This is a genomic window from Flavobacterium flavipallidum (assembly GCF_038289905.1).
GTDB lineage: Bacteria > Bacteroidota > Bacteroidia > Flavobacteriales > Flavobacteriaceae > Flavobacterium > Flavobacterium flavipallidum.
Genome location: NZ_JBBYHU010000030.1, coordinates 1 through 54,641 on the forward strand (window position 1 = coordinate 1; position 54,641 = coordinate 54,641).

At 33.5% G+C, this 54,641-nt stretch carries 46 protein-coding genes and 1 tRNA gene; 19 read left to right on the forward strand and 28 right to left on the reverse strand.

Annotated features, from left to right (window positions below; translation table 11 throughout):
* Positions 1 to 253: 253 nt before the first annotated feature.
* Positions 254 to 799, reverse strand: coding sequence for a DUF2911 domain-containing protein (locus AAEO59_RS12990; RefSeq protein WP_341701180.1), 546 nt, complete (start codon positions 797 to 799; stop codon positions 254 to 256).
* A 182-nt stretch (positions 800 to 981) separates the two neighbouring features.
* On the opposite strand from AAEO59_RS12990, the gene AAEO59_RS12995 reads away from it, so the two are divergent.
* From AAEO59_RS12995 to gatB/aspS, 5 genes are all read left to right on the forward strand, one after another.
* Positions 982 to 1,431 (forward strand): hypothetical protein, encoded by a 450-nt coding sequence (locus AAEO59_RS12995; RefSeq protein ID WP_341701181.1) that lies wholly within the window; start codon positions 982 to 984, stop codon positions 1,429 to 1,431.
* A gap of 7 nt (positions 1,432 to 1,438) precedes the next feature.
* Entirely contained in the window at positions 1,439 to 1,645 is a 207-nt protein-coding gene (locus AAEO59_RS13000; protein WP_341701182.1) for a hypothetical protein, read from the forward strand.
* Between the two features lie 183 nt (positions 1,646 to 1,828).
* Complete coding sequence (locus tag AAEO59_RS13005; protein WP_341701183.1) at positions 1,829 to 2,086, forward strand: hypothetical protein; 258 nt, start codon at positions 1,829 to 1,831, stop codon at positions 2,084 to 2,086.
* Positions 2,087 to 2,220: 134 nt separating this feature from the next.
* Positions 2,221 to 3,618: an amidase family protein gene (locus tag AAEO59_RS13010; RefSeq protein WP_341701184.1), complete on the forward strand. Its 1,398-nt coding sequence runs from the start codon at positions 2,221 to 2,223 to the stop codon at positions 3,616 to 3,618.
* The gene (gene gatB/aspS / locus AAEO59_RS13015; protein WP_341701185.1) at positions 3,618 to 6,950 is read left to right on the forward strand and encodes a bifunctional amidotransferase subunit GatB/aspartate--tRNA ligase AspS; all 3,333 of its coding nucleotides are present in this window, start codon (positions 3,618 to 3,620) and stop codon (positions 6,948 to 6,950) included. Before AAEO59_RS13010 ends, gatB/aspS begins: the two co-directional genes overlap by 1 nt.
* 179 nt (positions 6,951 to 7,129) lie before the next feature.
* On the opposite strand, the gene AAEO59_RS13020 is transcribed toward gatB/aspS, so the two are convergent.
* Positions 7,130 to 7,588: an RNA methyltransferase gene (locus tag AAEO59_RS13020; RefSeq protein ID WP_341701186.1), complete on the reverse strand. Its 459-nt coding sequence runs from the start codon at positions 7,586 to 7,588 to the stop codon at positions 7,130 to 7,132.
* A gap of 190 nt (positions 7,589 to 7,778) precedes the next feature.
* Between AAEO59_RS13020 and gyrB the strand changes: the two genes are divergently transcribed.
* The 4 genes from gyrB to AAEO59_RS13040 all read left to right on the forward strand — a co-directional run bounded on the left by gyrB (position 7,779) and on the right by AAEO59_RS13040 (position 15,631).
* The gene (gene gyrB / locus AAEO59_RS13025; RefSeq protein ID WP_341701187.1) at positions 7,779 to 9,719 is read left to right on the forward strand and encodes a DNA topoisomerase (ATP-hydrolyzing) subunit B; all 1,941 of its coding nucleotides are present in this window, start codon (positions 7,779 to 7,781) and stop codon (positions 9,717 to 9,719) included.
* A 93-nt stretch (positions 9,720 to 9,812) separates the two neighbouring features.
* Positions 9,813 to 10,748, forward strand: coding sequence for a malate dehydrogenase (mdh, locus tag AAEO59_RS13030; RefSeq protein ID WP_341701188.1), 936 nt, complete (start codon positions 9,813 to 9,815; stop codon positions 10,746 to 10,748).
* Between the two features lie 216 nt (positions 10,749 to 10,964).
* Positions 10,965 to 13,940 (forward strand): protein translocase subunit SecDF, encoded by a 2,976-nt coding sequence (gene secDF / locus AAEO59_RS13035; RefSeq protein ID WP_341701189.1) that lies wholly within the window; start codon positions 10,965 to 10,967, stop codon positions 13,938 to 13,940.
* Positions 13,941 to 14,125: 185 nt separating this feature from the next.
* On the forward strand, positions 14,126 to 15,631 hold the full coding sequence (locus AAEO59_RS13040; RefSeq protein ID WP_341701190.1) for a T9SS type B sorting domain-containing protein: 1,506 nt from the start codon (positions 14,126 to 14,128) through the stop codon (positions 15,629 to 15,631).
* 40 nt (positions 15,632 to 15,671) lie between these two features.
* On the opposite strand, the gene AAEO59_RS13045 is transcribed toward AAEO59_RS13040, so the two are convergent.
* From AAEO59_RS13045 to AAEO59_RS13090, 10 genes are all read right to left on the reverse strand, one after another.
* Positions 15,672 to 16,781 carry a sensor histidine kinase gene (locus AAEO59_RS13045; protein WP_341701191.1) on the reverse strand — a complete coding sequence of 370 codons (1,110 nt, stop codon included), beginning with the start codon at positions 16,779 to 16,781 and terminating at the stop codon, positions 15,672 to 15,674.
* Entirely contained in the window at positions 16,765 to 17,328 is a 564-nt protein-coding gene (locus tag AAEO59_RS13050) for a chemotaxis protein CheB (RefSeq protein WP_341701192.1), read from the reverse strand. Before AAEO59_RS13050 ends, AAEO59_RS13045 begins: the two co-directional genes overlap by 17 nt.
* Positions 17,325 to 18,137 carry a CheR family methyltransferase gene (locus AAEO59_RS13055; RefSeq protein WP_341701193.1) on the reverse strand — a complete coding sequence of 271 codons (813 nt, stop codon included), beginning with the start codon at positions 18,135 to 18,137 and terminating at the stop codon, positions 17,325 to 17,327. The genes AAEO59_RS13050 and AAEO59_RS13055 overlap by 4 nt, the downstream gene beginning before the upstream one ends.
* Positions 18,134 to 22,204, reverse strand: a complete 4,071-nt coding sequence (locus AAEO59_RS13060; protein WP_341701194.1) for a response regulator — start codon at positions 22,202 to 22,204, stop codon at positions 18,134 to 18,136. Before AAEO59_RS13060 ends, AAEO59_RS13055 begins: the two co-directional genes overlap by 4 nt.
* Before the next feature lie 188 nt (positions 22,205 to 22,392).
* Positions 22,393 to 23,106 carry a DUF4369 domain-containing protein gene (locus AAEO59_RS13065; protein WP_341701195.1) on the reverse strand — a complete coding sequence of 238 codons (714 nt, stop codon included), beginning with the start codon at positions 23,104 to 23,106 and terminating at the stop codon, positions 22,393 to 22,395.
* A 90-nt stretch (positions 23,107 to 23,196) separates the two neighbouring features.
* The gene (locus tag AAEO59_RS13070; protein ID WP_341701196.1) at positions 23,197 to 25,065 is read right to left on the reverse strand and encodes a M61 family metallopeptidase; all 1,869 of its coding nucleotides are present in this window, start codon (positions 25,063 to 25,065) and stop codon (positions 23,197 to 23,199) included.
* 89 nt (positions 25,066 to 25,154) lie between these two features.
* Complete coding sequence (locus AAEO59_RS13075) at positions 25,155 to 25,433, reverse strand: DUF2805 domain-containing protein (protein WP_341701197.1); 279 nt, start codon at positions 25,431 to 25,433, stop codon at positions 25,155 to 25,157.
* A gap of 222 nt (positions 25,434 to 25,655) precedes the next feature.
* A complete protein-coding gene (locus AAEO59_RS13080; RefSeq protein WP_341701198.1) occupies positions 25,656 to 26,546 on the reverse strand; it encodes a DMT family transporter in 891 nt (296 codons plus the stop codon).
* 157 nt (positions 26,547 to 26,703) lie between these two features.
* On the reverse strand, positions 26,704 to 27,870 hold the full coding sequence (locus AAEO59_RS13085; protein ID WP_341701199.1) for a DUF1501 domain-containing protein: 1,167 nt from the start codon (positions 27,868 to 27,870) through the stop codon (positions 26,704 to 26,706).
* A 24-nt stretch (positions 27,871 to 27,894) separates the two neighbouring features.
* Positions 27,895 to 29,289 carry a DUF1800 domain-containing protein gene (locus AAEO59_RS13090; protein WP_341701200.1) on the reverse strand — a complete coding sequence of 465 codons (1,395 nt, stop codon included), beginning with the start codon at positions 29,287 to 29,289 and terminating at the stop codon, positions 27,895 to 27,897.
* Between the two features lie 169 nt (positions 29,290 to 29,458).
* Between AAEO59_RS13090 and AAEO59_RS13095 the strand changes: the two genes are divergently transcribed.
* Positions 29,459 to 29,743 (forward strand): hypothetical protein, encoded by a 285-nt coding sequence (locus AAEO59_RS13095; protein WP_341701201.1) that lies wholly within the window; start codon positions 29,459 to 29,461, stop codon positions 29,741 to 29,743.
* 363 nt (positions 29,744 to 30,106) lie between these two features.
* Here the strand turns inward: AAEO59_RS13095 and AAEO59_RS13100 are convergent, their stop codons facing one another.
* The 10 genes from AAEO59_RS13100 to recF form a co-directional block, all read right to left on the reverse strand.
* On the reverse strand, positions 30,107 to 31,489 hold the full coding sequence (locus tag AAEO59_RS13100; RefSeq protein ID WP_341701202.1) for an MFS transporter: 1,383 nt from the start codon (positions 31,487 to 31,489) through the stop codon (positions 30,107 to 30,109).
* A gap of 1,026 nt (positions 31,490 to 32,515) precedes the next feature.
* Complete coding sequence (locus AAEO59_RS13105) at positions 32,516 to 32,968, reverse strand: hypothetical protein (protein ID WP_341701203.1); 453 nt, start codon at positions 32,966 to 32,968, stop codon at positions 32,516 to 32,518.
* Between the two features lie 334 nt (positions 32,969 to 33,302).
* Positions 33,303 to 33,854, reverse strand: a complete 552-nt coding sequence (locus AAEO59_RS13110) for an RNA polymerase sigma factor (protein ID WP_341701204.1) — start codon at positions 33,852 to 33,854, stop codon at positions 33,303 to 33,305.
* Positions 33,845 to 34,951 carry a glycosyltransferase gene (locus tag AAEO59_RS13115; protein WP_341701205.1) on the reverse strand — a complete coding sequence of 369 codons (1,107 nt, stop codon included), beginning with the start codon at positions 34,949 to 34,951 and terminating at the stop codon, positions 33,845 to 33,847. The genes AAEO59_RS13110 and AAEO59_RS13115 overlap by 10 nt, the downstream gene beginning before the upstream one ends.
* Positions 34,952 to 35,082: 131 nt before the next feature.
* Positions 35,083 to 36,096: a UDP-N-acetylmuramate dehydrogenase gene (murB, locus tag AAEO59_RS13120; RefSeq protein WP_341701206.1), complete on the reverse strand. Its 1,014-nt coding sequence runs from the start codon at positions 36,094 to 36,096 to the stop codon at positions 35,083 to 35,085.
* Positions 36,097 to 36,338: 242 nt separating this feature from the next.
* The gene (locus AAEO59_RS13125; RefSeq protein WP_341701207.1) at positions 36,339 to 36,665 is read right to left on the reverse strand and encodes a hypothetical protein; all 327 of its coding nucleotides are present in this window, start codon (positions 36,663 to 36,665) and stop codon (positions 36,339 to 36,341) included.
* A 159-nt stretch (positions 36,666 to 36,824) separates the two neighbouring features.
* Positions 36,825 to 37,904 carry a glycosyltransferase gene (locus tag AAEO59_RS13130; protein ID WP_341701208.1) on the reverse strand — a complete coding sequence of 360 codons (1,080 nt, stop codon included), beginning with the start codon at positions 37,902 to 37,904 and terminating at the stop codon, positions 36,825 to 36,827.
* 175 nt (positions 37,905 to 38,079) lie between these two features.
* The gene (locus tag AAEO59_RS13135) at positions 38,080 to 38,757 is read right to left on the reverse strand and encodes a DUF2461 domain-containing protein (protein WP_341701209.1); all 678 of its coding nucleotides are present in this window, start codon (positions 38,755 to 38,757) and stop codon (positions 38,080 to 38,082) included.
* Between the two features lie 7 nt (positions 38,758 to 38,764).
* On the reverse strand, positions 38,765 to 39,463 hold the full coding sequence (locus tag AAEO59_RS13140; protein ID WP_341701210.1) for a thioredoxin domain-containing protein: 699 nt from the start codon (positions 39,461 to 39,463) through the stop codon (positions 38,765 to 38,767).
* 163 nt (positions 39,464 to 39,626) lie between these two features.
* Entirely contained in the window at positions 39,627 to 40,706 is a 1,080-nt protein-coding gene (gene recF, locus AAEO59_RS13145) for a DNA replication/repair protein RecF (RefSeq protein ID WP_341701211.1), read from the reverse strand.
* 243 nt (positions 40,707 to 40,949) lie between these two features.
* On the opposite strand from recF, the gene AAEO59_RS13150 reads away from it, so the two are divergent.
* The 6 genes from AAEO59_RS13150 (at position 40,950) to AAEO59_RS13175 (ending at position 47,249) form a co-directional block, all read left to right on the forward strand.
* Positions 40,950 to 41,723 (forward strand): tetratricopeptide repeat protein, encoded by a 774-nt coding sequence (locus AAEO59_RS13150; protein WP_341701212.1) that lies wholly within the window; start codon positions 40,950 to 40,952, stop codon positions 41,721 to 41,723.
* A 100-nt stretch (positions 41,724 to 41,823) separates the two neighbouring features.
* Positions 41,824 to 42,399, forward strand: a complete 576-nt coding sequence (ribH, locus tag AAEO59_RS13155; RefSeq protein WP_341701213.1) for a 6,7-dimethyl-8-ribityllumazine synthase — start codon at positions 41,824 to 41,826, stop codon at positions 42,397 to 42,399.
* Between the two features lie 167 nt (positions 42,400 to 42,566).
* Positions 42,567 to 44,462, forward strand: coding sequence for a DNA mismatch repair endonuclease MutL (mutL, locus tag AAEO59_RS13160; protein ID WP_341701214.1), 1,896 nt, complete (start codon positions 42,567 to 42,569; stop codon positions 44,460 to 44,462).
* Entirely contained in the window at positions 44,459 to 45,271 is an 813-nt protein-coding gene (locus tag AAEO59_RS13165) for a rhomboid family intramembrane serine protease (RefSeq protein ID WP_341701215.1), read from the forward strand. The genes mutL and AAEO59_RS13165 overlap by 4 nt, the downstream gene beginning before the upstream one ends.
* A 16-nt stretch (positions 45,272 to 45,287) precedes the next feature.
* Complete coding sequence (locus AAEO59_RS13170) at positions 45,288 to 46,160, forward strand: rhomboid family intramembrane serine protease (protein WP_341701216.1); 873 nt, start codon at positions 45,288 to 45,290, stop codon at positions 46,158 to 46,160.
* Positions 46,161 to 46,202: 42 nt separating this feature from the next.
* The gene (locus AAEO59_RS13175) at positions 46,203 to 47,249 is read left to right on the forward strand and encodes an endonuclease/exonuclease/phosphatase family protein (protein WP_341701217.1); all 1,047 of its coding nucleotides are present in this window, start codon (positions 46,203 to 46,205) and stop codon (positions 47,247 to 47,249) included.
* Between the two features lie 89 nt (positions 47,250 to 47,338).
* Here the strand turns inward: AAEO59_RS13175 and AAEO59_RS13180 are convergent, their stop codons facing one another.
* The 6 genes from AAEO59_RS13180 to AAEO59_RS13205 form a co-directional block, all read right to left on the reverse strand.
* Positions 47,339 to 47,965, reverse strand: coding sequence for a WbqC family protein (locus AAEO59_RS13180; RefSeq protein ID WP_341701218.1), 627 nt, complete (start codon positions 47,963 to 47,965; stop codon positions 47,339 to 47,341).
* 143 nt (positions 47,966 to 48,108) lie between these two features.
* Entirely contained in the window at positions 48,109 to 49,683 is a 1,575-nt protein-coding gene (lepB, locus tag AAEO59_RS13185; protein WP_341701219.1) for a signal peptidase I, read from the reverse strand.
* A 35-nt stretch (positions 49,684 to 49,718) separates the two neighbouring features.
* Complete coding sequence (dapB, locus tag AAEO59_RS13190; RefSeq protein ID WP_341701220.1) at positions 49,719 to 50,420, reverse strand: 4-hydroxy-tetrahydrodipicolinate reductase; 702 nt, start codon at positions 50,418 to 50,420, stop codon at positions 49,719 to 49,721.
* Positions 50,421 to 50,479: 59 nt separating this feature from the next.
* Positions 50,480 to 51,040 (reverse strand): DUF5683 domain-containing protein, encoded by a 561-nt coding sequence (locus tag AAEO59_RS13195; protein ID WP_407934934.1) that lies wholly within the window; start codon positions 51,038 to 51,040, stop codon positions 50,480 to 50,482.
* Positions 51,037 to 51,936: a ParB/RepB/Spo0J family partition protein gene (locus AAEO59_RS13200; protein ID WP_341701221.1), complete on the reverse strand. Its 900-nt coding sequence runs from the start codon at positions 51,934 to 51,936 to the stop codon at positions 51,037 to 51,039. Before AAEO59_RS13200 ends, AAEO59_RS13195 begins: the two co-directional genes overlap by 4 nt.
* 6 nt (positions 51,937 to 51,942) lie before the next feature.
* Positions 51,943 to 52,713: a ParA family protein gene (locus tag AAEO59_RS13205; RefSeq protein ID WP_341701222.1), complete on the reverse strand. Its 771-nt coding sequence runs from the start codon at positions 52,711 to 52,713 to the stop codon at positions 51,943 to 51,945.
* A 198-nt stretch (positions 52,714 to 52,911) separates the two neighbouring features.
* Here AAEO59_RS13205 and AAEO59_RS13210 point away from each other — a divergent pair.
* The 3 genes from AAEO59_RS13210 to trxB all read left to right on the forward strand — a co-directional run bounded on the left by AAEO59_RS13210 (position 52,912) and on the right by trxB (position 54,480).
* Positions 52,912 to 52,986, forward strand: a tRNA-Pro gene (locus AAEO59_RS13210).
* A 12-nt stretch (positions 52,987 to 52,998) separates the two neighbouring features.
* Positions 52,999 to 53,274: a GIY-YIG nuclease family protein gene (locus AAEO59_RS13215; protein WP_341701223.1), complete on the forward strand. Its 276-nt coding sequence runs from the start codon at positions 52,999 to 53,001 to the stop codon at positions 53,272 to 53,274.
* A 255-nt stretch (positions 53,275 to 53,529) separates the two neighbouring features.
* Entirely contained in the window at positions 53,530 to 54,480 is a 951-nt protein-coding gene (trxB, locus tag AAEO59_RS13220; RefSeq protein ID WP_341701224.1) for a thioredoxin-disulfide reductase, read from the forward strand.
* Positions 54,481 to 54,641: the final 161 nt, after the last annotated feature.

The window sequence follows — 54,641 nt, forward strand, 5'->3', positions numbered from 1 at the left end:
GGCATCACACTATAAAAGAAAACCCCGTTTTTGACTCCTTTTGAGCAATTTCGGGGTTTGTTTCTTCTAATATAATACCTATTTTTATGAAAAACAATAGATTGAGGTATTATGAATATGCCTGATTTAAGATAGCTTTGCGGTTATTTTTTTTGCTACAGATTTATGATTTAAAAGATTATCTTTTTTTATTTTTAAGCTTAGTGAGCTTGGCGAAACCTTTGTGTTCTTTACGGTTGAAAAAATAAAAGAATTACTCTGTAAACGGAATAGCTACGCGTGTTTTGTCCCAACCTAAGTTTAGAATAATTCCATTATCTCCTTTGGTGAAAACCATAGAAAAAGCTTCTAGAGCTTCTTCGGCTTGAGTTACAGGAACATTTAGTCGGGCAACATCGTTAGCTTCTTTATAAGAATAAGCCCCCCAAGAATTAATGTCTTTATTTAAAATGATAGTCCATTCTTTTTCATTAGGAATAGTGAATAAAGCATAAGTTCCGGCTTTAATCTTTGTTTTCCCAAGAGTCACATCTTTATTGAAAGTGATTACTGTAGCTTCGTTAGCACCGGTTCTCCATACTTTTCCTGCTGGGGCTAAATCGTTTAGTGTGCGACTTTTTAATTGTGGACGACTATAAATTACTTTGGCAGTTTTTTCAGGGATTTTGTAGTCGTTAGGAAAAGAGGCAAGGTCCATTGGACTTTTGTCTAAACCTGGAAACTTTTGCGCCTGAACATTTGATGTTGCCAATAATAGAGCGCCAAAAGCGATAGCGGAAAGAAATTTTAATTTTTTCATAGTTGTTTTTAAAAGTATACGATTAGTAAAGATTTATTTACGAAGTTAAATAAAAATTGTTCGGGATTTGTTAAGAATTTCAAAAGCGTTGCGAAATAGTGTGTCTTTAGAATAATAAATTAAATTTGCGTACTTGATTAAAAATAATTGGCTCTGCAACTGAGGGCCAGAATAGACTGAAAATGACTTTCAAACAAAAAATACATCACTATTATTCCCGAATGGTAGAAGATCGGATTGATGCTTTTCGTGATATGATTTCTGCTTTGACCGAAGATTCTAAAAATGATGCCAAAGGTTCGGCAGGCGATAAACATGAAACGGCTTTATCGATGATGCACTTGGAACAGGAAAAATTCAATACCAAACTACGAGAGGTTTTGGAGCAAAAAGCGGTTTTGGATAAAATTGATGCTTTAGTAATTGCTAAAACCATCGCTTTAGGAAGTTTGGTAAAAGCTAACGGGATTTATTTGTATTTGTCTTTGGCTTTGCCAAAAATTACTATTGACGGAATAAATGTAATAGCGCTTTCTCCACAATCACCTTTGGGGAATAAATTAATGGGGAATAGCATTGGGTTTACTTTTGAAATTAATGGGACGAAGTATTTGATAGAAGAAATTAATTGATTTACAAATGGATTATTGGTATTTAATATGCAGTTTTTCTTGGTTTATATCAGCTTTTGCTTTTTATAAAATTCACAAACTTTGGCATAAAGATGTTACTGAAAAGGATAAACTTTATAAATTTCAGGTGAAAGTTGGGGATTTTAAACATTGGGCGGGGATTGTAATGCTTGTGATTATGGGGATTGTTTATTTTTTCAAAGCAATACGATGAATTTTTTAAAGAATTGTGTTATTTGTAATTCTTGTTTCATTATTTAAGTTTGATTGCGCTAACGACTTTGGCTTTTGTACAATTGAAATCATTTAAAAAAACATTATTCCCTAATAAAACTTTTTGTAATTTCGCGAGCTTAAAAGTTTGACTTTAAAACTACATAAAATTATGAGTAAAATAATGACAGTCGACATATTGTCGAGTATTAAGGGAGCGCAGCCTTCGGAGAGCGTAAACCAATTGTTTGATGTGATTAAAAATGCGCACCCATCAAATGAGAATTCCTTAAATAATGTCAATCATAATTGTGTTTCGGTTGGTGATTTGAGAGAAGATGTGGTGGAGGAAAGTTCGGCTATAGAAAAACAAATTATTATCGAAAACTTCCCGAACAAGAAAAATGGATTTTTAGTTGTTGCTAAAGTTATAGAGAGTTAAAAAATATACTTTTGATTTTAAACCATTAAGAAGTTTAGTTAATTAAGCTTAATGGGACTTAATTTCTTAATGGTTTATTTTTTTAAAATTAATTTTAAAATTAAAACTCATTTACAATATGAGTACAATATAAAATGGAATCTCAGATAAAAAAAATACACCAACAATTGGTGTCCAAACAAATAAGCTGTACGGCTTTAGTGCAGGAAAAATTAGATTTATTAAAACAAAACACTTATAATTCAGTAAATTCTTTGTTGGATACGATGGCGCTTGATTTGGCTGCCAAAGTAGATGCTAAAATTGCTAATGGAGAGCCTATTGAATTGCTGGAAGGAATTCCTTTTGGAATCAAAGATGTGTACATGGTGCAAGGGACTTACACTACTGCTAGTTCGGATTTGTTGAAAAATTATAAATCAGCATATACGGCAACAGCAATTCAAAGATTATTGGATGCTGGTGCTATTCCATTGGTAAAAGAAAACTGTGACAGTTTTGGTCATGGTTCGTCTAGTGAAAATACCATTTTTGGAGCGGTTAAGAATGCCATTAATCCGGAATTAGTAGGTGGAGGATCGAGTGGAGGATCGGCTGTGAATGTGGCTAAAGAATATACGGTGTTTTCTATTGGTGGAGATACGGGAGGTTCTATTCGCCAGCCAGCAGGATACAATCATATTTATGGTTTAAAACCTACTTACGGAAGAATTTCAAGATATGGTTTAATGGCTTATGCTTCTTCTACAGATTGCGTGGGGCCTTTAGCAAAATCAATCGAAGATATCCGAATTGTATTGAATGTCATGAGTGGAAAAGATCCAAAAGATCAGACTTCAATCGTTTCTAATGAAATTACTGAAGAAGCCATTGCTACTTCATCAATTAAAACAATCGGTTATTTTAAAAATTTTATCCAAAGCGAAGCAATCAATCCTCAGATAAAAGCTGATTTCTTAGCTGTTGTCGAAAAAATAAAAGAGAAAGGAATTGAGGTGAAGGAACTGGATTTCTTCAAATCGGATATTTTGGTTTCTACCTATTATACTTTGGCGATGGCCGAAACAGCTTCTAACTTATCTCGTTTAGATGGTACGAATTACGGAAACCGTATCGAAGGAGATAATTTGATTGATAGTTATGCAGTAACACGTTCTGAAAACTTCTCTGAAGAGACTAAACGCAGAATTGTGGGAGGAAACCAAGTGTTGTCTCAGGGATTCTCTGATGAAATCTATTTAAAAGGACTGGCTTTGAGAGATCAGATTTCTGAGAATTTCAGCGAAGATTTCAAAGAAGTGGATGTGATTTTATCACCGGTAACACCAAGTACACCACCAAAAATAGGAGACAGTTTGAAAGATCCTTTGGCGATGTATTTATCAGATGCGTATACTGTTGGTTTTAGTTTGGGACAATTACCAACCTTAACTGTGCCACAAGGAACGGAAACAGGACTGCAAATTACGGCAGCAAAGAATAATGACGAATTAGTGATGCAATTTGCTAACTTCTTAAAAGATATTTTATAATGGAATTAGAACAATTAACAGCTGCCATAAAGGCGCACGATTTAGAATTGGTTATCGGACTCGAAACTCACGTTCGATTAAATACCAAAACCAAGTTGTTTTGTTCTTGTCCTAATCAAGAAATTGAAACACCAAATCAAAATATATGTTCGGTTTGTACCGGACAAATGGGAGTTTTGCCTGCTGTAAATAAAGAAGCGGTAATGAAGGCTATTTATTTTGGAAAAGCAGTCGATTCTTCCTTTAGTAATGAAGTGATTTCCTGGGATAGAAAACATTATGAATACCCAGATAACCCAAAGAATATTCAGATTACGCAATTTCATAACCCAATCATTCCAGACGGACATGTGTCTTGCTATAGAAATGACGGAACACAATTTACAGTCAATTTGACTCAGGTACATATTGAGGAAGATGCGGCTAAATTGATGCACGAAAAGAAAATTTCCTTAGTAGATTTTAATAAAGCCGGAGTGCCTTTGATTGAAATTGTTACGGAGCCTTGCATTCGTAATATAGAGGATGCGTCCACTTATGCGCAATATATTCAGCGTATTGTTCAAAATTTAGGAATTTCTGAAGCGAATTTGGAAAAAGGAGAATTCAAATCGGATGTTTCGGTGTCTTTGCGCAAAAAACATTCTTATGATTTGAATCCAAGAACGGAAATCAAAAACTTGAACTCGTTTAAGTTTATGGTAGAAGCTTTGAAAGAAGAGGTTGAAAAACAATTTAATTATTACATTGAACATAAGGAGTTTCGCCCTGATCAAACGACTGTGTTGTGGGATGCTGATTTGAAGCAAACCAAAACCATGCGTAAAAAGGAATTTGAAGCGGATTACCGTTTCATCTCAGAGCCGGATTTACCTTTTGTAAATATTAAAAAGGAAGTTGAAGTAATAAAAGTAGATACCAGTGCCTTGCCTTTTGCGGTGGAGTCTATTTTGATTGGTGGAGGTGTTTTGCCGCAAGATGCTAAATTCTTCACGGCTGATGCCTTGCGTTCCAGAACATTTGTGACGATTAATCACGAGATTAACGATCCGTCATTTGTAGCTAAAACCTTATCTAATAATGTCAAGGCCGAAGATTATGATAAAATCCACAATGTTCAGGATATTATCGAAATTTTCAAATTGTTTAAAGCGGAGAAAATTACCGCTGTTTTGGTGCAAAATGCATTAGCAAGCTATCTGAAAGAGGCGAAATTTGATTATAAAAAGTACTTTGAGGAAAATACCATTTCGGAAGAGAAAATTCAGGAAGTTATCGCCAAAGTTATCGCTGAGAATGAAGCTGTAGCCAAAGACATTGCTGCAGGAGATCAAGGAAAAGCAGGGATTTTAGTGGGGAAAGTTTTGGGAGTTCTTGGAAAAGGAGCAAATGGTAAAGTAATTCGTCAGATTATTTTAGATAGCTTAAGTTCCGGAACGGCTTCAGAGCAAAAAACGACTCAGGAAAAAGCGGCAAAAGAAGTAACTGCTGAACAAAAAGAAGTTCAGGAAGAAGCCTTACCGGAAATTCCAATTATCGTAAAGGAAACCTATAGAACACATAAAATTTCTCAATTATCAGAAGAAAACATTGGAGAAGAGGTGACTTTGTCAGGCTGGGTATCCAGTGTACGTGATCACGGAGAATTGATGTTTATCGATTTGCGTGATTCGAGTTATGAAATTTTCCAAGTTAATATCAGTAGAGAAACATTTCCCAATATCGATGAGTTGGTGAAGTTAAAGCCGGAATCGGTAATTTCTGTTAAAGGAAAAGTCGTTGGACGTAATGAAGATGATTATAATGCAGGATTGCGTACCGGTAAGATTGAATTGGAAACTTCAGAATTGGAAATTTTAAACTTGTCAAAAACACTGCCTTTTGAGATTAAAAGAGCAGCCAAAACAAATGAAGCTACCCGTTTTCAATATAAGTTCTTAGATCACAGAAATGATGAGGTACGTCGTGCTATTGTGAATCGTCATAAAGTGATTAAGTTGATTCGTGATATTCTGGACGAAGAAGAATTTTTAGAAATCGAAACACCAATATTAAGTGCAGGAACAGATGAGGGTGCGCGTGAATTTATCGTGCCTACACGTAAACAGGCTGGTTCATTCTATACTTTACCACAAGCGCCACAGCAGTTCAAGCAAATGTTAATGGTTAGTGGTTATGAAAAATATTTCCAGGTAGCGCGTTGTTTCAGAGATGAGGATTCTCGTGGAGACCGTCAGCCGGAGTTCACGCAATTAGATATGGAAATGGCCTATGCCAGCATGCAGCAAATTATTGATTTGAACACCAAGTTGTTTAATGAAGTAGTGAAAAAAGTGTATGGAAACAAATGGATTTTGCGTCCGTTTGAAGTCTTGACTTACAAAGAAGCGATGGATTATTACGGTTGTGACCGTCCTGATTTGCGTTTTGGATTAAAAATGCAGGATATTACCGAAATTGTAAAAGATACTACTTTCCAAGTTTTCTCTAAGCCAATTGAAGAAGGCGGAATTGTAAAATGTATTAAAGTTTCGGCTCAGGAACAAGGTAATAAGCGTATGTCTAAAGGGCAAATTGAAGCTTTGACAGCTATTGCGCAACAGCATGGTTTGGGTGGATTGGCCTATATTATTGTGAATGAAGATGAATTGCAATCGCCAATTATCAAGTTCTTAGGAGAGGACATTGCGGCCGGAATAATAAAAGCGACTGAAGCACAGGTGGGAGATATTGTATTCTTCTCGGCTGCTGATTATGCGACAGCGAATAAGGCTTTGGATGCGGTTCGTCAGGAAATGGGAAGAATGTTGCATTTGATTAATGCTAAAGAATTACGTCCTGCTTGGGTAGTTGATTTTCCAATGTTTGAAAAAACGGATGAAGGAAGATGGACTTTTACACACAATCCATTCTCGATGCCGGCGGTTTATGATTTGCAAAAGCATATGGATGGTAAAGAAGAAGAAATTGGAACTATCATCGCACAACAATACGACATCATTTTAAATGGATACGAAATTGGAGGAGGTTCTGTTCGTGCACACAAATCGGAAATTCTGGAGGCAACTTATAGAAACATGGGTTACAACAAAGAAGAGATGATTAAGAGTGTGGGAACGATGTATAAAGCTTTCCAGTACGGAGCACCGCCTCATGGAGGTATTGCTTGGGGAATTGACCGTTTGATGATGATTTTGGAGAAAAAAGCCTCTATTCGTGAAGTGATGGCTTTTCCTAAAACTGGAACTAGTGAAGATTTATTATTTGGAGCGCCTTCACCATTATCTGATAAAAAAGTAGAGGAGATGAATGTGAGGATTATCAATAGATAATATAAAAAAACAAAATAAAAAGTAAAAGCGGATTTGTACTGAAAAGTAGGAATCCGCTTTTTAGATATAATTGAATAAGTTTTTAAAACCGCAGATTCGCAGATTTTTAGATGATTTTTCAGTATTTTTAAAGTAAAAATCTGCGAATCTGCGGTTGTTTTTTAGTGTGACTTGAGAGTTTATGACCTCGGTTTATTCCGGCTTCTGTCGTAAAGGACAATACTTCCAGCCACAGAAACATTCAGGCTTTTCTCTGATTTGAATTTTACCAGAAAGTGGCATTTTTCAATGGCTTTTTTAGAAAGTCCATTGTCTTCTGCGCCTAAAAGATATACGCAACGCCTTGGATGTTCGAAAGTTTCTAAATCTTCGGCTCGGTCGTCCAGTTCTACGCCCACTAATCGTGCACCTTTTGGAAGGTTATTAAAAAAATCTTCAAAGGTTTCATAATGAAAATAAGGCATGGATTTTACTGCGTTGTGCGTATCACAAGCTTGTTTGGCATAGCGATTACCAATGGTGAAAATATAACTGGCGCCCATATTTTGAGCAGTTCTCCATAAAACGCCCAAGTTTTCAGGTGTTTTACCGTTTTGTATTCCTATGCCGAAAAATTCAGTTGTAAAATTGTCATTCATGAGGCAAAAATACAAACAGTTGCTAGTATTGTCAAATTTTAATTTTAGCAGAAAAAACAGCTGTTTTTTTGGGTTGAAATTCACAATTTTTGTTGATAACTTAAGCCTTAATAAGGGTAATTTTAACGCTATATAAATTGCGTTTTTATATATTTGCGTGTTAGACAAAAATACATTTAGAATTAAACATATGAGCGAAGAAATCAAGAACAATTATTCAGCGGATAGTATTCAGGCATTAGAGGGAATGGAGCACGTAAGAATGCGTCCATCGATGTATATTGGTGATGTTGGGGTTCGTGGACTTCATCATTTGGTTTATGAGGTAGTGGATAACTCCATCGATGAGGCGATGGGAGGTCACTGTGATACAATTAGTGTTGCTATCAATGAAGATGGTTCGATTACTGTAGAAGATAATGGACGTGGTATTCCGGTTGGAATTCATAAAAAAGAAGGCGTTTCGGCACTTGAGGTTGTAATGACTAAAATTGGTGCGGGAGGTAAATTCGATAAAGATTCGTATAAAGTTTCCGGAGGTTTACACGGGGTTGGAGTTTCCTGTGTGAACGCTTTGTCAACCCATTTAACAGCTACTGTTCATAGTAGTGATGGTAAAATTTACCAACAGGAATATGAGAGAGGAAAAGCTTTGTATCCGGTAAAACAAATTGGTGATACTACAAAAAGAGGTACGATTGTTACTTTTTATCCAGATCCGGTAATTTTTACGCAAACAACGGAGTATTCTTATGATACTTTGTCGGCTCGTATGCGTGAGTTGGCTTTCCTGAACAAAGGAATCACCATTCATTTTTGTGATAAAAGAGAAAAAGATGAAAAGGGAGAACCTGTTGGAGAAGTGTTTCATTCACAGGAAGGTTTAAAAGAATATATTCGTTATCTGGATGGAAATCGTGAGCCAATTATCGGACACGTAATTTCTATGGATAATCCAAATGCGGAAATTCCTGTTGAGGTGGCTTTGATTTACAATACAAGTTATTCTGAGAATATTTTTTCTTATGTAAATAATATCAATACGCACGAAGGAGGAACGCATTTACAAGGTTTCAGAATGGGATTAACCCGTTCTTTGAAGAAATATGCCGATGCTTCCGGAATGTTAGAGAAATTGAAATTTGATATTTCAGGAGATGATTTCCGTGAGGGTTTAACTGCGATTATTTCGGTAAAAGTGGCTGAGCCTCAATTTGAAGGACAAACTAAAACCAAATTGGGTAACAGAGAAGTTGTTTCTCCAGTTAGTCAGGCGGTGAGCGAAATGGTGGAGAATTATTTGGAAGAAAATCCAAATGATGCTAAAATCATTGTACAAAAAGTAATTTTGGCAGCTCAGGCACGTCATGCGGCTAAAAAAGCGCGCGAAATGGTACAGCGTAAAACCGTGATGGGTGGCGGTGGATTACCAGGTAAATTATCCGATTGTTCGGAACAGGATCCTGCAAAATGTGAAGTGTATCTTGTCGAGGGAGATTCGGCGGGTGGAACTGCTAAACAAGGTCGTGATCGTAATTTTCAAGCGATTTTGCCATTGCGTGGTAAGATTTTGAATGTGGAAAAAGCGATGCATCACAAGGTTTTTGAAAACGAAGAGATTCGAAATATCTTTACAGCTTTGGGTGTGACAATTGGAACAGAGGAAGATAGTAAAGCTTTGAATATTTCAAAACTACGTTACCATAAAGTAATCATCATGTGTGATGCCGATGTTGATGGTAGTCACATTTCTACTTTGATTTTAACCTTCTTCTTCCGTTTTATGAAAGAATTAATTGAAGAAGGGCATGTTTATATTGCCGCTCCACCTTTGTATTTAGTTAAAAAAGGAAACAAAAAGGAATACGCTTGGAATGATGTTCAACGTGATCAGGCTAACGAAAGAATGGGAGGAAGTGCTAATATTCAGCGTTATAAAGGTCTTGGGGAGATGAATGCGGAGCAGTTGTGGGAAACTACAATGGATCCTAATTTTAGAACTTTACGTCAGGTAACCATTGAAAGTTTAGCAGAGGCTGATCGTGTGTTTTCTATGTTGATGGGGGATGAAGTACCACCACGTAGAGAATTTATCGAGAAAAATGCGGTTTACGCTAATATTGATGCATAAAAAATCGTTTGTTGGATGGTTATTTTGAGTAATAAATTGTAGATTAGCGAGAGTTAACCAATTTTATTTACTAAACCGAATAAACGTTTTAATATGAAAGTTACTATTGTAGGAGCAGGAAATGTTGGCGCAACCTGTGCAGACGTTATATCTTATAGAGGTATTGCCAGTGAAGTAGTTTTGTTAGATATCAAAGAAGGTTTTGCTGAAGGTAAAGCTTTAGATATTATGCAGTGTGCTACGGATACTGGTTTTAATACGCGAGTTATCGGAGTTACTAATGATTATTCAAAAACCGCTAATAGTGATGTGGTGGTGGTGACTTCCGGAATTCCTAGAAAACCGGGTATGACTCGTGAGGAATTGATAGGAATTAATGCTGGCATAGTAAAATCGGTTGTTGAGAATATTTTAAAATATTCGCCTGAAACAATCATTGTGATGGTTTCTAATCCAATGGATACAATGACGTATCTGGCTTTGAAATCGACTGGTTTGCCAAAAAATAGAATTATAGGTATGGGAGGGATTTTAGATAGTTCCCGTTTTAGGACTTATCTGTCTCTTGCTTTGGATAAACCTGCAAATGATATTTCGGGAATGGTTGTAGGTGGTCATGGTGATACAACGATGATTCCTTTGACGCGTTTGGCGGCCTATAATGGAATACCGGTAACGCAATTTCTAACTGAAGATGTTTTGCAAAAAGTTGCTGCTGATACTATGGTTGGTGGAGCAACGCTTACTGGTCTTTTAGGAACTTCGGCTTGGTATGCTCCGGGTGCTTCTGTTGCTTTTTTGGTAGACAGTATTTTAAATGATCAAAAAAGAATGATAGCTTGTTCTGTTTATGTTGAGGGTGAATATGGTCAAAATGATATTTGTATCGGAGTGCCTTGTATCATTGGTAAAAATGGTGTAGAGGAGATAATAGATATCAAGTTAGATGATAAAGAAAAAGCTTTGTTTGCTAAGAGTGCTGATGCGGTTAGGGCAATGAATGAAGCTTTGAAAAGTGTTTTGACTTAACCTTTTAACAAATATAAAAAGGAAGGCTGCAATTATGCAGTCTTTTTTTTGAGATTAATTCATAAATAAATTGGTTAATCTTAACCAGAATTATATATTTGCTCGGTTTAAAAAAAGAATATATGCTGTTTTTACTCACTTTAAAGAAGAGGGAGATGGCTAAAGTGTTGGTTTTGAGCCTTGATGGAAGAATAAATTAATTAATTTTTAGTAATAATGCAGAATAAAGGACTTATTAAATTTTTCGCAATTCTATTTGCATTGGTAAGTATTTACCAACTCACATTTACTTTTGTTGCTAATAGCGTCAAAAGTGAAGCTAAGGCTTTTGCAGGTGATAATCCTGATAAAGAGCTAAAATATTTAGATTCTATTGGTAAAATCAGTGTGTTGAATCTTGGTTTTACTGAATTTACTTATGATGAGGTAAAAAATAAACAACTTAATAAAGGTCTTGATTTAGAAGGAGGTATTAACGTAATTCTTCAAATTTCTATTAAAGATGTATTGAAAGGATTATCTAATAATTCTAAAAATCCTGTATTTAATAAGTCGTTAGCTGATGCTACTGCTAATTTAGAAGGAAATAAAAACTATTTAGATAAGTTTTTTGAAGCTTTTGAGGCTAATTCAAAAGGAACTGTAAAATTGGCATCACCAGATATTTTTGCAAACAGAAGTATGCAGGGAGAAGGTGGAGTTGATTTTCAAATGACAGATGCTCAGGTTCAAAAAGTAATTAGAAGAAAAGTTGGTGAGTCTATCGAAAGTGCTTACAAAGTATTAAGAGAGCGTATCGACAAATTTGGAGTTACTCAGCCTAATATCCAAAAATTAGGAGAATCAGGAAGAATCTTAGTAGAGCTTCCTGGTGCTAAGGATGTGGATAGAATTAAGAAATTATTAGGTGGAAAAGCGCAATTAGAGTTTTGGGAAACTTATAAAATTGAAGAAATTGGTAATTTCTTAATGGCTGCTAATGAAACTTTAAAGAAGACTGTAGCTACTAAAACTGAAGCTAAGCCAGTTGTTAAAGATTCATTGAGCGCATTATTGACTGATACTACTAAAGATTCAGCTACTACCAAAAAAGGAAATAATCCATTATTAGATAAAATGATTGGTCAAGGTGGAGGTCCTGTTCTTGGACTTTTTTCACCAAAAGATACTGCTGTAATTAATAGTTATTTTAAAAGACCAGATGTTAGAATTTTATTAGCTGCAGATCAACATTATGCAAAATTTGTTTGGAGTAAGCCAACTAACTTAACATCTAAAGATGGTAAACAAATTGAAGCAGTTGAATTATATGCTTTAAAAGGTAACAGAGACAATGTACCTGCTATGAACGGAGGTTTGGTTACTGATGCAAATGATACCTTTGACCAAATGGGGAAACCAGCTGTTTCTATGCAAATGAATCCTCAGGGTGCTAAAATCTGGGAAGAATTAACAGGAAGAGCTTTTACTCAAAAAAGTTATATCGCTATTGTTTTAGATAACGTTGTTTATTCAGCTCCAGGGGTTTCTAGTGGACCTATTGCAGGAGGAAGATCAGAAATTACAGGTTCTTTTGATATTACAGAAACGAAAGACTTAGCAAACGTATTAAATGCAGGTAAATTACCAGCATCGGCAGATATTATTCAATCTACAGTAGTTGGACCATCTTTAGGTCAGGCTTCTATTGACGCAGGTATGATTTCTTCTATAGTAGGATTTTTGTTAGTATGCTTGTGGATGGTATTTTATTATGGTAAAGCTGGTTGGTATGCAAACTTGGCTTTATTATTAAACTTATTGTTCTTATTCGGAATTATGGCAAGTTTTGGTTTTGTATTAACATTGCCGGGTATTGCAGGTATCGTATTAACTTTAGGTACTGCGGTGGATGCTAACATTATTATCTATGAAAGAGCTAAGGAAGAATTACGTGAGGGTAAATCACTTGCAGATGCAGTTATTTCTTCTTACGGATGGCATGGAGCGATGCGTTCTATTATTGATGCTAACGTTACTCACGTTTTAACAGGAGCTATTTTGTTTATTTTTGGGACAGGACCTATTAAAGGTTTTGCATTAACATTACTTATCGGTATAGTTACCTCATTGTTTACATCTATTTTTATTGCCAGAATTTTTATTGATAAAAATATTTTAGGAAAAGCTACTTTAACGTTCTCTACTAATATTACTAAAAATTGGTTCACTAATTTCCACTATGATTTTATTAAGATTAAGAAAATCACTTATGTATTTTCCTCCATCGTAGTTGTAGTGAGTTTAATTTCTATTTTCTTTGTTAATGGATTAGATCAAGGTGTTGATTTTGTAGGAGGAAGAACTTTCCAGGTTAAATTTGAAAAACCGGTTGATGCTGCTGTTGTTTCAGATGAATTATCTACAGCATTCGGAACACCTGTTGAAGCTAAAATTTTAGGTGATGCAGATCAATTGAAAATTACGACTAAGTATAAAATTAAAGAAGACGGAGTAGCTATTGACGAAGAAGTAAATCAAAAGTTATATAATGCTTTAGCTAAATATTATCCAAATACTTCTTATGATAAATTCATCAATACTTTTGATGGTAAAAAAGTAGGTGTATTACAAGCTTCTAAAGTTGGAGCTTCCATCTCTGAAGATATCAAAACAAATTCGTATTGGGCGGTATTAGGAGCTATGGCCGTAATCTTCTTGTATTTGATGATTTCATTCCGTAAATGGCAATATTCATTAGGAGCTATTGCTGCCGTGGCACATGACGTAATCTTTGTATTAGGAATCTACTCATTATGTTATAAATTCATGCCTTTCCACATGGAAATGGATCAACATTTTATCGCTGCAATTCTTACGGTTATCGGTTATTCGATGAATGATACGGTAATTGTATTTGATAGAATTAGAGAGTTTATCCTTGGAAACCGTAAAGGAAGTTTTGAGGAAATTGTAAATGCTTCTATTAATACTACTTTATCTAGAACTTTGAATACTTCATTAATGATGATTATCGTATTATTAACAATGTTCATCTTTGGTGGAGAATCAATTAGAGGATTTATCTTTGCCATGTTAGTAGGTATTGTTGTAGGAACTTATTCTTCATTGTTTATTGCAACACCAGTATTGGTTGATACAATTTCGAAAGAAGAAAAAACAACAGTTGAAAAACAACACGAAGCAGCTTAAGATGCTTTTATTTTAATAATTAAGACTCAGCTTTTTAGCTGGGTCTTTTTTTTTGAAATTAATTAGCTGTTTTTAGAATCATTTATATATTTCTCAATTCCTTTTATTAAAGCTAGCTTTTTTAATATATTTACCTAATAATTAGATTTCCCCAAAATCTCAATTTATTCCTAAAAATTAGAATAATGAAAAAGAATCTACTTTTACTTGTCTTTATTTGTCTGGCTAATATATTGTTTAGTATTAGTACTTTTGCTCAGCCTACAGTTTCTTCTCCTGTTTATTACTGTCAGGGAAGTACAGCAACAGCATTGACTGCAACGCCTTCAAATCCATCAGCTACTTTAAGATGGTATGATGCTTTAACAGGTGGTACTGAATATCCAGCTGCCCCAATTCCATCAACAACTACTGTTGGTACTACATTTTATTATGTTACAGAAACTATTGGAGGTATTGAAAGTTCACCTCGTACCAGGATTGAAGTAAGAGTTCTGGCTGATAATGGATCCGATATTCTCCTTTTAAGATGTGATCGTACTCAAATTACAGCTCCAGCTACAATATACGATGCGGTTTTTTTTGATTGGACAAATACTGCAGGCATACCTAATCAATATACTTATTACTATTCTATTGATGGCGCTACCCCAATTTATGGAACTAAGAATAATGGGACCAATTTAGAAGTTACAGGATTATCACCAGGGCAGTCAGTTACTTTAACCGTATGGCATACAACTTATCCTTGTGATATTTCCTCTGTAACTTGTACTGTTGCATGTAATCCTTTACTACCTAGGCCAACACCCACTTTTACACAAGTGGCTCCAATATGTGCGGGGGATCCTCCGCCAACCTTGCCCACAACTTCTTTAGAAGGTTATCGTGGAACCTGGTCACCAGCAGTTGATAATACAGCTACTACAACCTATACATTTACGCCTGCTAATATTTGTATGAACACGCAAACAATGACTATTGTGGTTAATCCTGATAGTCCCGGTTTTATTGATTCCACAATATGTTCTGGAAGTCCGGCACCCATTTTAGAGACTACTTCACCAACAGGGGTTACAGGAACCTGGACTCCTGCTACCGTAGACAATATGAACACCGCTAAATATAAATTTGAACCAGATTCCGGTCAATGTGCAGGTTCCCAAGAAATAACGATTACCGTTTTACCTTCTAACACTTTAGTTGATTTTACTTGGACTGTATCACAGGCTTTTGAAGAGAATCAAAAAATTACCATTACGGCTACTAATGCTGGAGGTGATTATTTGTATCAATTAGATGATGGTCCTTATCAGTCCTCCAATGTGTTTGAATATGTGAGTTCCGGTTCACATTCGGTTACAGTTATGGATCAAACAGGATGTAGTATGCCAAACAGTATCACAAAATCGGGAATTATAGTAATCAATTATCCAAAATATTTTACTCCTAATAATGATGGTTATAATGATTTTTGGAATATTTCAGAGTTAAGTTCACAACCCTATGCGTACATTAGAATATTTGACCGTTACGGAAAGTTTTTGAAACAAATAAGTCCTAATGGTGCAGGTTGGAATGGTACTTATAACGGCCATAATTTGCCGTCAGATGACTATTGGTTTGTCATTCATTATTTAGAAAATAATGTTGTGAAAGAATTTAAATCGCATTTTTCATTAAAGAGATAAAAAAAAGGAATTGTCTAAGTAGGCAATTCCTTTTTAGTTTTTAAACTAGTTTGAGTTCTGTTTTAAGTTCTGAGATAACAAATTCAGACCCGTCTTTGTAATTAGAGTTAAAATAGACTTTAGCATCGTTTCTTTCAGCTAATTTTCGAACTAAATTCAATCCTATTCCAGTTCCTGAATCTCCTCTAGAAGATTGCCCAAGGGTATAAAACATTTGAAATATCTTTTCTGCCTGACTTGCAGGAATTCCGGGGCCATTGTCGCTAACGGCTAATTGTTGTGTTATTTCGTTGTATGAAATAGTAATTTCCGTTATTTCTTTGTCATTGTATTTAATTGCATTTGACAATAAATTTTGAATAATTTGTTTGAAAGCAACTTTTTGAAAACTAATGGAGTGATTTAAGTTGCTTTTATTTATTTTAATATCATTATTGGGATTAAGCAGTTTGATTACAGCATTCACTTCGTTAAGAATATTAAGCGACTCTTTTCCCTCGTTATTCTCTACGTTTTTAGAATAATGCAATAAATCATCAATTAGTTTTGACATTGTCATTGCCGATGATTTAACCATATCAAATAGCTCATTCGCTTCTTCTTTTAAATCCAATAGATGTTCTTCTTCCAGGAATTTAATTAGGAAGGTGATATTGTTTAAAGGGGTTTTTAAATCATGGGCGATGATATTGGCAAATTGTTCTAATTCACCATTCTTAGCTACTAATTTATCGTTTAATCTTTTTAATTCTTGATCATAGTCCCATATCTTCAAGAAAGACTCTACTTTTTTTCTTGTGATTTCTGTGTTTAATGGTTTGAATAAGAAGTCGATAGCTCCTAACTCATAGGCTTTATTGATGTATTTGTCCTCATTACTTATAGCCGTTACAAAAAGTGTTGGTATATTGGCGGTATTTGGGTGTTGCTTCGTGATTTCAACAAATTCATAACCATCCATTTCAGGCATTTGTACATCGACTAAAATAAGGGAAATTTTCTCTTTTAAGAGTATTTGTAATCCTTCATTACCAGAATTGCATGTAATGATAGTTCTGTCAGGACTTTCTAGAATACTTTTTAGCGCAATTAAATTGGCGGGTTTATCGTCTATTAATAATAGCGTGTGTTTTTTAACGGAATTCATCATTTAATATCTTTACTATGTTTGTGGTATTTAATTCTTGGTGTTTATCGCAAATGTTTTTTGCGGCTTTTGGCATTTTGGCAAATTCGGCTTCGTTGCTATCTTGAATAATTGTTTTGCCGTTATTTTTTGCAATTGTTTTTAATCCGAATGCGCCATCCTCATTGGAACCGGAAAGTAATATGGCAAGGCATTTTTCTTTTAATATTGTTGAAAACGATTCAAAAGATACATCGATAGAAGGTCGGCTGTAATTAATAGGTTCGGATACATCCAAAGAGAAAGTCAAATCCTCTTCTAAAAGTAAATGATAGTTAGCCGGAGCAGTATAAAGAAAACCTTTTTCCATTTTATCTTTGTCCTCAATTTCCTTTACCGAATAATGGGTATTCATTTGTAAGATTGTTTCAAATGAAGAAATGGTGTTTTTTAATCGATGTAAAACAATAATAATAGGCACATCAATACTTTTGTCTAATTGTTTTAAAATTGACAAAATTACATCAAAAGCTCCGGCCGAGCCGCCTATTATTATGACTTCGGGTTTCATCTTATTTTTTGATAAATTTTTTCTTCTCGATCAATTTCTTTGAAATAACTATTTACGTTACTAAATCGTAATGTTTCTTTTTTTCCAATTGCCAAAAAACCATGAATAGGTAAACTTTTATAAAAAAGTTCTAACGCTTTATTTTGCAAATCATTGTTAAAATAGATCAATACATTTCGGCAAAGAATTAATTGACATTCTTTAAAAACACCATCGGCAACCAGATTGTGATTAGAAAAAAGTATGTTTTGTTTTAATTCTGAATTGATCATCGAATGTCTTTCGTCAGAAACAAAGTAGTTTTTTAAAGATTCTTTTCCTCCACATTCATAATAGTTTTTCGTGTAATCTTTAAAATTGGCATTTTCATAGATACCTTTTTTTGATTTAGCAATAGCGTTTGTGCTAATATCGGTTGCATAAATTCTACTTTTTGAAAACAGATTATTTTCCTTTAATAAAATATTTAGTGAATAGGTTTCTTCTCCAAAAGAACAGCCAGCACTCCAAATATTGATTTTAGGATAACTATCTAAATAAGGAAATACTTTTTCCTGTAGCGATTTATAAAAGCTGGGATCTCTGAAAAATTCACTTACGTTAACTACAATTTCATTGATGAAATTCTGGAAAATAGCAGGCTTATTAATAAGTTCAAATTTTAAATCAACCGCATTTTTCATTTTATTGATAGACATAAAACGATCAATTCTCCTTAGCATTGAGGCCTTAGAGTAATCACTAAAATCATAATCGAATTGCATTTTTATGGTAAAAAGCAATTCGTCAAGTTCGTTTAATGTTATCATTTATAAATCCAAATGCTGATTAATGAAATAAGTTTTTGAATGTCAATTGGTTTTGACTGGTAGTCTGAAGCTCCGGCATTAATAATTTCGTCACGATCTCCTTTCATTGCTTTGGCTGTTAAAGCAATAATAGGCAGGTTTTTCCATTTTGGATTTTCTCTAATCTTTTTAGTCGCTTCAAAGCCATCCATTTCCGGCATCATAATATCCATTAATACAACATCAAAACTTTGATGCTCTTCTAAAGCATTCAAGGCTTCTATTCCGTTAAATGCAGTTGTTATTATGGCACCTTTAGCTGTTAGTGCTGCAGATAAGGCATAAATGTTACGAATATCATCATCAACGAGAAGAATGTTTTTGTTTTTGAGGATTTCGCCTCCGGCTAAATTTGGAGCAGTTTTATACTCGGTATTTTCAGTAGTTTCGATTTTGTTTAAAAATAAAAGAATTTCATCTTTCAATCTTTCGGTGGCATTATTTGTTTTGATTACAATGCTATCCACACTTTTTTCAAGTTCAAACTGTTCGTTATCCGATAGGTTCTTTCCTGTATTGATAATAATTTTGATGTTTTTATTTTTGGAAATATTTTTTAATTCAGATATAGCTTTAATGTTGTCTGAATCAGGTAATCCTAAGTCAATGATGGCGCAGTCAACATCAACATTGCTAAGTATATTTTCGGCTTCAGAACGCGAATATGCCTGAATGCAAATGGTGTTTTTATCATTAGCATGCAGTAATTGTTTAATCGAATAGTTTAGTTTTTCGTCATCTTCTAAAATCAGTACTTTTTTGAATACTTTATTGATTTCTTCATCGATAGAATGAAAGGCATTTTTAAGTTTTTCAGGTGTAATTGGTTTAACTAAGAAATCGAAGGCACCCATTTCTTTGGCCAATTTTTCTCTTTTCATTCCTGACATTACATGAACCGGAATGTGTTTTAATTCGTCATCTTCTTTAAGCCATTTTAAAACAGTCCATCCGTCAATTCCGGGTAATTTCATATCCAGAATAATCGCTTTAGGATTGTATTTTTTAGCATATTGAAATCCGGTTTCACCCTGATGAGCAATAATAGCTTTAAATCCGTTATTATGCGCTACCTGAAGTAATACATCGGCAAAAGAAGGATCGTCTTCAATTATTAAGACTGTTTTATCATCAATGTCGGCTAAATTTCGATCGTCATTGATGGAAGCCGAAAGATCTACAAACTCTTCATTGGCTTTTGGATATTCGGATTCTATTTGTGTTTCTTTTACTGTTTCAGGAATACTAGAAACAACGGTTTCCGCAGAAATGTTGTTTTCGTTGTTGTCTTCATATTTAACAGGTATTATAAGCCCAAAGGTACTTCCGTTATTTAATTGGCTGTCAAAGAATACTTCTCCGTTAAGTAATCCGGCTAACTGTTTTGAGATGGATAATCCTAATCCCGTTCCGCCATATTTTCTGCTGGTTGAGCTGTCAGCTTGCTGAAAACTCTGGAATAATTTTTTCTTGTTTTCTTCAGATATTCCTATACCATTATCCTTGATTGCAATCGATATAATTTCTGTTTTTTTCAATTCGCTCAGTTTAGGATTGCTGTAGTTCCAATCATCTGCTGGAACATCAAAAGTCATAGAGACAGTTCCTCCATCAGGAGTGAATTTTAAGGCATTGGACAAAAAGTTTTTAAGAATCTGTTCTATTTTACCCACATCATTGTAGATTTCTCTCGGACATTTCTCTGTTATTTTAGTTTCAAAACGAATATTCTTTTTCTGCATTTGGGTTTTGAAAAGTCCTTCCATGTCAGTGAAAATTCGTTCTGTAACGGTATTCTCAGGATAAATTTCAACCTTACCGGCTTCAATTTTTGAAATGTCTAAGATGTCATTGATAAGGTCTAATAAGTCCTTACCGGAAGTGTTGATTACCGATAAATTTTCTAACTGAGCATTGGTCAAATTACCAGCTGTATTGTCTTTTAAAATATCCGAAAGAATTAAAATACTGTTCAAAGGGGTTCTTAATTCATGGGACATATTAGCTAAAAACTCCGATTTGTATTTACTTGCCTGCGCAATTTCTTCCGATTTTACATTTAATTCATCCTGAGCGATAATAAGGTCACTGTTTTTCTTTTCGATTTCGTGATTTTTAATTTCCAGTTCACGACTTTTTTCCTCAAGATAAGCATTGGTTTGTTCTAATTCAGCAGCTTGATTTTTAAGTTCTTCTTCAGATTGTTGTAGTAATAAAGTGTTTTTATTAAGCTCTTCATTGCTTTGTCTTAATTCTTCTTCCTGAACTTGCAGAATATTGTTTTTTCGATTGATTTCTTCAACCGAAAATTTTAATTCTTCATTTCTAATGAAAACAGCTGCAGCGTTTCCTAAGGAGTTTTTTAAACTGTTTAAAAGTTTTTGATTCGTTTCGGTAAAATTATTTAAAGACCCTATTTCGATAACTCCAATAACGGTGTTCTTGTATGAAATAGGGGTGATTAAAATATTATAAATAGGTGATTTTCCTAAGGAAGAGGCAAGGTATGAGTATTCTTTATTAAGGTTATTAAAGCACTTTTGTTCATTGTGTTTAAATACTTCACCTATTATTCCTTCTCCCTGAGCTATGGATTTAGGACTATTGTCATCATCAGCATAGCTGCCTATTTTGATAAGATTGTTTTTGTTTTCTATATAATCACTAATGTAAAAAGTAGCTTGACAGGCTTCAGTTTGAGTAGCTAATATTTTACTTAAATTACTGCCAAATTCACTGATGTTTTTTGAATTAATAATGGTTTTGTTTACCTGAATTATATTTTTTTCAAGCAAACTGTTTTCGGCCTCCTCGTCATGGAATCGTTTTAGCTCAAGCGACATTTTGTTTAGGGATCTATTCAAAGTGTCTGATTCACTTCTTACATTAATGGTGTCTCCAAGATTTCCGGAACTAATTTTTGTAGCTAATTCAACTTGTTCGTTAATGGCGCTTGTTAATTTTTTAAAAGATTCTCTAATAGAATCCAGCTCTATGTTGCCTCTAAGAGTATGTTTTAAGTCAGTATTACCCAGAGCAATTTTTTCTATTTTTCCGGCAATTAAATTTAATGCAGCTGAAGTGTTGGTGATTAATTTGTAAACTAAAATAACCGTTGTTATAATTAACAATAAAATTGTTAGCAAAGAAAGAATTGTGCTAGTAATGGCTTTGTCTTTTTCTTCTTGTGCTAATTTAAGAATGTAATTCAGTTTTTTAATTTTTAATACATTCAATTTGTCATTTATTACTGTTGATTGAGTCCACCATTTATGAGGAGATATTTTAATCTTGTTCGTAAGAATTGCTTCAGAGGTGGTTAAAAAAGATTTATATTCATCCGATTTTTTTAATTCGATGAGTTCATCATTTACTTTGGATCGGTGGTAGTTTTCTAGTTTAAAATCAGCATTTGTATTTAAATTTTTGATATTTTCATAATAACCATATAAGTCGTTATGAATAGTATCATTGGTCAATTTGTCAAATATGATACCTCTTATTTGGTTTGCTGATGATTTTGTATCAATATAGGCTTTGAAATTTTGAGCCAGTTGTGCTAAGCTTGCATTATCACAATTTACTATTTCTCTTTCAATTAAATTATTGAAAATATTGTTCAATGCAACATATTCATTAAACGTTTTTAAAGAGGTGTATTTTTTTGTGCCAACATTGAAATGGATGGTATTTATAATTTTTCGAGCCTCTTCAATGTTTTTATGTGCAACACTGTCTTGCGAATTAAATTTAGAAAACCATTCCAGTGTTTTTGTCATTCCTAATTCGGATTCGGATTTTTTAGATGAATCAAAGGTGGAATATTGAATTAAAGTTCTCTCGTTATTAATAAGCATAATTGCTTGAGAAAAATGAGCAATTTGATCAATTCTATTAGTGCTGTTTTCTATTCGGGTAAATTTTTGATAAGTGTTGTAAATATTTACAACTGAAAAAAATAGGAGTCCGGATATGGGAATTAAAAGAATAAAAATTAATTGCTTTTTAAAAGATAAATTTTTCCACATATGAAGTAGATTGTAGGTTAGTTTCGATATTTTTTTATGAAATTTAGTTTGAAAACAAAATAAATTTGGGGTTTTGTTTTGGTTAACAAAGTACAAAAAAGATGTGAAAATTACATTTGTATTCAAACAAAAAAAGCATTTCAGATCTTAACTGAAATGCTTTGCTATTTTTAGCTTAATTTATTTAGCTAGTTGTTTGTTTTTTTGATGTTACTAATATAGCTGGTTAATTTTTTGCCATAATAAGATTGTGCTACTTTTGGAGTCATTGCATTTTTTATAGTGTCCAAATATTTGACATTAATATCGTAAACTTCGGCTAGAGCGATGTATGGAGCAATTTCATGATCTTTATTGTTCATTGCAAAGTTAACAGCAAATAGATATTTGCGTTTTATGTTTAAATCCTGTAACTGATTAATGCTATCGATGGCTTTAAGATCTTTTCGTTTAATGGCTTTAAACTTTTTTTCAATAAGATCTAAATTTTCATTTTTATATCTTTCAGTGGTTTTTTTATATTCGTCATATAATTCTTGATTTTTTGAACCTGTGATTTTAGCAGCAGATAGAAAAGAATCTAAATTAGTATCAATATTCATTTTACCGGCTTCAGCAAAAAACATCAGATTGTTATCTAAAGAATTACTAACACCTCTGTCTAAAAACAGATAAAGCATCTCAGGCGATTTTAAATCAATATAACTTTCAAAATTAGAGTTGCCATCAATTTTGATAGTGTCAATTGCTACTAGAGAAGTGTCAACTACTTTTTGGATGTAAAGCGTTCCGTCTTTAAGCCCTTTTACATTTCCTGTGATGTGTAAATTTCCTTTTTGTTCTTTTTTATCGCAGGAAACAATGGTTAGTAGGGAAGCGAAAGCAAGAATTATTTTTTTCATTGGTAAGTTAATTTTGTGCAAAGTAAAGAAAATAGTTGAAAAATTGAAGATTCAACTCCTATTCTGTTTTAAAGTCTTTTTATTTTTATATTATCCCTTTAGCCAGGCTTCTTTTATTTGTTTTTTAGTTTCATCAGTCACAATAATATTTTCTTTTTCTTCAAGAGGGAATTTAACGGTTCCCTTTAAAAGTTCTTCTTTGCCGTTTCGTTTGATTTTTATACTAATTGGTTGGTTATCTGTCCATTTAGTGCTTTGATTAATCAAGTCATAGATGTTATCATAGTTATACGCAACATCATTGATAGCCAGGATAATATCAGCTCCTTGTAATTTTAGATTGTCAAAGAAAACATTCAGTTCCATATTTGGAGCAACAAAAATTTCTTTAGAACTAGGATTTACATTTATATAAGGAGTTTCATTGTCTTTTAAGAAAATAGCTCCCGGTACCTGAATTTTTGATTTTCCAAGCCCCATTTTTGCTAAATAAACTTCGTAAGGAATTGGAGTAGGTCCTGCGACATAGGTTTTTAGGAAGTCACCTACTTCAGGGTATGTCAATTGAGTTACTTTATCAAAAAGTTCTTCATCATTAAATGGTTTTGAGATACCGTATTCATTCGATAATTTTTGCATCAAATCTAATATTCCTCTTTGACCGTTGCTTTTTTCTCGAATAATAATATCAATGCACATTCCAATCAATGCGCCTTTTTGATACACATTTAAATATTGGCTTTTGTATGGTTCTTTTAAAACATTAGCACTCATGGTTGTAAATGGCATAGAATCGTTAAGTGCGCCGGCTTCTTCTATTTTTTCAGCCATTCTGTTGTAGAAGTCTTCTTCTGAAATTAAGTTTTGGTTTATCTGAAAAAGATTCGCAAAGTATTCGGTAATTCCTTCATACATCCACAAATGTTCAGACATTTTAGGGGCATTGTAGTCAAAAAACTGTATTTCCTTAGAATGTATTGTCAAAGGAGTTACGATATGAAAGAATTCATGCGAAACTACATCAGTCATCGATTTGACTAATTCGTCTTTTTCCATCATTTCAGGCAATACTACCGTCGTAGCAGTAGGATGTTCTAAGGCACCAAAACCTTTGGCGTCATCTTCTTTTAAAGAGGATAGGTAAAGCAGAACAGAGTATTTTTTAGTCGAATTGATTTTGCCTAAGAATTTCTTTTGAGCAGTCATCATTGTTTTCATCTCCGGAGTAATGCTTTCGGCGGTATGTTTTCCTGTTGGAGAATAAACGCATATTTGAATTTCCATACCGTCTACATTGAAAGTAGTGTAATCAGGTTTAGAATACATGATTGGATTTTCAACTAATTCTGCATAACGTGAAGTATTAAAAACATCTCTTGTTGTACTATTGTCATTATCCACCATGGAAGTCGCTCCCCATAATTTGGCAGCATGATTAACGCTTAATTGATATGGTGTTGCCAGAAAATTGTCAAAATACCCAATAAAACAGTGCGTGTTAATGATAAAATTTTCATGAGCTGTGATATTAGAACCGGCAGGTGAAAAAACATCATCTTGACCAAATCCGGTTCCTTTTTCGCTATCAAAGGTGTCGTTTACTAAGTAAGTGATTTTGCTTAAAGATTTTGCATTCGCAATTGTCCACGAATTTTGATCTCCTTTGTTTACAGTCAATAATTTCCCTTTTTTGTCGTAAGCTTTTAAATCTTCGATATATTTTCCGTAATTATCTTCAGAATAGGTTCCTGGTACCGTTTTAGGAATGCGATAAGTAATTTCATTAGAGCTAATTTTAGGTGCATTTACAGTAACTAAAACCTGATCGTTTTTTACCTCATTCAAATTGATGTTGACTGCAATGATTTGGGGTTTACTTTTTCCATTTTTGTTGATAGTCGTGGATTTGGCACTCCAGAAGAATGAAGTAAATGCGAATGCAAATAATAATTTTCTCATCTAAATATGTTTGAATTAAATTGCTTTACGCCCTTAGGGACTACGTAAAACAAATAAAAAAACACTCGTAATTAAGAGTGTTTCTAGGATTAGTCTAATTTATTTTTGATATAATATTTTCCATCTAAATCGTCGTCAAAATCGTCAATTTTAAGCGGCTTAGGCTTAGGTTTATTGGCCGTAGCTTTCTTTTTCCACATCTCAAATTTTTCCAGAGGCATCTTTTTCTTCATAATTTCAAGAACTTCTTTTTCAGCCAACCCAAATTCTTTTTTTATAATTTCAAAAGGATTTCTTTCCTCCAGGGCTAATGTAACAAGCCTCTCAGTTTGTTCAAAGCTCAGTTCTTTACGGTTACTCTTTTTCATCACGTGAAAATTTATTCTAAATAGTTTTTTTAAATTAAAAAAATGATATTGTAATAGATTTCAATATTAATAAAAAAAATAATTACTACAATTTAAAAGTTAATTTTTTTTGTTAAAAAAAGCTTTTTGTAAAAATCAGTTGAACTGTGACTCCTGTTGTTGTTTAGGCTGTTTTATTGTTGTTTTTTGGTGTCTTATTTCTGTTGCAAAATAGATTTTTGATTATTTATTTAAACGAATATTCATCAAAATAATTGCCACTATAATTAACATAATTCCGAACCATTGAATCCTATTAACTTCTTCGGATAATAAAAAGTAAGCCATTGTTACCGAAACCGGCAGCTCTAAAGCCGAAACAATACTTCCCAATCCAAGACCTGTAAGGGGAAAACCTGTGTTAAGTAGAAAAGGAGGGATGACTGTACCAAATAAGGAAAGTATTATACCCCATTTCATGAAAATGGAAAAGTTAAAGGGTGTTGTTTGTGTAATAATACCAAATAATACCACTATCAAAGTTCCGCCAATAAGCATGAAAAAACTACGTTGTATAGAAGGAACATTTATTGCAACTTTATTAGCGCCAAACATTGTAGTCGTAAATGCTGCTGCAGCCAAAATTCCCCAAAAGAAACCACGCCAATCTAAGTTTAGTTCAGTATTGAGGATATTTGTCGCCAGAATAGTTCCAATTAAGGTGATAACTACTGAAACAATTTTTTGGAAAGAGGGTCTTTTTTTGTCTAAAATCATTTCCAGAAGCACACTCATCCAAACTGTTTGCATCAATAAAACTATCCCAATAGAAACAGAAATATATTTGACCGACAAATAGTAAAAAACACTGGTAAATCCCATTGAAGTTCCGGCTAGAATAAGTTTCGGAATCTGTGGCTTGGTGATTTTTACGTCATCTGTATCCTTTTTTACTTTTCGAATTAGATTAAGTAGTAAAACCGTAAAGAGACCTAAAGAAAATTGTGAACCACTTACTTCGGCTGTAGTATAGCCTTCCTGATAAGCCATTTTGACAAAGCTAGCCAGCATGCCGTAACTGCTGGCTCCCAATGCCACGTATAGAACTCCTTTTAAAGTTTTATTTTGAATCATATTAATCTTTTTAGAGCATGCAAAATTAGTTTTCTGCATCAATTAGATTAATGAATCGACATAGATAAAACTTATGTGTTTATAGATTTGAAAGTTTTTAAAGCTATTTAAGCGCTTTAAAACTTTGATTGCTTTTACTTTAAAGGTTTTGAGCAAATTAAAATAAACCCTGTAAAGGATTGCTTTTTATCCCAATTTTATGATGATCAAAAGCCATTTTTTCTTTTAATAAACTCGCATATACAGATCTAAAGTCAATTTGGTATTTCAAATCACCTTGAGATAAATCAGCAAGGTTAGGATTGTTCCCTATGACTTTTCCTTGGTTTTGTCCGCCTATTACAAACATTGGTGCCGCGGTTCCGTGATCCGTTCCGTTGCCATTGTCTTTTACTCTTCGTCCAAATTCAGAAAAAACAACGATTGTTACATTTTGAAGTAAATTGGCTTTTTTCAAATCCTGATAAAAGCTGTATAAAGCGCTGTCTAATTCTTTGAATTTATTGTTTTGAATGGTTAATTGATTGTCATGTGTGTCATAACCACCTTGTGAAGTGTAGTAGACTTTCGAATTTAAATTTCCTTTAATCAATCGGGCAATCCATTCCAGATTTTTCCCTAATGCATTTTTAGGATAGCTGGTTTCGGCAGTCGATTTGCCTAAGGCAGTCTGAATTTCTTCCGAACCTTCTAAAACCGAATTGGCTACTTTTCGAACAAAATCTAAGGAAGGATTTTCAGATAAAACATCTGTTTCTTCTTTGATGTTTTTGATTTTAAATCGGTCCGGATCTTTTACAGTAATAGAGTTTGGACTATCTCCTTTTAAAGATAAATTATCAATTGAATCGATGTTAATTCCCGCTGTAGGAGTGTGCGTTACACATTGTAGATCTAAATAGCGTCCCAGCCAGCCTTCGTTGATATATTGACTGGAATCAGAAGCAGTTTGCCAGATTTCCTGACTTCTAAAATGGGAACGATTAGGTTCAGGATAACCTACGTTTTGAATCACAGATAAATCGCCATTTTGTTGCATCTGGGCAAATCCTTTTAGCGAAGGATGAAATCCCATTCCTTTAGTAGTTGAAATAACTTCGTTTTTAGAAATGGCAATATTGGGACGTAAATTGTAATACAAAGGATCTTCAAAAGGGATGAACGTATTTAAGCCGTCGTTTCCGCCATTCAATTGGACAAAAACTAAACATTGTTCACCTATAATGAGGTTTTTTTGAGTAGCATAAGAAAACAAAAAATTAGGAAGTAACAGGGTTCCTCCTGTTAATGTTCCTGTAAGCGATAGAAAGTTTCTTCTGTTCATAATCAGATAATTAAGGGGAGGTTGTTAAATTAATTGAAATTCAGGTTCTTTGACCATTGCATTAAAAAGTCTTAAAACCGCCTGATTAGCATTTTGAGCATAGGCATCAAAATCGTATTTCAGGATGTTTTCGAAGTCCTTTTGACTTTCGTTGTCTATTTTGAACAATAATCGATTTGATAATTCACTAATTATTTCTTTGTTAGTACCCTGTTTCCATTTCAAATTAACCATTGTTTTTTTGAAATTAGGACGATTATCTTTTTCCTCCATCATATTTCCGATGGCTTTTTTGTTGAAAATTTCTCTTCCGCTACAATATAAATCCGCCAGATTGTTTCGCTGTAAATAAATTTGTGAAGTCAGCCATGATTTGCCGCCTTCCCAGCCTTTTACATTAGGCTGGTTAAATAAATCCATGCCTTGTCCTTTCAGGAAAGCCACTAGTGGTCGGTTGCTTCTCGGGTCAATTTGTAATTCTGACAGGATTTGCAAGCTGTATTCTAATGGGTTTTTGATTTTAGAACCGGCCGTTTTTTTGTCAAATTCTTCGGTAAATATTTTTTCTAATAAAGGTTTGATTTCAAAATTCTGTTTTCTAAAATAATCACCATAATAGGTTATTAGTTTTTCGCTTGGGTTATCATAAATAAACCATTGCAAAATTTTACGGGTAAAAAGATAAGGACTATTCTTTTGTTTAAAAATAATATCAACAAGATCATCTGCTTTAAAATGTCCTTTTTTACCAAAATATATTATTTCCGAATCGTCGGCAATACGATCACGGTAAACACCACCATTATCACCAATGCCCAGACCTGCTAAGGCTTTAGCTCCATTTTTAATATCATCTTCGGTATAATTGCCAATTCCCAGAGTGAAAAGTTCCAGTAATTCCCGACTTAAATTCTCGTTGATTTTTCCTTTGCGGTTGTCACCATTATCTAAATAACGAATCATCGCATTGCTTTTGATGATGTCTTTAGTTAATTCTTTGAAATTACCAAAAGCATGTTTTCGAAGCAGTTGATTATGTTCAAAAATCCAATAATTGATTTTGACTTTTTGAAAAGTAGATACAAAATGATTGTGTAACAGCAAGGTCATTTTTTCTCTCAGCGGAAAAGAGTCGTTTCTCATTTTGTCAATCCACCAGGATTTCATTTCTAATGATATTTGGGCTTCCTGTTTTTGAAATTCTTGTTTTTTTTCTCTGTCCAGAGCGTTGTTTTTTTTGCGTAATTCTCTAAAATCAGCCATGGTTTTAGGACTATCTTTTAGAAAATCAGGAATACTTTTATCAAAATCAGTTTTAAATGAGGCTTCGAGGAATTTTGAAATCCCCATTTTTTCAATGTTTGCTGCTTGCTGGTTTGAAAAGCCCAAACGAAGGGACCAAAGGTTGTTGTGGTTCATAATAGATAGGGTTTGTTTGGTTGTTGGTAACTAAGATGTTAAATAATGAAAAAGGTTTAATGTTATACATTTTTTTCGTTATAAAAAAAATAGTTGGCAGGGTAGGGAAAATGTATTCTAGGTTGTCTTATTAATAAAAACTATTATTTAATCAATAAATTGTACGATTATGAAAAAGATACAGACCTTATTTTTTTTATTTTTTTTAGGGACTATTAATTTACAAGCACAAAACGCGACCGTGAAAAGTGAAACAAATGTGAATGTTTCAACAGATAAAATGTCCTATTATCAAAAACGTGGAGCAGAGGATGCTCAATACGAATTAGCTTTTGTAGCCAAAACAAAGGCAGAGGAAAAGGCTTTTTGGAAAGAACAAAAAGAATATGAGAAAACCCTAAAGCAAAAGGACCGAAAAGCCTATCGTGCTTATATGGCAAGTAAGAAGGAATAATATACTGAACATTATGACCATTGCGATGCCCACTGTCATCATGACCCAATGTTTTATACTTATGCAGGTTATTACTATTATGGTTATGAAAGACCTTATTATCAAAGAAGTTATAGCCCAACAAGTACAACTACCAGAATTAGCGTAGGTGCCCCAAGCCTGCGTTTAGGTCTTTAATGTTTTAAAGGCTAAAATATCCGTCTCGTTTTTTTAGAACGGGACGGATTTTGTATTTAAAATAATTAACTATTTCACAAATAATAAGAATACAAGAAAGGCTGCCTCATCAGGACAGCCTTCACTTTTAAATAATAAACCAAAACATTATTTATTATGAGAATTTTATAGGTTTAAAATGGGATATTATGATTTTACATAAACAGGAGCTGGTTCTTTTCCTTCTACTATGATTTCATCATCATTTGTTTTTACTGCAAATTTCACTGCCAAAACAATAACTCCGGTAATTAAAATGATGATTCCTAAGATATAGAAAGCGTTAGTATAATCAATTAAATCTTTAGTTTGAGCAACGCCACTTTCGTTAATTACATCTTTTGAGAATTTAACCGCTTTGGCTTTGAATAAGAAAGCAATCAACATCGCACCAATATTTCCACCTGCACCCACAATTCCGGCAACACTTCCTACTGCTTTTGGATTTACGAATGGTACTAAGCTGTAAGTTGCTCCGTTTGCCATTTTTAAACTTACTCCAAATAAGAACATTAAAAAGATGGCAACGCCTAATTGATCTGTCATACCAAAGAAAATAATTCCGATACCTTCTAATACAAGTAATAAGGCTAATAATAAATTTTTACCTGAAAAACCATAGCTTTTACCCACTTTGTCAGCAACGATACCTCCTAAAGGTCTTGCGAAAAGATTGATTAATCCAAAAATACCTGCACAGATTCCGGCTGTTTTTAATGATGCACCAAAAGTATCCGTGAAGTAAATAGGAGCAAAATTGTCAATAGTGATTTCTACACCAAAACAAGCAGCATAAGCAACTGTTAAAACCCAGGTACGGTAATCTTTAACAGCAAGCATAAAAGTGTTTTCTTTATTGCTGTTTTGGATACCAAGTTCTTTGTAGTTTCCGTTTGGTAAATCTTTAGTATATCTGAAATAGATAAAAGCAAAGAACAATAACATGAATCCTGGAACAATCATAGCGTATCTCCAGCTGTCCTGCTCCGTACAAAGTCCTAATCCTACACATCCTGCAGCAATTATAGGCATCATGATATTGGCTAATCCGGCACCAGCATTACCAAAACCTCCTGCTGTAGCGTTTGCCGTTCCTTTAATAGACGGAGCAAACATTACTGAGGTGTGAAATTGCGTAATTACAAATGAAGCTCCAATAACACCAATAGCTAATCTAAAGAAAAGGAAACTTTCATATGATTGTGAAGTACCTATTAAAAAAACCGGTATCGAACAAACTATTAATAACCAGGTGTAGGTTAATCTTGGACCAAATTTATCCACTAATCTACCGATTAATAATCGGGCAACGATAGTTGCAGATACAGCTGCAATTTGAATATTTCCTAATTGGTCTTTTGTAAGGTGTAATTGTTCTTTAGCCAATGGCATAAGAGATGACATACCAAACCATGCAAAAAAGGAAAAGAAAAAAGTTAACCATGTAATATGAAAGGTACGCATTTGAACGCCTTTTCCACTAAAAATGTTTAAACTTGAAAGCGGTTGATTTGTTGAAATTGAACTCATTTTTAAAGAATTTAATTGTTTATTTTGTCTTGTTTTGTTTTCGCTCGTTTAAGTAGTGAACTTACGTCTAAGTGTTTTACTTATTTACAAGGCAAAATTACTAGCATTGTTTGGATTAAAAGTTGCGAAAACGCAGTTTTTGGAAAATAATTACGTATTTTTACGTAAGTATTTGTTAGGTATGGTAACTTATAGTTACGTATGAATAATAAAAACGTACTGTTTACAAGGGATTTAAAGCTTTGAGTAGAAAAAAATGAGACTTAGAAACTTTTCTACGTAACTAATTCGTTTTATTGATTTTTGTTGCATTTTGTGCGAAAAGACTTTTTTAAAAATATGAAACCGCTAGGAGGATAAAAAAATTAAGTTGTTGTTAAACACAATCTTGTCATTCCGTAGGAATCTCATCAAGTAATTCTACAAAGAAAAATGCCACACGAAAGTATTCGTGCGGTGTGGGGCTAACCGGGCGGTTGGGTCATTATCATACTATTATAGAACCAAAAAAAGGCGCAATGGTACTAAAAACATCCTGTAGCGTACTTAAAAAGTACCTTAGGGTACTTAAAAACGCCCATTTGCGGAGTAAAAAAAGACGTTATAGTACTAAAAAGAGTCCCTTAACGTACTTAAAAAAGACTATTAGGTACTTTTTTGGTTCGTGTATAGAACCTTTTTGGTTCGTTTTAGGGACAAAAAAAGCCCCTTTTGTTCAATGGGGCTGGAAATAGTAGTTGTATTTTACTGTATAGGCATTGATGGTTTGGTAGTGGGGAACTGGCGAAGCAATCTCATCAAGTAATTCTACAAAGAAAAATGCCACACGAAAGGATTCGTGCGGCAGCGTGGGGGAAAAGACTTTTTTTAAAGTATTGAACCATTAAGGGATGAAGTGAATTAAGTTTTTTTAAATGCAATCTTGTCATTCCGTAGGAATCTCATCAAGTAATTCTACAAAGAAAAATACCACACGAAAGGATTCGTACGGCAGCGTGGGGAAACAGCTGTTATATGACGCCTTTGTTATAAAACCGTTTTCCATATTCTGTTTTCTCTGTCCATTACAAGCACTTCTTTATTGTCAACTTTCAGAATCCTTTTCGGTAAAATTTCTTTTGGAAAAGTAATTGTGTGTTCGATTTCGAAGAAGTCATTTTTATATTCAAGAATTTGAATTTTATAAGCTTCGTCAGTTCCTGGATTATTAAAAGTCAAATACTTTTCGGTGTTTTCTATTCTCAATGGAAAACCTTCAAGTACTAATTGTCTACAACTTTTGATTTCTAATAAAATATATTTCTCTGAATTATATTCTGTTTTTTGAATCACAATAATTGAGTTCTTAATTACTCCAAGTTCTTCAAACTTTACGTAATTCTCGTCAGATTCGTTATCCGAATATTTTAGTCGTTTCTTATTGACACAGTCAAATAGCAAAGTGTTTTTTCCACGATACTTTCTTTGGTTTTTAACCATAAATATTTCTTCTAGCTTCTGTATTCTTATTGAGTCATTTACTAAAGAAAATTTATTCTGTGAATGAGCACTAAATGTCAAAAGTAGTATTAGGAAAGTGTATTTTCTCATGAGTTGTCTAAAGGTGTCACATAACTAGTTTATACACGCATATACCAAACTAGTTAGATCCTTTATCGGGTTATGCGCATGTTTTAGTTTTTTTGCGTATTATTTCTAATTGCAAAACACAAATATAAAAACTTTTCTTACTTGTAAAAGTCCGAAGCATTGAATTTTCCTTAACATTAAAAACTCTTAATAAACCTTAAATCTCTTCATGGTTTAAAAAAAATTATCTCCTGTTATTGATAATCTCGGCCAATAATTTCTTAGCTCTTAGTAGTTTTACTTTGACGTTGTTAAGAGGTTCGTCAATTTTATCGGCTATTTCCTGATAGCTCATTTCCTGAAAATAACGCAATTGGATCACTTCCTGATAATGCGGTTTCAGTTCTTTGATGTATTGCAGTAATTGCGACAGGTTTTGCTCGGTGATGAGTTCGTCTTCTTTAGACGGAGTGGTATCGGCAACATTGTAGGCTTTCTGGTCTTCCTCTTCGGTGATTTCCACAAAAAGGCTGGATTTTCTTTTGCGAAGCATATCGATATACACATTCTTAGCAATCGAAATCAACCAGGTGTTGAATTGAAATTCAGGATTGTAAGTTGCTATTTTGTCAAAAGCTTTCGAAAAAGTTTCTATCGTAATATCTTCGGCATTGGTCTCGTTCTCTGTTCGTTTAAGCATAAATCCATAGACCTCGTTCCAATACTGATTCAACAGAAAAGTAAAGGCGGTTTGGTCTCCCTGTTTCGCTTTTTCGATTTGAGTTTTTATTTCCAATTGACCGGTTTTGAAAAAATATTAGTAAAGAATACGTTAATTTGTGTAAAAACAAGCGCTAATTCTACAATTGGAAACCAAAATTTAATGTCTTTTTCTTTTAATTTACCGGCAGAGAATCCGATGCAAATCCAGGCACACAAATATCTTAAACCTACTAAACTCAACACCAAAATCCATTGGAATTGGAATGCCAATAAAATGGTTGCCAAAACGATAAATAAGAGTTGGGAACTAAAAAAGAATCCCAATTGTAACTGGTCAACCGTTTTATAATGTTTAGCAGTAGCTACATGACGTCTTTTTTGGGTAAACCATTCTTTGAATGTTTTCTTAGGTTCAGAGTAAGTAAAACTTTCCGGAGTGTAAGCCACTGTGGTATTACTGCCATTTGCAGCTTCGTTAATGAATAAATCATCATCGCCGGAACGCACCTGAATGTGATTAATAAAACCATTTACCTTGAAAAATTCTTCTTTTTTGTACGCCATATTTCGACCTACTCCCATATAAGGATGTCCTAGTTTAGCCCATGAAAAATATTGGATAGCTGTCAATACCGTTTCAAAACGAATCACTTTGTTCAGGAAGGAATTGGCTATCTTTTCGTAGCCTCCGTAACCTAAAACGATTGTTTTGTGTAAGGTAAATTGTGAACTCATAGCTGTAATCCAATCTTTTGATGTAGGGAAACAATCTGCATCCGTAAAAAGCAAATATTCTTTTTTAGCCGCCTTGATTCCTAAGGTTAAAGCGTATTTTTTATTGCCCCAAAATGCTTCGTTGTTTTCAACCTTAACGAGACGAATGTTAGAATATTGTTTCTCGAAGGATTCAAATAATTCTAAAGTGTTATCACTTGATGCATCATCAATCAGAACTATCTCAAAATCAGGATAGTTTTGTTCAGCTAATAACGGAACATATTTGGCCACATTTTCTTCTTCGTTTTTGGCACAAACGATAACAGAAATTGGAATTCGTTTAGGCGTAATTTTTTGTGCTTTGGCGAAAGCAAATTTCCCAAAAACACCTAAATAATACGCAATTTGAATAACAACAATAACAATAAAAAAGTAAAGAATCGGTATAAGCATCTGAGTTTAAAGATTGTTTAATCCCCATCCCGAAGCCTCAGGAAAGGACAGTGCAAAGGTATAAATAGAATTAGGATTTGAAAATGATACAATATGAATTTTAAAGAAAATTTTCTGTCTAATTTTTGATTTTAAATGATGTTTACTTCGGCTTCAATTTGGATTGCAAAGGTTTCAAAAACTGTGTGTTGTACTTTTTTAGCAACTTCCAGAATTTCCTGTCCCGTTGCATTGCCATAATTCACTAAAACTAAGGCTTGATTTTTATGAACTCCTGCATCGCCAAAACGTTTTCCTTTAAAACCGGCCTGTTCAATTAACCAGCCCGCAGGAACTTTGACTTCGGTTGCCGAAACATCATAGAATTTCATTTCAGGGAATTTTTGATGGATTTTTTCGAAATCAACTTTCAAGACAATTGGGTTTTTGAAAAAACTACCGCTGTTTCCCAGTTCTTTTGGATCTGGTAATTTACTTTGTCTGATGGCAATTACGGCATTGCTTACCTCTTTTAATCCCGGATTTTCGATACCATTTTTAGATAATTCACCTAAAATATCACCGTAAGAAGTGTTGATTTTATGATTGCGTTTCGTTAATTTAAAAACCACAGAAGTAATGATGTATTGGTCTTTTACTTCGTGTTTAAAAATACTTTCTCGGTAACCAAAATTGCATTCAGAATTACTGAAAGTTCTCATTTCCTGAGTAGCAATATGGATGGCTTCGCAGGAAACAAAGCTGTCTTTGATTTCAGCACCATAAGCGCCAATGTTTTGTACCGGAGTTGTTCCCACATTTCCCGGAATCAGCGACATATTTTCGAGTCCGCCAAAATTTTGGTCAATGTTCCAAAGTACAAATTCATGCCAGTTTTCACCCGCTTGAGCTTCAACCCAAACGTAATCATCGTCTTCCTGGGTGATTTTTTTTCCTTTCAAATCAATATGAATCACTAAAGCATCAATATCTTTGGTTAAAAGCATATTGCTTCCGCCTCCTAAAATAAATTTCTTTTCATCTTTATGTTCTTTCAAAACAGTTTCCAAGTCGGCTACGGAGTGAACGGCAACAAATTGTTTTGCTTTGGCTTCAATGCCAAAAGTATTGTAGTTTTTTAAAGAAAAATTTTGTTGAATTTCCATAAAAGAAAGCGCTTTTTAAAGATTGAATTTGCGATTCAAAAGTAAGAATTATAATTTTTGATTTTACTGCAAAGAGGGAAAGTTTCTTTAAACCATTAAGAAATTAAGAAAATTTAGAAAAGGATCGCTTAATGAAACTTAATTTCTTAATGGTTTGTTTTTTTTAATGTTTCATTTCAGTCAATTCATGGTATTTATCGGTAATGATTTTCATTTTGTTTTTTGAATTTCATGTATTGTAGTTATTCGTCACATTTATATCTTCTTTCTTTAATAATTTTATATTTACCTCCTTTGTTTTGGATGACCCAAAATGAATAATCTACAGTAGAGTAATTTTCTTTTCCGATGAATTGCCCTAAATCTACTGAATATTTTGATTTTGAGATAGAATTGTTTGTGAATTCATTGTTTACAATAAATAGTATCTTATTGTCTATAAAAGTTGTATATATATATTTAAGTCCTTTTTCAGCTATTAAGTTTTCAATATAATATTTACTAATTAAAATTTTATCATTGCTAATAAAATCGATATACCAGTTAAGACTTTTTGTCTGGCAAATCATATCTTTTTGGATTATTTTCTGTAGTGCGTTTTGTAAATTTGAGTTTTCAATAAAAACTATTTCGGATGTGTATTTATTTTCAAAATTAATATTTTGTGAGTAACAAAAAATGTTGAAAATCAAAAAAATATTTAATGTAAATAATTGTTTCATTATAATTTATTGGTTTATTTTTTTTGAAGCAGTTGTGTTAATTAATTCATGGTATTTGTCTGCAATAATCTTCATGTTAGTTTGGTAATTAGCATTTTCTTCCACAAATTTTCTGTTTTGAATAACAGCCTGATTTCTGTAGTCTTTATTTTCAAAAGCCCAAAGAATTTCATCAGCCAACATTTCGGTATCGTTTACCGTAATTAACTGTCCGTTTTCGCGATGACGAATCCAACTTTGATTTCCGGGAATGTTCGAAACTATTGGGTAACAACTGCAAGCCATAGCTTCAAATAAAGAGGCCGAAACGCCTTCGGTTACAGGCATGCTGATGTAAATGTTGGCTTGTTCAAGCAATTCAGGAAGTTTGGTATTAGGAATTCTGCCTGTGAAAATGACTTTGTTTTCAATTTGCATTTTCGTTGCTAAATCTTTTAAAAAAGTTAAGTTCTTTCCATCGCCAACAATAGTCAAGGTAAAATCAATTTTTCTTTTATTCAAAAGATAAAAAGCCTGAAGAATAATTTCGTGTTGGTATTCTGGTAACAGTGAACGAGTGACAATCGCATGAATTTTATCAGGATTGGCAATGTTTTTATTTTCGAATGAACTTAAATCAATTCCTTTGGGCAATACTAAAACTTTGGTCATATCCACTTTGGAATTCTTCATGTGTTCCGCCATTATAGGGCCCCAAGCATGAATAAGCGTCGCTTTTTTGAAAGCGTAATTTTGTAAAATTTTCTTGAAAGGAATTGTGATGGAATTTTCAGGCCAAAGATCTGTTTTGCCTTGTTGGGCAATGGCTGAGGGTTTTAATCCTGATATTGCTGCCAGAAAACCATAACTGGTAGTTCTTTCGGCAATAATCATATCGGGTTTTTGCTGACGAATTGCTTTTTGAATGCTAAGAGGAGCAAGGATAAACTCCAGTGTTCTTTTTATTCTGTTGGAAAAAGTAGTATTAGGAGTTTGTAATTCCCAACTAATAATTTCAAAATCGCCAAATTCTTTCAGACCATTCATCCATGTAATGGCATCGGCACGGTAACTTTCGCCCAGAAAAAGTATTTTCCTTTTTTTCATCAATTATTTATTTGCCACAGATTAAAAAGATTTCCTTGAGTTTTCAAAAATGTTTAACCGCAAAGATTAAATGAAAGATTTTTTATTGTCTTTTAAAACGCAAAGAACACAAAGTTTAAGGTACTTTGCGCAAACTTTGTGTTCTTAGCGGTTAAAAAAAGCTTCAGGATGCTTACTAAAATTCGTCCGTTTCTAAAGCGCGATTCATGAATTCATTCAGAGGTTTTAACAGTATTAATTTCTGACTCATTTTAGAAACAAAGTCTTTTTGTAATACTTCTGAAAAATCTATTTTTTGAATGGTTTCAAAACTTTTTAATTTTAAAAATTCAATCGCTGGATGGTCTTTTTCGTAACCTCTTGGCGGAGTTTTTAGTACGCTTTTTTCATTACGGCTAAAATCGCCAAATTCTCTTTTAAAATTAGGCTCATTCAAAATCGCTTCCAAATCTTCGTAGAAAAAGGCAATTTCTTTGCGTATTTTTTTTAGTTGATCCGGATCTGGTGAATAAAATCCTCCCGCTATAAAACTGGCTCCACGCTCGATATGAATGTAATATCCTGCACGATTTGCATCTTTTAAACCTGAAGAAAGCCAAATACCCATGTGTGATTTATAAGGTGATTTATCTTTAGAAAATCGAATGTCTCTGTTGATTCTAAAAGTACAATTTTTAATTTCAAGCATTTCTAATGCTGGATCCATCGGTTTCATGGCATCAAGAAAATCACTTACTAATTGATGGTAGTCTTTCTTATAAGCTTCGTATCTTTTTTTATTGTCTTGAAACCAGTCGCGATTATTGTTGATTTTTAAATCGTCAAGGAATTGTATCGAGTCTTTTGAAAGCATGGTGTGATTAATTTAATTGTTTGCTTAAATCGGTTTCACTAATATAACCTGAATGGCTCCATTTAAGTTCTTTGGATTCGTATAGCAAAAGAGTTGGTAGCGTACTTATTTTTAAATTTTTAAGTAAAGTTTTGTGTTCATCTGCATCTAAGCGAATGATGGTTACTTTATCTTTTAAATTATTTTGCATCTTTAGTAGGTAAGGAGTCATTAATTTGCAAGGAGCACACCATTCAGCATAAAAATCAATTAGTACCTTTTTATCTGAATTCAACAGTACTTCATATTCTTGATTTGACATACCAATGATTTTATCATTAGGTTTTGTAAGTCCGGCGGCATCCCATTTTAAAAATCCACCTTCAAGTTCATAAATATTTTTAAAGCCTAATTCGGCTAGTTTTTCTGTTGCTTTCTTGCTTCTTCCTCCACTTTTGCAATACACAAATACAGCTTTGTTCTTATCTAATTTTTCAACATTTTTAGCAAAATCACTAGCAAACCAGTTTTCATTTACAGCGTTTTCAATATGTTCTAAGTTAAATTCTTCAGGTGTGCGTACATCTAAAATTTGAGGGTTTTTTGTAGTGTTTATTTTTTCAGCAAAAGCTAAAGCGTCAATGGTTTTTATGTTTTTTGAAGTTTGTGCATTGCAGGAAATAACTAATGTCAGTAGAAAAAATACAACAAGGGATTTAAGTTTCATGGTGTTTTTAAGTTTAAAACTAAGGTACGAAGTTAGTTTTTTTATTTTTTGCTAAGGAGCTTTTATCGTTAAAATCTTTTGCCACAAATTACATTGGTTAAAAAGGATTTCTTTCTTTTTGAACTTTGCGAAATGCTTTCTTTCCTTTGTGGTTAAACTAAAATCACAAATTAAAAATCTTATACGACTGATGTGTCGATTTGACAATCGTTTCGGTACGTTCCGGATGTGTGTCTGAAATAAAAAGTTGGCCAAAAGTATCTGAATTCACCATTTCGACAATTTTAGCTACGCGGGTTTCGTCCAGTTTGTCAAAAATATCATCAAATAATAAAATAGGTTTTACGCCGCTTTGTTTTTTTAGAAATTCAAATTGAGCTAATTTCAAGGCAATCAAAAATGATTTTTGCTGACCTTGGGAACCAAATTTTTTAATAGGATGATTATCGATTTCAAAAGATAAATCGTCTTTATGAATTCCGGTGCTGGTGTAATGCAAAGCACGGTCTTTATTGATGTTTTCCTGTAAAAGTGTCAATAAATCGTTTTCAAACAAATGGCTTTCATACACTAATTGCACTGATTCCTGAGAGTCCGTTATAGCGTGATGGTGTTTGCTGAAAATTGGGATAAATTCGGCTATAAATTCTTTTCTTTTTTCAAAAATATATTGGGCAAATTCATTTAGTTGCTCATTATATATAGATAAGGTGTCGTTATCAAAAACATGATTTAAGGCAAAATATTTCAACAGAGCATTACGCTGACTCATTACTTTTTGGTATTGAATGAGTTGTTGCAAATAATGGGAATCGAGTTGGGAAATGATGCTGTCAATAAATTTTCGTCGGGTTTCACTGCCTTCGATGATTAAATCCCTATCGGCTGGCGAAATGATTACGAGCGGTATAAAACCAATATGATCGGAGAATTTATCATAAGCCTTACCATTGCGTTTTAGTACTTTTTTTTGTCCTTTTTTTAAGCTGCAAACCAGTTGTTCGGTCCTTTCGTTTTTGATGAATTCGGCATCAATTACAAAAAACTCTTCGCCGTGTTTGATATTTTGAACCGCTAGCGGATTAAAGTAACTTTTGCCATAAGATAAATGATAAATTGCGTCCAGAACATTCGTTTTTCCAATGCCGTTTTTGCCCACAAAACAAATGATTTTGCCTTCAAATTCGAAACTGGCTTCCGAAAAATTTTTATAATTGAATAGAGAAATTTTTTTTAAGTACATTTTAGTAGTCTGCTGCTGTTGCCGAATTTACTGTTTTAGTCAGGGCTTTTGAATGAGGCTGCAAATTATTGAAAAATATCGATATAAATGGCTTTTGAAGTTTTTCTGTTTAAAAAAAGGCAGGCTTGATTTAGATAGAATTCCATAAGTTAAAAATATTTTCGATTTAGATATAAAATATTAGTTTTTATGTGTGAGTTTCAATAAAAATTTTATTTTTGCGGTTCACTAAATTAATTTTAAATGGCTACGTATAATAAAAGAGGATATAAAGCACCAAAAGAAAAGGAAGTAAAAGAGGTAGTAGAAGAAGTGGTAATTGACGAAAAAAACAGTACAACTGCTGAGGTTTTTTCTAAATTAGATGAAACTGCATCTAAAACGGAGGATTGGGTTGCTAAAAACCAAAAAGTTATTATTGGTGTAGTAGGAGCTATTGCTTTATTAACAGTAGGTTATTTAGGATATCAGAAATTTATCGCTGAGCCTAAAGAAGATGAGGCTGCAAGCGAGATGTTTGTAGCGCAACAAAATTTCCAACAAGCTGTTGACGGAGTTGCTAGTGATTCTTTATATAAATTAGCTCTTAATGGTTCAGAAGGAAAGTTTGGATTTGTTAAAATAGCTCAGGAATATTCAGGAACTTCAGCGGGTAATTTGGCTAATTATTATGCAGGACTTGCTTATTTGAATACTGGAAAATACGATGAAGCGATTGAATATTTGGGAAAATTTAACTCAACGGATGTTGTTCTAAGTGCATTGGCAAAAGGAGCAATTGGTGATGCTTATTCTGAGAAAAAACAAGATAAAGAAGCTTTGGATTATTATGTGAAAGCTGCTGAGTCAAATAAAAATGACTTTACAACACCACGCTTTTTGTTAAAAGCTGGAAAAACAGCTTTGGCTTTAGGACAAAAAGAAGATGCTTTGAAGTACTTGACAGATATTAAAGAAAACTACGAAAATACTCCTGAAGCTGCTTCAGTTGATGCATTGATTGGTTTGTCTCAATAATAATAAATTGCATTTAAAGATATTGGTGATTACAAGGGGTGGTACTTGTAATCACCAATTTTTATTTATAAATTGAAAGTTTAAAAAAAATACATTTGATATGGCAACAATAAATAAAAATTTGTCAGATTACGACAAGAATGCACTTCCGAATGCAAAGCATTTTCGTTTTGGAATTGTAGTTTCGGAGTGGAATGAAAACATTACTGAAGGTTTGTATAAAGGTGCAGAAGAAGCGCTTTTAGATAATGAAGTTCCGGCTGAAAATATTATCAGATGGAATGTACCGGGAAGTTTTGAGTTGATATATGGGGCGAAAAAAATGCTACAGACTCAAAAAGTAGATGCTGTAATTACCATAGGTTGCGTAATTCAAGGCCAAACCAAACATTTTGATTTTGTGTGCGAAGGAGTAACTCAAGGAATTAAAGATTTGAATATACAAACGGATATTCCGGTTATTTTTTGTGTGTTGACTGATAATACCATGCAGCAATCAATTGACAGAAGTGGAGGAATTCATGGTAATAAAGGAACTGAAGCAGCTATTGCAGCGATTAAAATGGCTTATATTCGTGAGCAAGCTACTTTAGTACATGATTTTGCAAATAAAAATTTATTGACTTCCGGAGCTGCTCAGTTAGGCGAGGGGACTCCTTTAGAATTGAAAGAGTAAAAACTAAATAATTCAGAATGAAACCTATACTGTTTTTGTAAAATGGTATAGGTTTTTTTGTTTTATTTATGATTTGCAAAAGAAGAAAAGCCAGTCAAAATTTATTAAATTTGCTGGTCTTAGTCATTCTCTGGCTACTAATTATAGAAAACTGAAAACAGAATAAAATGTCGAGTATCATTCAATTACTTCCGGATCATGTTGCTAACCAAATTGCTGCTGGTGAAGTGGTTCAGAGGCCGGCTTCGGTAGTTAAGGAATTACTTGAAAATGCGGTTGATGCTAATGCAACTGACATCAAATTGATTATTAAAGATGCCGGTAAATCACTCGTTCAGGTAATTGATAATGGAAAAGGCATGAATGTGACTGATGCGCGCTTGTGTTTTGCGCGTCATGCAACTTCTAAAATTCGTCATGCCGAAGATTTGTTTAGTTTGCATACCAAGGGGTTTAGAGGAGAGGCTTTGGCTTCTATTGCTGCGATTGCCCATGTGGAAATGAAAACCAAGCAGGATCAGGAGGAGTTGGGAACCCAGATTGTTATTGAAGGAAGTAAGTTTATTTCTCAGGAAGCAGCGGTGTTGCCAAAAGGGACTTCGTTTGCTGTCAAAAATTTGTTTTTTAATATTCCTGCCCGACGCAATTTCTTAAAGTCGGATACCGTGGAATACCGTCATATTATTGATGAATTTCAACGGGTGGCTTTGGCTCACCCAAATATTCATTTTACATTTTACCATAATGGAAGTGAAATGTATAATTTACCTATTTCGACACTAAGACAACGTGTGGTTAATGTTTTTTCAGGAAAAACTAATGAAAAATTAGTTCCGGTTCAGGAAGATACTGAAATAGTAACAATTCAGGGGTTTGTTTGCAAACCTGAGTTTGCCAAAAAAAACAGAGGCGAGCAGTTTTTCTTTGTCAATGACCGATTTATAAAAAGTGGTTATTTGCATCATGCGGTTATGGCTGCTTATGACGGAATTTTGAAAGACGGTACACAGCCGAGTTACTTTTTGTATTTAACGGTTCCAGCCAACGCTATTGATATTAATATTCATCCTACGAAAACAGAAATCAAGTTTGATGATGAGAGTGCTTTGTATGCCATTTTAAGGGCTTCTATTAAGCATAGTTTGGGACAGTTTAATGTGGCGCCAGTTTTAGACTTCGAAAGAGATGCTAATTTAGACACGCCTTATCATTATAAAGATTTAGAAGGAATAACGCCAACCATTCAGGTGGATAGTACTTTTAATCCGTTTTCTGATGATAAAGTCAATAAACATTATGCTGGTTCAGCAGCTACAAGTTCAGGTTCTTCTTCTGGTTTTTCATCAGGTTATAAAAAAACTGCTGCTACTTCTGGTTGGGAAAGTTTATACGTAGGTTTGAAACAAGAAGCTGATTTTCCAGATGAACCTGCTGAAATATCGTTTGAAAGTGAAGAAGTGACCGCTTCTTTATTTAATGATGAAGAAGTAGAGCATGCCGTTCAAAATGTGTATCAAATTCACAAAAAATATATTGTTTCGCCTATCAAGTCTGGAATGGTAATTGTTGATCAACAGCGTGCGCACCAGCGCGTTTTGTATGAACAATTTTTGACTAATATGACCGTGCATCAGGCATCGAGTCAGCAGTTATTATTTCCGTTGAATTTGTATTTTTCAACTAGCGAAATGCAGTTGATTGCCGAATTAAAGCTTTCGTTGATAAATACGGGTTTTGTTTTCGAAGATACAAATGATGATCATGTAGTGATTTCCGGAATTCCGGTTAATGTTACTGAAAGTGAAGTTTCGATTCTTTTAGAGCAGTTATTGAGCGATTTACAAGATGGAATTCCGGAGAATAGTTTTAGTCAAAATGATACTATTGCCAAGTCGATGGCTAAGAGTTTAGCTGTAAAAACAGGTACAAGTTTAACAATAAAAGAACAGGAGAATTTGGTGAACGGACTTTTTGCTTGTAAAGATCCTAATGTTTCCCCGTTCCAAAAACCAACTTTCATCACCATGCGTGTGGAAGATATAGATAAAAAATTTGCAATATGATGAATGTAACTCCGGTTGTAAAACAACTGTTAATAATTAATATTATCTTTTTTGTTGGTTCCCAATTGGTGCCGGTTTCTTATGAGTTTTTATCTCTTTTCTATCCCGAAAGTGAAAGGTTTGCATTTTGGCAGTTATTTTCCCATATGTTCATGCATGCACCTTGGCCAAATTTTGCACATATTCTATTTAATATGTTTGCATTATACAGTTTTGGGTCTGCTTTAGAGCATTTTTGGGGTGGTAAAAAATTCCTGTTTTTTTATATTTCATGCGGATTAGGTGCTGCTTTGCTTCACACAGGAGTGAACTATCTTCAATTGCAATCTGTTTTAGATAGTGTTTCGGGTTTGAACTTATCAAAAGAAGATCTTCACTTGATTTTAAATGCTGATTTTTCAAGCTTATTTGATGCAAGTGGTAGAATGAAAGATGGCGAAATTGCTATAATTTTAAATAATGCTCACTGTACTCAGGAGCAATTTAATTCATTGATGCAAGCTGGGCAAATTGTACAATCAAGAGTTATAGGAGCCTCTGGCGCTATATACGGTTTACTTACTGCTTTTGCTTTCATGTTTCCTAATGCCGAATTAGCTTTGATGTTTATTCCTGTTCCCATAAAAGCGAAGTATTTTGTACCTGGAATTTTATTTGTTGATTTGTTTTTAGGATTCAAAGGAAGTTCATTGTTTGGAAGTGGTGGTACTGGGATAGCTCATTTTGCTCATATTGGCGGTGCAATTGCAGGTTTTTTGATGATGTTATATTGGAAGAAAAATCAGTTTAATAATAATCGTTGGAATTAATTAAAAAGTAAACTAAATGAATATTTTAGACGACTTAAAAATGCAATACAAACTGGGAGGAATAGTCAATAAGCTAATTTATTGGAATATTGCTTGTTTTTTGATTTCATTTGTTTTGCCTGAATTATTTCGATTGTTTAGTGTTGAAGTAAATGTTCTTCAATTTGTGAGTTTGTCTTCAAATCCGGCAGATTTGTTATGGAAGCCATGGTCATTTATCAGTTATTCTTTCTTTCATTCGGATTTTTTTCATATTTTGTTCAATATGCTGGTACTTAATTTTGCCAGTCAGTTGTTCTTAACTTTTTTTACTCAAAAACAGTTTTTAGGTTTGTATCTTTTGAGTGCTGTTTTTGCTGGAGCTGTTTTTGTAGGGAGTTATTTGTTGATGAATATTAGCGCTCCTATGATAGGTGCTTCGGCGGCTATAATGGCTGTTTTGATGGCTGTTACTGTTTACCAGCCTTTAATGCCTGTTAGGTTACTTTTGATTGGTAATGTAAAATTATGGCATATTACAGCTGTTTTACTTATACTGGATTTGATGCAATTGCGTTTAGAGAATATGGGAGGGCATATTTCGCATTTGGCTGGCGCTCTATTTGGTTTTATCTATATTAAAACTTTGCAAAATGGTACTGATTTAAGTTTAATTGTAACTAAAATTATTGATTTTTTTGCCAATGGTTTCAGAAGATCACCATCGACTCCCTTTAAAAAAGTGCATAAGAATTATTCTAAACCGGTTGAAAAACGTACAACATCCAGAATTGTAACAAAAGATAAAACGCAACAACAAATTGATGAGATTTTGGATAAAATCAGTCAGTCGGGTTATGATAGTTTAACAAAAGAGGAAAAGGATTTTTTATTCAAATCGGGTAAATAATGGTTTGAAGTTGAGCTGGCTTTGGACATTAAATAAAATAAAATGAAAAATCTTTCGTGGTTTAACAGAGGGATGTTTGTTTTAAACATTATCCTTATAGTCATTACATTTATCGCTTATGTGCTGCCCTTTTTGGCGCCTAAAACATTTCCGTTATTATCGGTATTGACTTTGTTTATGCCGGCGTTTTTCGTTTTTAATTCTTTCTTTTTTCTGTATTGGGGCATTCAATTAAAAAAAAGAATGATGATGTCTGGTTTAGTACTTTTAATTGGAATAACATTTATCAATAAATTTTATAAATTTTCAAATAAAGAGTATCCTGAAAGTGAAAATGATTTTGTGGTTATGAGCTACAATGTTAGGCTTTTCAATTTGTTTAAATGGCAAAATAGAGACGATATTCCGGAAACTATTTTAGAATTTATCAATGATAAGAACCCTGATATTTTGTGTATTCAGGAATATTCTAATTCAGCAGATGTTGATTTGAAAGTGTATCCACATCGGGCTATTTTCATGGAAGGAAATCAAATTAAAACCGGGCAGGCTATTTTTTCCAAATTTCCAATTATAGAAGAAGGTAAGATCTCTTTTCCCAATTCAAATAATAATGTAGTTTATGCCGATATAAAGAAAGGTAAAGATATTATAAGGGTTTATGATATGCAGTTGCAATCGATTAAGATTTCTCCGGATGTTAATGAAATTTCCGAAAATATTGATGTAATTAATAAACAAAAGTCGCAGCTGTTGTTTTTTAGAATAAGTAAGGCTTTCAAGCAACAGCAACAACAGGCCGAGATTTTAAGGGATAATTTGAAAGAGTGTCATTATCCCGTTATCATTTGTGGAGACATGAATAATAGTGCCTTTTCATATGTGTATCGCGTAATAAAAGGTAGTAGTAAAGACGCGTTTGAAGAGGCTGGTAAAGGTTTTGGTCAAACGTATCGTTTTAAATATTATCCTGCCCGTATAGACTACATTTTTGCCGACAGAGAAATGAAGGTAAAAAAGTTTGAAACTTTTCCTGAATTTGATAATTCGGATCATTACCCAATCATGGCAAAGCTTTCGCTGGAATAGTTTTAGCCACGAATTCACTGATTTTTTTATGTTTTTTTAACTCTGCGAAAAGACCTTTGCAATCTTTACGGTTAAACTTTTACCATGAATTATTTGATAACTAAACTTTGTGCTTTTAAGTAATCTACTGTGAATTTGCCTTCGTTAAAAAGTAAATCAAGAATGCTTAAGTTGTTGATGAAACCAAATTTATCATCAAAAACCTGAGGATAGGATTCAAAAACAGAAGGGTCTTTTTTACCATTAATTAAAAAGCGGTAATCTTTAATCGTGTTTGAATCTACTTCGTGAAAGTATTCTTCGGTAGTGGTGAATTCAAATTTTGTACGCATGCATTTAGAAATAATTTCCAAGGCTTCAAAATTTAAATCCATTAAAAAAGTATGTTTCTTTTCGAAAAAAGGAACAAAATCATCTTCGAAATATTCGAAAAAAGGAGAGCTTCTATAAGCTGCTTCTAAGGATTTGAAATGTTGTTTTTGCCAGTCAAAATCGTTTTCAATCTGTATGTCTTTCGTTTTTTGATGACTTGTTTTAGAATGTTTTATTGGGATATTCAATAACTGAACGCCATTTGGACTATAAATATAAGTACGATTTCTGTTGGTTTGTTTCTGAAAATTATCTTCCATTTCAAATACGATGCTTTCAGCTTGTATCATGGCCACAAAATGACTAATTGAGGGGAAATAGGATGGATGTAATAATGTTTTCATTTGTACCAATGTGAAATAGTTAAATCTATCTTTTTTGAATTGATTTATATTTTTTTGCCACAGATTAAAAAGATTAAGAACAGATTAATCTGTGTAAATCCTAGTAATCTGTGGCAAAAATAAAAGCTTTAATTTTTATTATACTAGATATTTGTTTTAGCTTTTCTTTTTTTCCAGAAATATTCTCCAACAAAGAATGCAGCCAAAAGAATCAAAAATATTTTGAAATGTGATTGAGGTTGCCCCTCACCGCTAACAGTAGTAAAAACTCTGTCCCAACGCACTTTGTTTAATCCTTTTCCATTAGGGTCTAAACTCATCCAGATGAAAACTGGTTTACCTACAATATGGTCTTCCGGTACATATCCCCAGTAACGACTATCTTCAGAGTTATGACGATTGTCACCCATCATCCAGTAGTAATTTTGTTTAAAAGTATAGCTGTTGACTACTTTTCCGTTTAATCTGATTTCGTTTCCGTTTACTTTTAAGTCGTTTTTGTTGCCGTTTTCGTCTTTTTCGTAAGCGGTAATAATTCTTTCGTATAATGGAAGACTTTCGGTAGTAAGTGCTACAGTTTTTCCTTTTTCAGGAATGTAGATTGGACCAAAATTGTCGCGATTCCATTTAGCATTGGCAAAAATACCGTTTTCAGGACCTTTGGTTATCTCTCTTTTTACCGAAGTTATTCCAGGGGTATTTTTTAATCTTTCAGCAGAAGCAGCTGTAAGTGCTTTGAAGTACAGCGTGTCTTTTGATTCTGTTTTGTAACCTACAGGATCAGTAATATCCAATTCTTTTAATAACTGTTCGAAGTCAATTGGTGTTTTTCCATCCAATGCAACTGCATATGAATATTGCGGTTTAGCACGTTCTGGAAGATCTAAGACTTTTCCATTAATATAAATAATTCCGTCCTTAATTGCTAAGCTGTCTCCAGCAATACCTACGCAACGTTTTACATAGTTTGATTCTTTGTCAATTGGTTTTATAACACCAGGTCTTCCTTTAGGTTCAAAAAAGTAGTGAACTGTATCTACAGGCCAGTTAAAAACGACAATGTCAGTGCGTTTTATTTTGTCTTCAATACCTGGTATTCTTAAATAAGGAAGTTGTGGCCAACTTAAATATGATTTTCTTTTGACCATAGGAATTGAATCATGAACCATTGGTAAGGCTACAGTAGTCATAGGTACTCTAGCGCCATAATTTACTTTGCTTACAAAAAGGAAGTCACCAATAAGTAATGATTTTTCTAAAGAAGAAGTAGGGATTGTATAAGGTTGTACAAAATAAGTGTGTACAAAGGTTGCTACGATGATTGCAAATAATAGTGAACTTATCGTATCAGCGGTTTTATTTTTAGGATGTAAACTTCTTTCCGCATTATACTCTAATTTTTGAGTATAATTGATATAGTAGAGGTATAATCCGCAAGTTATGATTCCTAAAAAAGTATCTAATTGACTGCGTTTACCAAAAGTTCTTAAGGTTTCCACCCAAATAACTGGAAACATAATCAAATTGATAATTGGGATAAAAAGCAATAAGGTCCACCAAGTAGGGCGACTAATGATTTTCATCAGCACAATGGCATTATATACCGGTATTGCGGCTTCCCATTTTTTTCTTCCAGCTGCTTCGTATAGTTTCCAAGTTCCTAAAAAATGAACAACTTGAATAATAAGAAAGAATACAAACCATTGATATAGTGTCATAGTTCTTTTGGATTTAAGTTAATTTTAATTTGTACTTATTGAATATTAAGAACGTCTCTCATACTGTAAATACCTTGTTTTCCTGCTAACCATTCAGCAGCAATTACGGCACCAAGAGCAAATCCTTCACGGTTATGAGCGGTATGTTTGATTTCGATGCTGTCAATACCTGAATCATAAGTCACAGTATGTGTTCCTGGTACTTCTCCGGTACGAACGGCTTCAATGTGAATTTCCTTTTCTTTTGCTTCTTCAAGAGTCCATTTAGCATATTCGCTATTTTCAATTACTCCTTGTGCTAATGAAATAGCAGTTCCACTAGGAGCATCCAGTTTGTGGATATGGTGAATTTCTTCCATTGTTACTTTGTAACCTTCTATTTTAGCCATCATTTTAGCTAAATATTCGTTTAGGCCAAAAAATAAGTTCACACCTAAACTAAAGTTAGAACTCGAAATGAAACCACCGTTTTTTTCTTTGCAAAGAGTAATCATTTCGTCATAACGATCCAGCCATCCTGTAGTTCCTGAAACTACTGGAACATTATTGTTAAAACAAGCCGAAATATTTTCAACAGCAGCCATAGGAACGCTAAAATCGATAGCTACATCAGCAGTTGAAAGAGTGTCAAAAGTGTTGAATTCATCTTTTTTCAAAACAATTTCATGACCTCTTTCTAAAGCAATTCTTTCGATTACTTGTCCCATTTTTCCGTATCCTAAAAGCGCAATTTTCATTTGTGTTCTATTTTTTAAAATTAAAAGGGATTGAATATAATCAATCCTTTTGTTTTTGGTTAAAAGTTAAAATTCAGGCTAAGCCCTACATTTGTTTTTAAATTAAGATCGTTTTGATATAATGTTGGTTTTACTGATAGACGATCATCAACATTAAATTGCATTAAAGCGGCATCAACATTGGCATCAATAATGTTTAAAACATAAAAACCTATGACGAAAAGCGAAGATAAATCACGATTACGTTGGTAAAATTTTTGACCTGCTATTAATCGGCTGTCATCTAAATATGAAAAATTGTCATCTGTATATCCTTCCAATCTTCTTTTGTACGCATCTCTAAACTGATGGTATTTTTTATTGCTGTCTATGTAGAAATAAAGACTGGTTCCAATGGCTCCGTAAACCAAAGGAATTTTCCAGTATTTCTTATTGTAAGCCTGACCCAATCCGGGTAAAACAGCCGAGTAAAATGCCGCTTTAGCAGGTGTTAAAGGATCAATATCAATAGACTTTAAAGTGTCTTTAGTAACTTCGGCCTGAGACGTTTTTTGTGCCAAAACTTTATAGTTACTTAAGATGCTAAGAAATAGTGCTATGGAAATAATTTTATTCACTATCCTTTGATTAATTCTATGATTCTATTAAAATCCTCCTGAGACTGGAAAGGAATCGTAATTTTACCTTTTCCATTATTGGCAACTTTAATGTCTACAAGATTTCCAAAATAAGAATTAAAAATTCTTTTTTGGTTATCGTCAATATCAAAAGAAGCAGCTTTTGGCTTGGTAGCTGGTTTTGGTTTTAAACTTTCATGGTAGTTTTTTACCAAAGTCTCTGTATCACGAACCGAAAGATTTTGACTTACAATTTTTTGATAAATATCGGTTTGTGCGTCTAAATCTTCAATGTTTATGATAGCTCTACCATGTCCCATACTGATGAAACCATCGCGAATACCAGTTTGAATAATCGGATCCAGTTTTAAAAGACGTAAATAATTGGCAATGGTAGAACGTTTTTTACCAACTCGGTCACTCATTTGTTCCTGTGTCAATTGGATTTCGTCCATTAAGCGTTGGTACGAAAGCGCAATTTCGATAGGGTCTAAGTCATGACGTTGAATGTTTTCAACCAATGCCATAACCAATGACTCATTGTCATTAGCAATTCTGATATATGCCGGTACGGTAGCAAGTCCCACTAATTTAGAAGCACGCAAACGACGTTCCCCTGAAATTAATTGGTATTTGTTAAAATCTAATTTTCTAACAGTAATCGGTTGGATTACACCTAATTCCTTGATAGAAGTAGCTAGTTCTTTTAAAGATTCTTCGTTAAAATTACTTCTAGGCTGAAAAGGATTTATTTCAATAGCTTCAATTTCAAGCTCAATAATGTTTCCAACAACCTTGTCAGCATTTTTGTCCTCAACAGATTTAATATCGTTTTCCGGATCTTTTAATAATGCTGATAAACCTCTACCTAAAGCCTGTTTTTTTATCGCTTTTGTCATAAAAAATTATTGGATGTCGTTTTTCTTTATAATTTCCTGAGCAAGGTGTAAATAATTAGTTGCCCCTTTGCTGGTAGCATCATAGTTAATGATACTTTCACCAAAACTTGGTGCTTCACTCAGTTTTACATTTCGTTGAATAATAGTTTCAAAAACCATATCGTTAAAATGCTTTTGTACCTCTTCAACAACCTGATTAGATAAACGCAATCTCGAATCATACATGGTTAACAATAGACCTTCAATGTCTAATTCCGGATTATGGATTTTTTGAATACTTTTAATCGTATTTAATAATTTTCCAAGTCCTTCCAAAGCAAAATATTCACACTGAATAGGTATAACCACAGAATCGGCAGCTGTTAAAGCATTTAATGTTAACAGTCCAAGAGAAGGTGCACAGTCGATGATGATATAGTCATATTCGTCTTTTACACTTTCCAATGCTTTTTTAAGCATGTACTCTCTGTTTTCCTTGTCTACCAATTCGATTTCGATAGCTACAAGGTCTATATGAGCCGGAATTACATCTACATTTGGAGCCGAACATTGTACTACAGCTTCTTTTGGAGTATTGCTGTGTTCTAGAATTTGGTAGGTACCAATTTCTACACTTTCCACATCAATACCTAATCCGGAGCTGGCGTTAGCCTGAGGATCAGCATCAATTAGTAATACTTTCTTTTCTAAAACACCTAGGGAAGCTGCAAGATTTACTGATGATGTAGTCTTTCCAACGCCTCCTTTTTGATTAGCAATCGCAATGATTTTGCCCATTTATCTTCTATAATTTTGAACGGTAAAAATACAATTTATTATTGTTTCTGAAAATCTATTTTGTTAACATTTGTTAAAGCTTGATTTGTTGTATTTTGAGTCTTTTATTGTGGTTTTCTATGAAAAATGATAAATTTTATTTTATTTTTGATAATTGTTTGTACAAGTAAAAAAGAGTTGTATATTTGCAGCCGCTTTCGGGGTGTAGCGTAGCCCGGTTATCGCGCCTGCTTTGGGAGCAGGAGGCCGCAGGTTCGAATCCTGCCACCCCGACAGAAAACCTTCTTGGACTTCAAGGAGGTTTTTTTTATTTCCAAGAATTATGTTTATATTTTATATTCAAAATCAATTGACAAACATTATGTTGGTTATTCTTCTATGTCATTAGAAGAAAGATTGCGTCGTCATTTGACTTCTCATAAAGGATTTACGGGTAGGACTAAAGATTGGGAAATCGTTTATTTTGAACCCTATGATGATAAAGGAAAAGCTATTTTGAGAGAACAGGAAATTAAAAAGTGGAAAAGTAAAACGAAGATTTTAGAATTAATTTCAAAATAATGGCAAGTTATCACTTCCTGATTGGAAATCGGGAAGGCCGCAGGTTCGAATTTCCGTTTTCGGAATAAACTCTGCCACCCCAATAAACCTTCTTGAATTTTAAGGAGGTTTTTTTGTTTTTGTCTATTCCGTTGGCTTTAAATTATTAATGGTTTATTTATCTATTATAAGATAATAAAAACTAATTAGAAAACTTGAGTAATCAAATAATAAAAAACTATTTTTGTGCAGTTCAAAATTTAAACTTAAATTAAAATGTCTGATACAATTGAAAAAATAAAATGTCTTATTATAGGTTCTGGTCCTGCAGGTTATACGGCCGCTATTTATGCTGCCAGAGCTAATATGAATCCGGTATTATACCAAGGAATGCAACCAGGAGGACAATTGACTACTACTAATGAGGTTGAAAATTTTCCCGGATATGTTGATGGTGTTACCGGTCCTGAAATGATGATTCAGTTGCAACAACAAGCACAACGTTTTGGAGCAGATATACGTGATGGGTGGGCTACTAAAGTTGATTTTTCCGGAGATATTCATAAAGTGTGGATTAATGATGCTATTGAATTACATTGTGAAACTGTAATCATTTCTACAGGTGCGTCTGCTAAATATTTAGGATTGCCATCTGAACAACATTACTTGCAAATGGGTGGAGGAGTTTCAGCTTGCGCTGTTTGTGATGGATTCTTTTATAGAAATCAAGAAGTTGTGATAGTAGGAGCAGGGGATTCAGCTTGTGAGGAGGCTCATTATTTATCTAAACTTTGTAAAAAAGTGACCATGTTAGTAAGAAGTGAGAAATTTAGAGCTTCTAAAATCATGGAAGAACGTGTACGCAAAACCGAGAATATTGAGATTTTGATGAATCACGATACTGTTGAAGTTATTGGTGACGGAAATGTTGTTGAGGCGATTAAAGTTAAAAACAAAACGACCGATGAAGTTTATGATATTCCGGCTACTGGTTTCTTCGTAGCAATCGGACATAAACCAAATACGGATATTTTTAAAGATTATATCAACTTAGACGAAACAGGATATATTATCAATACGCCAGGTACTTCTAAGACAAATGTTGCCGGAGTTTTTGTTGCTGGTGATGCCGCTGATCATGTGTACCGTCAAGCTATTACAGCTGCTGGAACAGGTTGTATGGCTGCTTTAGATGCCGAAAGATATTTAGCTGCAAAAGAAGCTTAATAATTAATCTTACTTATAAACAAAAGAGGCTGTTTCAAATGCACTGCCCCCAAAAAGTTAGACACTATTTGGGGGTATTTTTATGGAAAGAAAAGTCAAGTATGGTTATGATTTTAAACTTCGATGTGTAAATGAAGTTTTAAAAAAGCATCAAGCAATAA

Bases quoted from the DNA above. Each gene is read 5' to 3' on its own strand.
- AAEO59_RS13080 (WP_341701198.1), bottom strand. From the start codon at position 26,546: ATGATTCAAAATAAAACTTTAAAAGGAGTTCTATACGTGGCATTGGGA.
- mutL (WP_341701214.1), top strand. From the start codon at position 42,567: ATGTCGAGTATCATTCAATTACTTCCGGATCATGTTGCTAACCAAATT.
- AAEO59_RS13200 (WP_341701221.1), bottom strand. From the start codon at position 51,936: ATGACAAAAGCGATAAAAAAACAGGCTTTAGGTAGAGGTTTATCAGCA.
- AAEO59_RS13150 (WP_341701212.1), top strand. From the start codon at position 40,950: ATGGCTACGTATAATAAAAGAGGATATAAAGCACCAAAAGAAAAGGAA.
- AAEO59_RS12990 (WP_341701180.1), bottom strand. From the start codon at position 799: ATGAAAAAATTAAAATTTCTTTCCGCTATCGCTTTTGGCGCTCTATTA.
- murB (WP_341701206.1), bottom strand. From the start codon at position 36,096: ATGGAAATTCAACAAAATTTTTCTTTAAAAAACTACAATACTTTTGGC.
- AAEO59_RS13095 (WP_341701201.1), top strand. From the start codon at position 29,459: ATGAAAAAGATACAGACCTTATTTTTTTTATTTTTTTTAGGGACTATT.
- lepB (WP_341701219.1), bottom strand. From the start codon at position 49,683: ATGACACTATATCAATGGTTTGTATTCTTTCTTATTATTCAAGTTGTT.
- AAEO59_RS13100 (WP_341701202.1), bottom strand. From the start codon at position 31,489: ATGAGTTCAATTTCAACAAATCAACCGCTTTCAAGTTTAAACATTTTT.
- AAEO59_RS13170 (WP_341701216.1), top strand. From the start codon at position 45,288: ATGAATATTTTAGACGACTTAAAAATGCAATACAAACTGGGAGGAATA.
- AAEO59_RS13055 (WP_341701193.1), bottom strand. From the start codon at position 18,137: ATGATAACATTAAACGAACTTGACGAATTGCTTTTTACCATAAAAATG.
- recF (WP_341701211.1), bottom strand. From the start codon at position 40,706: ATGTACTTAAAAAAAATTTCTCTATTCAATTATAAAAATTTTTCGGAA.
- AAEO59_RS13010 (WP_341701184.1), top strand. From the start codon at position 2,221: ATGGAATCTCAGATAAAAAAAATACACCAACAATTGGTGTCCAAACAA.
- mdh (WP_341701188.1), top strand. From the start codon at position 9,813: ATGAAAGTTACTATTGTAGGAGCAGGAAATGTTGGCGCAACCTGTGCA.
- AAEO59_RS12995 (WP_341701181.1), top strand. From the start codon at position 982: ATGACTTTCAAACAAAAAATACATCACTATTATTCCCGAATGGTAGAA.
- ribH (WP_341701213.1), top strand. From the start codon at position 41,824: ATGGCAACAATAAATAAAAATTTGTCAGATTACGACAAGAATGCACTT.
- AAEO59_RS13045 (WP_341701191.1), bottom strand. From the start codon at position 16,781: ATGATGAATTCCGTTAAAAAACACACGCTATTATTAATAGACGATAAA.
- AAEO59_RS13105 (WP_341701203.1), bottom strand. From the start codon at position 32,968: ATGGTTAAAAACCAAAGAAAGTATCGTGGAAAAAACACTTTGCTATTT.
- AAEO59_RS13050 (WP_341701192.1), bottom strand. From the start codon at position 17,328: ATGAAACCCGAAGTCATAATAATAGGCGGCTCGGCCGGAGCTTTTGAT.
- AAEO59_RS13020 (WP_341701186.1), bottom strand. From the start codon at position 7,588: ATGAATGACAATTTTACAACTGAATTTTTCGGCATAGGAATACAAAAC.
- AAEO59_RS13175 (WP_341701217.1), top strand. From the start codon at position 46,203: ATGAAAAATCTTTCGTGGTTTAACAGAGGGATGTTTGTTTTAAACATT.
- AAEO59_RS13040 (WP_341701190.1), top strand. From the start codon at position 14,126: ATGAAAAAGAATCTACTTTTACTTGTCTTTATTTGTCTGGCTAATATA.
- AAEO59_RS13130 (WP_341701208.1), bottom strand. From the start codon at position 37,904: ATGAAAAAAAGGAAAATACTTTTTCTGGGCGAAAGTTACCGTGCCGAT.
- AAEO59_RS13205 (WP_341701222.1), bottom strand. From the start codon at position 52,713: ATGGGCAAAATCATTGCGATTGCTAATCAAAAAGGAGGCGTTGGAAAG.
- gyrB (WP_341701187.1), top strand. From the start codon at position 7,779: ATGAGCGAAGAAATCAAGAACAATTATTCAGCGGATAGTATTCAGGCA.
- AAEO59_RS13180 (WP_341701218.1), bottom strand. From the start codon at position 47,965: ATGAAAACATTATTACATCCATCCTATTTCCCCTCAATTAGTCATTTT.
- gatB/aspS (WP_341701185.1), top strand. From the start codon at position 3,618: ATGGAATTAGAACAATTAACAGCTGCCATAAAGGCGCACGATTTAGAA.
- AAEO59_RS13070 (WP_341701196.1), bottom strand. From the start codon at position 25,065: ATGAGAAAATTATTATTTGCATTCGCATTTACTTCATTCTTCTGGAGT.
- trxB (WP_341701224.1), top strand. From the start codon at position 53,530: ATGTCTGATACAATTGAAAAAATAAAATGTCTTATTATAGGTTCTGGT.
- AAEO59_RS13140 (WP_341701210.1), bottom strand. From the start codon at position 39,463: ATGAAACTTAAATCCCTTGTTGTATTTTTTCTACTGACATTAGTTATT.
- AAEO59_RS13060 (WP_341701194.1), bottom strand. From the start codon at position 22,204: ATGTGGAAAAATTTATCTTTTAAAAAGCAATTAATTTTTATTCTTTTA.
- AAEO59_RS13065 (WP_341701195.1), bottom strand. From the start codon at position 23,106: ATGAAAAAAATAATTCTTGCTTTCGCTTCCCTACTAACCATTGTTTCC.
- AAEO59_RS13135 (WP_341701209.1), bottom strand. From the start codon at position 38,757: ATGCTTTCAAAAGACTCGATACAATTCCTTGACGATTTAAAAATCAAC.
- AAEO59_RS13085 (WP_341701199.1), bottom strand. From the start codon at position 27,870: ATGAACAGAAGAAACTTTCTATCGCTTACAGGAACATTAACAGGAGGA.
- AAEO59_RS13115 (WP_341701205.1), bottom strand. From the start codon at position 34,951: ATGCTTATACCGATTCTTTACTTTTTTATTGTTATTGTTGTTATTCAA.
- AAEO59_RS13165 (WP_341701215.1), top strand. From the start codon at position 44,459: ATGATGAATGTAACTCCGGTTGTAAAACAACTGTTAATAATTAATATT.
- dapB (WP_341701220.1), bottom strand. From the start codon at position 50,420: ATGAAAATTGCGCTTTTAGGATACGGAAAAATGGGACAAGTAATCGAA.
- secDF (WP_341701189.1), top strand. From the start codon at position 10,965: ATGCAGAATAAAGGACTTATTAAATTTTTCGCAATTCTATTTGCATTG.
- AAEO59_RS13075 (WP_341701197.1), bottom strand. From the start codon at position 25,433: ATGAAAAAGAGTAACCGTAAAGAACTGAGCTTTGAACAAACTGAGAGG.
- AAEO59_RS13000 (WP_341701182.1), top strand. From the start codon at position 1,439: ATGGATTATTGGTATTTAATATGCAGTTTTTCTTGGTTTATATCAGCT.
- AAEO59_RS13125 (WP_341701207.1), bottom strand. From the start codon at position 36,665: ATGATTTGCCAGACAAAAAGTCTTAACTGGTATATCGATTTTATTAGC.
- AAEO59_RS13090 (WP_341701200.1), bottom strand. From the start codon at position 29,289: ATGAACCACAACAACCTTTGGTCCCTTCGTTTGGGCTTTTCAAACCAG.
- AAEO59_RS13005 (WP_341701183.1), top strand. From the start codon at position 1,829: ATGACAGTCGACATATTGTCGAGTATTAAGGGAGCGCAGCCTTCGGAG.